The sequence below is a fragment of the Streptomyces sp. NPDC006711 genome (assembly GCF_042869775.1).
Classification (GTDB): domain Bacteria; phylum Actinomycetota; class Actinomycetes; order Streptomycetales; family Streptomycetaceae; genus Streptomyces.
In genome coordinates this window covers 222,278-277,104 of the sequence record NZ_JBIAGO010000006.1, presented here as the reverse complement: position 1 = coordinate 277,104, position 54,827 = coordinate 222,278, and the positions used below count along the sequence as shown (strand labels likewise).

58 protein-coding genes (2 of these 58 running past the window's edge) are annotated in these 54,827 nt (G+C 73.0%); 24 read left to right on the top strand and 34 right to left on the bottom strand.

The genetic code is table 11. The features are described 5' to 3' along the window. Together ACFYM2_RS15845 and ACFYM2_RS15840 are read right to left on the bottom strand one after the other, a co-directional pair. Positions 1-245, bottom strand: the beginning of a protein-coding gene (locus tag ACFYM2_RS15845) for an EF-hand domain-containing protein (protein ID WP_388836590.1). The gene continues 298 nt to the left of window position 1, outside the view; 245 of the gene's 543 nt are visible here — the first part of the coding sequence; the start codon lies at positions 243-245; its stop codon lies beyond the left edge, outside the window. A 258-nt stretch (positions 246-503) separates the two neighbouring features. Then, a complete protein-coding gene (locus ACFYM2_RS15840) occupies positions 504-665 on the bottom strand; it encodes a hydrophobic protein (RefSeq protein WP_161252934.1) in 162 nt (53 codons plus the stop codon). Positions 666-1,032: 367 nt separating this feature from the next. Between ACFYM2_RS15840 and ACFYM2_RS15835 the strand changes: the two genes are divergently transcribed. Further along, a complete protein-coding gene (locus ACFYM2_RS15835) occupies positions 1,033-1,755 on the top strand; it encodes an alpha/beta hydrolase (RefSeq protein WP_358995776.1) in 723 nt (240 codons plus the stop codon). Between the two features lie 156 nt (positions 1,756-1,911). Here the strand turns inward: ACFYM2_RS15835 and ACFYM2_RS15830 are convergent, their stop codons facing one another. The 5 genes from ACFYM2_RS15830 to ACFYM2_RS15810 all read right to left on the bottom strand — a co-directional run bounded on the left by ACFYM2_RS15830 (position 1,912) and on the right by ACFYM2_RS15810 (position 6,533). Then, complete coding sequence (locus ACFYM2_RS15830; RefSeq protein WP_358995773.1) at positions 1,912-2,715, bottom strand: hypothetical protein; 804 nt, start codon at positions 2,713-2,715, stop codon at positions 1,912-1,914. Positions 2,716-2,893: 178 nt separating this feature from the next. Beyond that, positions 2,894-3,379, bottom strand: coding sequence for an NUDIX domain-containing protein (locus ACFYM2_RS15825; protein WP_388456828.1), 486 nt, complete (start codon positions 3,377-3,379; stop codon positions 2,894-2,896). Positions 3,380-3,414: 35 nt separating this feature from the next. Continuing rightward, positions 3,415-5,034: an apolipoprotein N-acyltransferase gene (gene lnt, locus ACFYM2_RS15820; RefSeq protein WP_388836587.1), complete on the bottom strand. Its 1,620-nt coding sequence runs from the start codon at positions 5,032-5,034 to the stop codon at positions 3,415-3,417. An 83-nt stretch (positions 5,035-5,117) separates the two neighbouring features. Continuing rightward, on the bottom strand, positions 5,118-5,705 hold the full coding sequence (locus ACFYM2_RS15815; protein WP_350228996.1) for a hypothetical protein: 588 nt from the start codon (positions 5,703-5,705) through the stop codon (positions 5,118-5,120). A gap of 45 nt (positions 5,706-5,750) precedes the next feature. After that, a complete protein-coding gene (locus ACFYM2_RS15810; RefSeq protein ID WP_358995761.1) occupies positions 5,751-6,533 on the bottom strand; it encodes an aspartate/glutamate racemase family protein in 783 nt (260 codons plus the stop codon). A gap of 80 nt (positions 6,534-6,613) precedes the next feature. Between ACFYM2_RS15810 and ACFYM2_RS15805 the strand changes: the two genes are divergently transcribed. After that, positions 6,614-7,789 (top strand): glycosyltransferase, encoded by a 1,176-nt coding sequence (locus ACFYM2_RS15805; RefSeq protein WP_358995758.1) that lies wholly within the window; start codon positions 6,614-6,616, stop codon positions 7,787-7,789. Position 7,790: 1 nt separating this feature from the next. Here ACFYM2_RS15805 and ACFYM2_RS15800 read toward each other — a convergent pair whose 3' ends face one another. The 3 genes from ACFYM2_RS15800 to ACFYM2_RS15790 form a co-directional block, all read right to left on the bottom strand. Continuing rightward, entirely contained in the window at positions 7,791-9,056 is a 1,266-nt protein-coding gene (locus ACFYM2_RS15800; protein ID WP_358995755.1) for a TerD family protein, read from the bottom strand. Positions 9,057-9,255: 199 nt separating this feature from the next. Then, entirely contained in the window at positions 9,256-10,296 is a 1,041-nt protein-coding gene (locus ACFYM2_RS15795; RefSeq protein ID WP_388836583.1) for a hypothetical protein, read from the bottom strand. A 232-nt stretch (positions 10,297-10,528) separates the two neighbouring features. Beyond that, complete coding sequence (locus tag ACFYM2_RS15790; protein ID WP_388836580.1) at positions 10,529-11,560, bottom strand: SDR family NAD(P)-dependent oxidoreductase; 1,032 nt, start codon at positions 11,558-11,560, stop codon at positions 10,529-10,531. Positions 11,561-11,832: 272 nt separating this feature from the next. Here ACFYM2_RS15790 and ACFYM2_RS15785 point away from each other — a divergent pair, with 272 nt between their 5' ends. From ACFYM2_RS15785 to ACFYM2_RS15760, 6 genes are all read left to right on the top strand, one after another. Next, positions 11,833-12,399: a hypothetical protein gene (locus ACFYM2_RS15785; protein ID WP_388836577.1), complete on the top strand. Its 567-nt coding sequence runs from the start codon at positions 11,833-11,835 to the stop codon at positions 12,397-12,399. A gap of 303 nt (positions 12,400-12,702) precedes the next feature. Beyond that, the gene (locus tag ACFYM2_RS15780; protein WP_388456838.1) at positions 12,703-13,080 is read left to right on the top strand and encodes a hypothetical protein; all 378 of its coding nucleotides are present in this window, start codon (positions 12,703-12,705) and stop codon (positions 13,078-13,080) included. Between the two features lie 240 nt (positions 13,081-13,320). Next, positions 13,321-13,776: a DUF6643 family protein gene (locus tag ACFYM2_RS15775; RefSeq protein ID WP_358995740.1), complete on the top strand. Its 456-nt coding sequence runs from the start codon at positions 13,321-13,323 to the stop codon at positions 13,774-13,776. Between the two features lie 57 nt (positions 13,777-13,833). Next, complete coding sequence (locus ACFYM2_RS15770) at positions 13,834-14,667, top strand: MOSC N-terminal beta barrel domain-containing protein (RefSeq protein WP_358995737.1); 834 nt, start codon at positions 13,834-13,836, stop codon at positions 14,665-14,667. A 136-nt stretch (positions 14,668-14,803) separates the two neighbouring features. After that, the gene (locus ACFYM2_RS15765) at positions 14,804-15,409 is read left to right on the top strand and encodes a hypothetical protein (protein WP_388836574.1); all 606 of its coding nucleotides are present in this window, start codon (positions 14,804-14,806) and stop codon (positions 15,407-15,409) included. Between the two features lie 113 nt (positions 15,410-15,522). Then, entirely contained in the window at positions 15,523-17,925 is a 2,403-nt protein-coding gene (locus ACFYM2_RS15760; protein WP_388836571.1) for a right-handed parallel beta-helix repeat-containing protein, read from the top strand. Here ACFYM2_RS15760 and ACFYM2_RS15755 read toward each other — a convergent pair. Next, positions 17,895-20,225 carry a hypothetical protein gene (locus ACFYM2_RS15755; RefSeq protein WP_358995729.1) on the bottom strand — a complete coding sequence of 777 codons (2,331 nt, stop codon included), beginning with the start codon at positions 20,223-20,225 and terminating at the stop codon, positions 17,895-17,897. The two genes, ACFYM2_RS15760 and ACFYM2_RS15755, sit on opposite strands and share 31 nt — an antisense overlap. A 178-nt stretch (positions 20,226-20,403) precedes the next feature. Here ACFYM2_RS15755 and ACFYM2_RS15750 point away from each other — a divergent pair, with 178 nt between their 5' ends. Then, complete coding sequence (locus ACFYM2_RS15750) at positions 20,404-21,267, top strand: DeoR/GlpR family DNA-binding transcription regulator (RefSeq protein ID WP_350229009.1); 864 nt, start codon at positions 20,404-20,406, stop codon at positions 21,265-21,267. Positions 21,268-21,328: 61 nt separating this feature from the next. After that, on the top strand, positions 21,329-21,814 hold the full coding sequence (locus tag ACFYM2_RS15745; RefSeq protein WP_388836569.1) for an SRPBCC family protein: 486 nt from the start codon (positions 21,329-21,331) through the stop codon (positions 21,812-21,814). A gap of 16 nt (positions 21,815-21,830) precedes the next feature. On the opposite strand, the gene ACFYM2_RS15740 is transcribed toward ACFYM2_RS15745, so the two are convergent. Together ACFYM2_RS15740 and ACFYM2_RS15735 are read right to left on the bottom strand one after the other, a co-directional pair. Next, the gene (locus ACFYM2_RS15740; RefSeq protein ID WP_388836567.1) at positions 21,831-22,736 is read right to left on the bottom strand and encodes a universal stress protein; all 906 of its coding nucleotides are present in this window, start codon (positions 22,734-22,736) and stop codon (positions 21,831-21,833) included. Between the two features lie 73 nt (positions 22,737-22,809). Continuing rightward, on the bottom strand, positions 22,810-23,910 hold the full coding sequence (locus ACFYM2_RS15735; RefSeq protein WP_358995719.1) for a PLP-dependent cysteine synthase family protein: 1,101 nt from the start codon (positions 23,908-23,910) through the stop codon (positions 22,810-22,812). Positions 23,911-24,128: 218 nt separating this feature from the next. Between ACFYM2_RS15735 and ACFYM2_RS15730 the strand changes: the two genes are divergently transcribed. Further along, positions 24,129-24,458: a hypothetical protein gene (locus ACFYM2_RS15730; RefSeq protein WP_358995716.1), complete on the top strand. Its 330-nt coding sequence runs from the start codon at positions 24,129-24,131 to the stop codon at positions 24,456-24,458. A gap of 153 nt (positions 24,459-24,611) precedes the next feature. Continuing rightward, positions 24,612-25,118: an ATP-binding protein gene (locus tag ACFYM2_RS15725; protein WP_358995713.1), complete on the top strand. Its 507-nt coding sequence runs from the start codon at positions 24,612-24,614 to the stop codon at positions 25,116-25,118. A 120-nt stretch (positions 25,119-25,238) separates the two neighbouring features. Here ACFYM2_RS15725 and ACFYM2_RS15720 read toward each other — a convergent pair whose 3' ends face one another. Next, positions 25,239-25,529 (bottom strand): SHOCT domain-containing protein, encoded by a 291-nt coding sequence (locus ACFYM2_RS15720; protein ID WP_358995710.1) that lies wholly within the window; start codon positions 25,527-25,529, stop codon positions 25,239-25,241. A 201-nt stretch (positions 25,530-25,730) separates the two neighbouring features. On the opposite strand from ACFYM2_RS15720, the gene ACFYM2_RS15715 reads away from it, so the two are divergent. Genes ACFYM2_RS15715 through ACFYM2_RS15700 form a run of 4 tightly spaced genes read left to right on the top strand, consistent with a single transcriptional unit; the run spans position 25,731 to position 28,256 of the window. After that, positions 25,731-26,303: a TetR/AcrR family transcriptional regulator gene (locus tag ACFYM2_RS15715; protein WP_388836564.1), complete on the top strand. Its 573-nt coding sequence runs from the start codon at positions 25,731-25,733 to the stop codon at positions 26,301-26,303. 45 nt (positions 26,304-26,348) lie between these two features. Beyond that, on the top strand, positions 26,349-26,798 hold the full coding sequence (locus tag ACFYM2_RS15710) for a cupin domain-containing protein (protein WP_388456850.1): 450 nt from the start codon (positions 26,349-26,351) through the stop codon (positions 26,796-26,798). A gap of 10 nt (positions 26,799-26,808) precedes the next feature. Continuing rightward, positions 26,809-27,378: a DUF4865 family protein gene (locus tag ACFYM2_RS15705; RefSeq protein WP_388836561.1), complete on the top strand. Its 570-nt coding sequence runs from the start codon at positions 26,809-26,811 to the stop codon at positions 27,376-27,378. Next, positions 27,375-28,256: a phosphotriesterase gene (locus ACFYM2_RS15700; RefSeq protein WP_388836558.1), complete on the top strand. Its 882-nt coding sequence runs from the start codon at positions 27,375-27,377 to the stop codon at positions 28,254-28,256. Before ACFYM2_RS15705 ends, ACFYM2_RS15700 begins: the two co-directional genes overlap by 4 nt. Here the strand turns inward: ACFYM2_RS15700 and ACFYM2_RS15695 are convergent. Further along, entirely contained in the window at positions 28,244-29,464 is a 1,221-nt protein-coding gene (locus ACFYM2_RS15695; protein WP_358995698.1) for an ROK family protein, read from the bottom strand. The two genes, ACFYM2_RS15700 and ACFYM2_RS15695, sit on opposite strands and share 13 nt — an antisense overlap. Before the next feature lie 151 nt (positions 29,465-29,615). Between ACFYM2_RS15695 and ACFYM2_RS15690 the strand changes: the two genes are divergently transcribed. Continuing rightward, on the top strand, positions 29,616-30,830 hold the full coding sequence (locus ACFYM2_RS15690) for an MFS transporter (RefSeq protein ID WP_388836555.1): 1,215 nt from the start codon (positions 29,616-29,618) through the stop codon (positions 30,828-30,830). A 51-nt stretch (positions 30,831-30,881) separates the two neighbouring features. On the opposite strand, the gene ACFYM2_RS15685 is transcribed toward ACFYM2_RS15690, so the two are convergent. After that, complete coding sequence (locus ACFYM2_RS15685; protein WP_350229019.1) at positions 30,882-31,283, bottom strand: MarR family transcriptional regulator; 402 nt, start codon at positions 31,281-31,283, stop codon at positions 30,882-30,884. Positions 31,284-31,444: 161 nt separating this feature from the next. On the opposite strand from ACFYM2_RS15685, the gene ACFYM2_RS15680 reads away from it, so the two are divergent. After that, on the top strand, positions 31,445-31,732 hold the full coding sequence (locus tag ACFYM2_RS15680) for a DUF6332 family protein (RefSeq protein WP_350229020.1): 288 nt from the start codon (positions 31,445-31,447) through the stop codon (positions 31,730-31,732). Here ACFYM2_RS15680 and ACFYM2_RS15675 read toward each other — a convergent pair. The 3 genes from ACFYM2_RS15675 to ACFYM2_RS15665 form a co-directional block, all read right to left on the bottom strand. Next, positions 31,693-32,358, bottom strand: coding sequence for a response regulator (locus ACFYM2_RS15675; RefSeq protein ID WP_388456858.1), 666 nt, complete (start codon positions 32,356-32,358; stop codon positions 31,693-31,695). The two genes, ACFYM2_RS15680 and ACFYM2_RS15675, sit on opposite strands and share 40 nt — an antisense overlap. Beyond that, a complete protein-coding gene (locus ACFYM2_RS15670; protein WP_388836551.1) occupies positions 32,355-33,686 on the bottom strand; it encodes a sensor histidine kinase in 1,332 nt (443 codons plus the stop codon). The genes ACFYM2_RS15675 and ACFYM2_RS15670 overlap by 4 nt, the downstream gene beginning before the upstream one ends. 61 nt (positions 33,687-33,747) lie before the next feature. Then, complete coding sequence (locus tag ACFYM2_RS15665; RefSeq protein WP_388836548.1) at positions 33,748-34,446, bottom strand: TetR/AcrR family transcriptional regulator; 699 nt, start codon at positions 34,444-34,446, stop codon at positions 33,748-33,750. 166 nt (positions 34,447-34,612) lie between these two features. Between ACFYM2_RS15665 and ACFYM2_RS15660 the strand changes: the two genes are divergently transcribed. Beyond that, positions 34,613-35,077 carry a nitroreductase family deazaflavin-dependent oxidoreductase gene (locus tag ACFYM2_RS15660; protein ID WP_388836545.1) on the top strand — a complete coding sequence of 155 codons (465 nt, stop codon included), beginning with the start codon at positions 34,613-34,615 and terminating at the stop codon, positions 35,075-35,077. Positions 35,078-35,353: 276 nt separating this feature from the next. On the opposite strand, the gene ACFYM2_RS15655 is transcribed toward ACFYM2_RS15660, so the two are convergent. Beyond that, on the bottom strand, positions 35,354-36,619 hold the full coding sequence (locus tag ACFYM2_RS15655) for a geranylgeranyl reductase family protein (protein ID WP_388836541.1): 1,266 nt from the start codon (positions 36,617-36,619) through the stop codon (positions 35,354-35,356). Positions 36,620-36,797: 178 nt separating this feature from the next. Between ACFYM2_RS15655 and ACFYM2_RS15650 the strand changes: the two genes are divergently transcribed. Continuing rightward, positions 36,798-38,162, top strand: a complete 1,365-nt coding sequence (locus tag ACFYM2_RS15650; protein ID WP_388456864.1) for a dipeptidase — start codon at positions 36,798-36,800, stop codon at positions 38,160-38,162. Positions 38,163-38,254: 92 nt separating this feature from the next. Then, on the top strand, positions 38,255-38,965 hold the full coding sequence (locus ACFYM2_RS15645) for an MBL fold metallo-hydrolase (protein ID WP_388836538.1): 711 nt from the start codon (positions 38,255-38,257) through the stop codon (positions 38,963-38,965). Here the strand turns inward: ACFYM2_RS15645 and ACFYM2_RS15640 are convergent. Beyond that, a complete protein-coding gene (locus ACFYM2_RS15640; protein WP_358995674.1) occupies positions 38,924-39,964 on the bottom strand; it encodes an NUDIX domain-containing protein in 1,041 nt (346 codons plus the stop codon). The genes ACFYM2_RS15645 and ACFYM2_RS15640 overlap by 42 nt on opposite strands. A 241-nt stretch (positions 39,965-40,205) precedes the next feature. Between ACFYM2_RS15640 and ACFYM2_RS15635 the strand changes: the two genes are divergently transcribed. Continuing rightward, positions 40,206-40,382, top strand: a complete 177-nt coding sequence (locus tag ACFYM2_RS15635; protein WP_350229028.1) for a hypothetical protein — start codon at positions 40,206-40,208, stop codon at positions 40,380-40,382. Positions 40,383-40,416: 34 nt separating this feature from the next. Here the strand turns inward: ACFYM2_RS15635 and ACFYM2_RS15630 are convergent, their stop codons facing one another. Together ACFYM2_RS15630 and ACFYM2_RS15625 are read right to left on the bottom strand one after the other, a co-directional pair. Beyond that, positions 40,417-41,340, bottom strand: a complete 924-nt coding sequence (locus ACFYM2_RS15630; protein ID WP_388836535.1) for an AAA family ATPase — start codon at positions 41,338-41,340, stop codon at positions 40,417-40,419. 254 nt (positions 41,341-41,594) lie between these two features. Then, positions 41,595-42,548 (bottom strand): ROK family protein, encoded by a 954-nt coding sequence (locus ACFYM2_RS15625; RefSeq protein WP_358995669.1) that lies wholly within the window; start codon positions 42,546-42,548, stop codon positions 41,595-41,597. Positions 42,549-42,707: 159 nt separating this feature from the next. Between ACFYM2_RS15625 and ACFYM2_RS15620 the strand changes: the two genes are divergently transcribed. Beyond that, positions 42,708-43,745, top strand: coding sequence for a LacI family DNA-binding transcriptional regulator (locus ACFYM2_RS15620; RefSeq protein ID WP_358995666.1), 1,038 nt, complete (start codon positions 42,708-42,710; stop codon positions 43,743-43,745). A gap of 83 nt (positions 43,746-43,828) precedes the next feature. Here the strand turns inward: ACFYM2_RS15620 and ACFYM2_RS15615 are convergent, their stop codons facing one another. The 6 genes from ACFYM2_RS15615 to ACFYM2_RS15590 form a co-directional block, all read right to left on the bottom strand. Then, positions 43,829-45,664 (bottom strand): protein kinase, encoded by a 1,836-nt coding sequence (locus ACFYM2_RS15615; RefSeq protein ID WP_388836532.1) that lies wholly within the window; start codon positions 45,662-45,664, stop codon positions 43,829-43,831. Positions 45,665-45,751: 87 nt separating this feature from the next. Next, complete coding sequence (locus tag ACFYM2_RS15610; RefSeq protein ID WP_388836529.1) at positions 45,752-47,050, bottom strand: DUF6986 family protein; 1,299 nt, start codon at positions 47,048-47,050, stop codon at positions 45,752-45,754. 183 nt (positions 47,051-47,233) lie between these two features. Continuing rightward, positions 47,234-48,208, bottom strand: coding sequence for an electron transfer flavoprotein subunit alpha/FixB family protein (locus ACFYM2_RS15605; RefSeq protein WP_358995657.1), 975 nt, complete (start codon positions 48,206-48,208; stop codon positions 47,234-47,236). A 140-nt stretch (positions 48,209-48,348) separates the two neighbouring features. Continuing rightward, a complete protein-coding gene (locus tag ACFYM2_RS15600; protein WP_350229035.1) occupies positions 48,349-49,134 on the bottom strand; it encodes an electron transfer flavoprotein subunit beta/FixA family protein in 786 nt (261 codons plus the stop codon). Between the two features lie 199 nt (positions 49,135-49,333). Beyond that, positions 49,334-49,843 carry a flavin reductase family protein gene (locus ACFYM2_RS15595; RefSeq protein ID WP_388836526.1) on the bottom strand — a complete coding sequence of 170 codons (510 nt, stop codon included), beginning with the start codon at positions 49,841-49,843 and terminating at the stop codon, positions 49,334-49,336. A 186-nt stretch (positions 49,844-50,029) separates the two neighbouring features. Further along, a complete protein-coding gene (locus ACFYM2_RS15590; protein WP_358995652.1) occupies positions 50,030-50,380 on the bottom strand; it encodes a thioredoxin family protein in 351 nt (116 codons plus the stop codon). 257 nt (positions 50,381-50,637) lie between these two features. Between ACFYM2_RS15590 and ACFYM2_RS15585 the strand changes: the two genes are divergently transcribed. Continuing rightward, positions 50,638-51,369, top strand: coding sequence for a lysophospholipid acyltransferase family protein (locus ACFYM2_RS15585; protein WP_358995649.1), 732 nt, complete (start codon positions 50,638-50,640; stop codon positions 51,367-51,369). 4 nt (positions 51,370-51,373) lie between these two features. Here the strand turns inward: ACFYM2_RS15585 and ACFYM2_RS15580 are convergent, their stop codons facing one another. The 5 genes from ACFYM2_RS15580 to ACFYM2_RS15560 form a co-directional block, all read right to left on the bottom strand. Beyond that, positions 51,374-52,078 (bottom strand): phenylalanine--tRNA ligase beta subunit-related protein, encoded by a 705-nt coding sequence (locus ACFYM2_RS15580; protein WP_358995646.1) that lies wholly within the window; start codon positions 52,076-52,078, stop codon positions 51,374-51,376. Between the two features lie 13 nt (positions 52,079-52,091). Continuing rightward, entirely contained in the window at positions 52,092-52,691 is a 600-nt protein-coding gene (locus tag ACFYM2_RS15575; protein WP_388836523.1) for a transglutaminase domain-containing protein, read from the bottom strand. Positions 52,692-52,774: 83 nt separating this feature from the next. Next, positions 52,775-53,836, bottom strand: a complete 1,062-nt coding sequence (locus ACFYM2_RS15570; RefSeq protein ID WP_388836520.1) for a threonine aldolase family protein — start codon at positions 53,834-53,836, stop codon at positions 52,775-52,777. Further along, on the bottom strand, positions 53,833-54,588 hold the full coding sequence (locus ACFYM2_RS15565) for an SDR family oxidoreductase (protein WP_358995638.1): 756 nt from the start codon (positions 54,586-54,588) through the stop codon (positions 53,833-53,835). The genes ACFYM2_RS15570 and ACFYM2_RS15565 overlap by 4 nt, the downstream gene beginning before the upstream one ends. 89 nt (positions 54,589-54,677) lie before the next feature. After that, positions 54,678-54,827: the end of a DUF6421 family protein gene (locus tag ACFYM2_RS15560; RefSeq protein ID WP_388836517.1), read on the bottom strand. Its footprint extends 1,251 nt past the window's final position; the window shows 150 of its 1,401 coding nt (coding positions 1,252-1,401); its start codon lies beyond the right edge, outside the window; its stop codon occupies positions 54,678-54,680.

Here is a 54,827-nt window from a genome sequence, read left to right as displayed (position 1 = left end):
AGGAATTCACCCATGTCGACCGAGCCGTCACCTCGGCGGTCGCCGGCTTCGAGGAGCGTCGCCCACCAGCCCATCATCAGGGATTCCACGCGTGCGTCCAGGTCCGTGCCGGGACGGACGGCCGGCAGCCGACGCCACCGGGCGACCAGCGCGGTGAAATCCTCCGCGCGCAGACAACCGTCGCCGTCCGCGTCGAACGCGGTGAACATCCCCTGGAGCTTGCGCACCTGAAACGCACTGGCCATGTGCGGCCTCCCTCGGCACCGAACCGGCGAAACAGCGGCCACTATAGGCGGGTACGCCTTCCGGCCCCACGGGCACATGTGCGCGTACAAACAGTCGTCCCCCTCCCCCGTGAATTCGGCCGCATTGGACCCCCGGCCCGAATTTCCCTCGCCCTCTGTGCGGGCGGTCCTGCGGTTTCGCGCCGCCACGCGCAGAAGCCCCACACCGCGTTCTTGCGGCATGGGGCACCCGCGTCGGAAGACGCTTACGTCGTGCGGCTACCAGCGATACCAGCGGCCGCTACCTCCCTTGGGACGGGCGATGAATCCCACCAGCCATACGACCAGCACGATCACCGCGATCCACCACAGCGCCTTCAGCGCGAATCCCGCGCCGAAAAGGATCAGGGCCAGCAGAAGAACGAGAAGCAGGGGAACCATAGTTATCAACCTCCAAGGCACCGGATGCCCCGCGATTGTGCGCCCACGCACTCTCGACACCTCTGTTTATAGAAGCTTTATGCGGGAATCCTCATGCGCCTCGCGAGCCCCCGCAGGCCCCCGCGCGGGACGGGGGCTTGGCGCACGGCCCGCGTCGCCGCGTTCACCGCCGTCGCCGCCGTCACCACGTTCGATATTCGTTGGCGCCCCCCCCGGCACCCCCTGCTACCTTTCCGGAGGCCGTGCGAGAGAACGAGGAGGTGGTACCCGTGAACGCAGTATCGACATGGGTGCTCCCCTCCGGGGTCACGGCTGGACGATAGGTCGTCCGGGAGCGCCGCTCTGAGCCCTCCCGAAAGGCACGACCATGCACGTCGTTTCTGAACGACGCCTCGAAGACGGCGTCACCGAACGCGAATTCACCCTCGGCGAGATCCCCGGCACCCTGTGGACGCCCGTGTCCGCCGCGCCGCTCCCGCTGATTCTGATGGCCCACAACAACGGGCTGCCCAAGAGCGAACCCCGCCTGGTGGCCCGGGCCAGGCGCACCGCCGCGCAAGGCTACGCGGTGGCCTCCATCGACGCCTCCGGCTGCGGTGACCGGCCGCGTCCCGCCGAGGCCGATCAGGCCCGTGCTGAGCTGCGCCGGGCGATGCGGGCCGGTGAGCCGGTCGAGGAGATCTTCGAGTCCTTCATCGGCCCGCTGGTCGAAGAGGCAGCCCCGGAGTGGCGGACGGCCCTGGACGCCCTCCTCGCGCTGCCCGAGATCGGCGGCCCGGTCGGATACGCGGGGTGGGCGGCCCTCGGCATCCGCCTCGCGGCGAGCGATCCGCGCATCGCGGCCGCCGGTTTCTTCGCCGGGGGGTATGTGCCCCGCGCCCAGCGCGAGGAGGCCCGGCAGGTCACCATTCCGCTGCTGCTGCTTGTGCAGTGGGACGACGAGGGCAACCCGCGCCGGCGGGCCCTGGAGCTGTTCGACGCCTTCGGCAGCAAGGAGAAGACGCTCCACGCCAACCTGGGCGGCCACCTCGGCACCCCTGCGTTCGAGGCGGAGGACGGTGACCGGTTCTACGGCCGGCACCTGAAGTAGGCCCGGCCCGCCGGAGCGACGGCGGGCCCCGGCCGACGCCGGGCGCCGCTCATCGAGGAGCCCGTCCTCGATGAGCGGCGAGCGTCGCGGCCCCCGGCGCCACCGGGGCAGCCCGCGGCGGCGGTCAGCGGCGTCAGCGGTCAGCGGCCTCGGCGGTCAGAAGAGCTTGCCGTAGTACGCCTGGATGTTGGGCAGCGAGAGCAACGTCTTCCGGTGCTCGGGGAAGTTGGTGAGGATGTACCGGATCCGGGCCGCGAGGTCGGCCTTGCGCACGGGCTTGAACCCGGCCTTCTTCAGGATGCCGCACAGGGTCGCGATGTTCGTCAGGTCCTGATGGCCCGTGGCGCGCGGGCACAGCGTCGCCGTGACCCCCGCCTTCCACTCCTGCGGGAAGTCCTCCTGACGGCAGTCGCCCGCGTCGACGCCCTTGAGCCACGCGCTGCCCATCACGGTCGGCGCGTGTACGTTCTGGCCGATGACCAGGGATCCGCCGGGCGTCGCGATCGTGCCCAGTGAGCTGAGGGTCGGCATCAGGGAGGCCACCCAGCCGGCCGTGCAGTACGGGGCGCCCCAGACGATCGATCCGAAGGCCCCGCTCTTGGAGATCGCCGCGATCGCGCCCTGCGGCGTGGCGAGGTCGCCTCCGTAGGAGTACTCCCAGTCGCCGGCGCCCTCCGCGCGCAGAGCGCTGTAGCCACCGGCCTCCTCGTCGGCCACGACGCCGAAGATGTGCTGGACGCCCGCGTCGCCGCCGCCGGGCTTCTGCACCCAGCACTTGAGCGCGTGGTCCGGCGAGACGACGTAGAGCCTGCCGCCCGTACCGATGTGGAACTGCCGCCGGGTCTTGTGGACCGTCCCGAAGACCGCGACATCCTTGTACAGGAGGGGTCCCTCGGTGTCCGAGAAATGCTTGACGCTGAACTCTTCGGTGGTCTCGACGGATTCGGGGTGAGTGCTCACGTGGTTCCCTTCGGCCGATACGCAAAACCGGGGCGGAGCAGGTGATTTGGCACCATCTCCCGCACCGCCGTCGTCACCGTACAGCGCATCGGCCGGTCGTCCACCCGGATCGCGCAACTCCCTTTTCAGCTGCGGGAGTTGGGTGTTCTCCTGCGCCTGAGGGGGCACATCAGCCGTCTCACAGGGTGGCGCTCGGCTTGAACCAGGCGGGTCCGTCCGCCTGGGCCTGCTTGATGCGGAACAGCGCGAACTCGCCGAGCCCGCCGGGCAGGGCGTCCATGGCGAACCAGGCGACGTCGATGGACTCGTCGTCGTTGACGCGGGCCTCGCCGCCGGTCGCGCGGCAGCGGAAGGTGATGTCCATGAACTGGCACACGTCGCCGTTGGGGTAGACGACGGGGGTGGGCGCCGCCTCCACGAGGACCACCCGCTCGGCGACGCACCGTACGCCGGTCTCCTCGTGCACCTCGCGCACCGCCGTGTCGGCGGGCTCCTCGCCCGGCTCGCAGATGCCGCCGATCACCGACCACTCGCCGGTGTCGGCGCGCCGGCCGAGCAGGACCCGGCCCTCGTCGTCGAAGACGATCGCGCTCACGCCCGGCAGCAGCAGCAGCTGGTGTCCGGCGGTGGTCCGGATGTCCCGGATGAAGTCAGGGGTTGCCATGGCCTCGACCCTAACGGCCCGCCGGGGACGTCGGATCAGCCCCGGCCCGCGCGGCTTCGGCGTACGTTCCGCGTGATCGCCCACGCCAGGCCCGCGGCGCCCACCGCGACCAGCGCCCACTCCGGCAGCGTGCCCAGCCGGGTCGCGGGCGTCCGCGACGAGCGCAGCGGCACCTTGGCGACCAGCGAGGCCGGGGTGAACAGCGCGGTCTTCTGGACGACCTTGCCGTCGGGCATGATCACGGCACTGACGCCGCTGGTGACCGGGACGGTGACGGTCCTGCTGTGCTCGACCGCCCGCACCCGGGACATGGCGAGCTGCTGGTAGGTCATCTCGCTGCGGTCGAAGGTGGCGTTGTTGCTGGGTACGGAGATCAGCTGGGCGCCCGCCGTGACGGTGTCGCGCACCGCCCAGTCGAAGGCGGTCTCGTAACAGGTGGCGATGCCGACCTTGGTGCCGGCCATGGTGAACAGGCCCGGCTTGGTCCCCCGGTCGAAGTCCTGGCGGACCATCGAGGTGTAGCCGGGGGCGAAGGTGGAGATGAGGCCGCGCAGCGGGATGTACTCGCCGAACGGCTGGATCTGCCGCTTGTCGTACGTGGCGACGGGCCCCTGCTTCGGGTCCCACTGGACCTGCTCGTTGTAGAGCTTCGTGCCGTAGCCGCCGACCACCGCGCCGACCGAGATCGGCGCGCCGATGGTCTTGGCCGCCCCGTCGATGACGGCGCGCGCGTCGTCGTCCACGAAGGGGTCGACGTCGGAGGAGTTCTCCGGCCACAGGACGAAGTCCGGCTTGGGCTGCTTTCCCGCCTTGACCTGGGCGGCCAGCCGCAGCGTCTCGCGTACGTGGTAGTCGAGCACGGCGCGGCGCTGGGAGTTGAAGTCGAGACCGAGGCGCGGCACATTGCCCTGGATCACGGCGACGGTCGCGGTGCCGTCCTCGGCGGCGTCGCTGACCAGGCCACGGGCGCCGAAGGAAGCGGCCACGGGTACGACGACGGTGAGCAGCGCGGCCGCCGCGGCACCCTTGCGGACGCCTCCCGTACGCCGCGCGCGCGCCACCTGGCGGACGCATGCGTACAGCCCGTATCCGCACAGCGCCACGGCGAAGCCAAGGACGGGGGTGCCGCCGAGGGCCGCGAGCGGCAGGAAGGTGCCGTCGGCCTGCCCGAAGGCCACCTTGCCCCAGGGGAAACCGCCGAAGGGGGCGCGGGCGCGGGCCGCCTCGGCCGCCGTCCACAGGGCGGCGGCCCACACGGGCCACAGGGGAAGCCGGGAGACCAGGGCGGTGCCCGCGCCGGCCACGCCGATGAACAGGGCCTCGATCGCGGCGAGCCCGAGCCAGGGCCCGGGGCCCACCTCCACACCCGTCCACACCAGGAGCGGCAGCAGGAAACCGAGGCCGAAGAGGTAGCCGAGGCCGAGGCCCGCCTTCCAGCTCCGGCCGCGCAGGACCCAGCCGAGGACGGCGAACGCGGGCAGCGCGAGCCACCACAGGGGCCTCGGCGGGAAGCTCAGGTACAGGAGCACCCCGCCGAGCGCGGCCACGGCGGGCCGCAGGAGCCGGTTCAGGATCCGCCGCGAGCGCGGGGCTTCGGCGGCGGGCCCGGGCCGGGCCGGGTCCTGCGTGGTGGTGGAGGTTTCGGTGGTGCTCACCCGGCGGAGTCTACGGCGGGTGGCTGTGTGCTCGGGAGCGCCGTTGGAACGCCCGCCCTTTCGGGCGGTGCGACCGGTGGACCTCAGACCCCGGCGGCCTTGCCCGTGCCGCGCAGGCGCAGCCGGTCGCGGATGACCCGCACGGCCGCTTCGGCGTCGTCGACGGTGACGGTGAACACGCGGCCGTCGCCGAGCTTGAGCGCCACGCCCTCACCGCGCCGTACGACGACGGCGGTGCCGATCTCGGGCCGCCAGCGGTAGCCCCAGCCGCCCCACTGGCGCGGGGTCACCCGGGGGACGAAGTCGGCGCCGACCACGTGGTCGAGGCGGATGGTGCGGCGGGGCAGCCCGATGTGGCCGCAGCGCACCTCCAGGCAGTCGCCCTCGACCCGGACCGCCACATGCACGAAGGCGAGGGTGCCGAAGAGCACGAGAATCCCGGCGGCCAGACAGCCGACGACGGACATCACCAGCGGGGCGATGCCCGAGGTCCAGGTCGAGTCGACGGCCAGCTCGACACCGAGCGCGATGCATGCCACGCCGCCGGCCGCGAGGAGCCACTGGACGCGGTTGGTGGCCCGGCCGCTCCAGATCTCGACCGGCTGCTCGGCGGCGCCGGACGCGGGCGGTGACGCGGGGGGCGTGGGGTACTCCGGGGACGGTTCCCTCATGGAAAGCAGCGTACTCACGTTCCGTCGGGGCGGCACCGCTCGCGCTCAGTGAGCGGGGCTCACGGCCTGGAGCAGGCGCCCTTCGGGGTAGGCGAGCGCCACGTCGGGAAGGGCGCCTGTGCGGCCGCTGAGCACTACGGTCAGGCCCCCGACCTGCGCCGCGTCGGGTGCGGCCGCGATGCCCGCGCGGCGCAGCGCCTGGGCGGCCACCGCCTGGGCGCTGCCGAAGAAAGTGAGCGGGCCGCCGTCGGGACGCAGGGCCGTACGGATGCGTTCGGCGACCAGTTCGTAATGGGTGCAGCCCAGGACGACGGTCCTTACGCCAGGCGGGGTGAGCGCGGCGGCCGCGGCGATGGCGGCGTCGATGGCGGCGTCGTCGGCGTGCTCGACCGCCTCGGCGAGACCGGGACAGGGCACCTCCGTGACCGGCACCCCGTCGGCGAACTCGCGGATCAGACCGCGCTGATAGGGGCTGCCGGTGGTGGCCGGGGTCGCCCAGATCGCGAAGGGCTCCCCGCCTGCGGCGGCCGGCTTGATCGCGGGCACGGTGCCGATCACGGGGACCTGCGGTTCCAGGGCCGCGCGGATCGCGGGCAGCGCGTGGACGGAGGCGGTGTTGCAGGCGATGATCAGGGCGTCCGGCGCCAGGGCCGCGGCGGCCCCGGCCACGTCGAGAGCGCGCTCCCTGATGTTGTCGGGGGTGCGCGGGCCCCACGGCATGCCGTCGGGGTCGCACGAGATCACGATGTCGGCGTCGGGGCGGAGCCGACGCACCGCGGCGGCCGCGGCGAGCAGGCCGATTCCGGAGTCCATGAGCGCGATCTTCACCCGGTCACCATAGTCGACGGCTCCCGCCGTTTCGGCTGAGGTCCCGTGCCGGGCACGGGCCGTGGGGCAGACTGCGGCGGGTGAGCGCCCTCGTATGGATCGCCCTGGTGTCCCTGGTCGTCTGGCTCTGGCTGCTGCTCGGGCAGGGCTTCTTCTGGCGTACCGACCAGCGTCTGCCGCCGCGCGCGGAACTCGACGTGTGGCCCGACGTCGCGGTGGTGGTGCCCGCGCGGGACGAGGCGGAGGTGCTGCCGCTGAGCCTGCCGTCCCTGCTCACGCAGGACTATCCCGGTCACGCGGAGATCTTCCTGGTGGACGACGGCAGTTCGGACGGTACGGGCACGCTGGCCCGCGCCCTAGCCGAGCGCCATGGCGGCCTGCCCCTGAACGTCGTCTCCCCCGGTGAGCCCGAGGCGGGCTGGACGGGCAAACTGTGGGCGCTGCGCCACGGCATGGCGCTCGCCCGGGAGCGCGGGCCCGAGTATCTGCTGCTCACCGACGCCGACATCGCGCACGCGCCGGACAGCCTGCGCGAGCTGGTCGCGGCGGCTCGCGGGGGCGGCTTCGACCTGGTGTCGCAGATGGCCCGGCTGAGGGTGGCGAGCGGCTGGGAGCGGCTGATCGTCCCGGCGTTCGTCTACTTCTTCGCGCAGTTGTATCCGTTCCGCTGGATCAACGCGGCGCGGCCCCGGGCTACGGCTGCGGCCGGCGGCTGTGTGCTGGTGCGCACCGAGACCGCCGAACGGGCGCGCGTTCCCGAGGCGGTGCGCCAGGCGGTGATCGACGACGTGTCGGTGGCGCGCGCGGTGCGCCGGTCGGGCGGGCGGGTCTGGCTCGGTCTGGCGGACCGGGTGGACAGCGTGCGGCCCTATCCGCGTCTGGGGGACCTGTGGCGGATGGTCTCGCGGAGCGCGTACGCCCAGCTGCGGCACAACCCGTTCGTGCTGCTCGGGACGGTCGTCGGGCTCGCCCTGGTGTATCTGGCGCCGCCGCTGACCTGCGTGGTGGGTCTGGCGGGCGGCGGTCGGCGGGCCGCGGGGGCGGGCGGGCTCGCGTGGCTGGTGATGTCCGGGACGTATCTGCCGATGCTGCGCTACTACCGCCAGCCGCTCTGGCTCGCCCCGACGCTGCCGTTCACCGCGTTCCTGTATCTGCTGATGACCGTCGACTCGGCGGTGCTGCACTACCGGGGCCGGGGCGCGGCCTGGAAGGGACGTACCTACGCCCGCCCCGAGACGGCCCCCGAGCAGTCCTGAGTCACTTGCGTCCCGGCGTCCAGTTCATGCCCCAGCCGTAGGTCTGGTCGACGGTGCGCTGGGGGCTGACGCCGCGCGCGGGCACCAGATAGCGGGCCTCGCGCTGCACGATCAGGTCGCCGCCGTCGTTGGTGATCAAGGCGAGCGCGCAGACGGTGGAGGGCACGGCGCACTCGTCGAGAACGAACTCGACGGGCGCGCCGAACTGCGGCTGGAGGGTCACCGTGGCGTGCAGGTCGGCGAAGCTGCGGGCGCCCTCGTAGATGGTGACGAAGATCAGGAGCCGGCGGAACTTGTCCTTCTGGTCGAGGTTGACGGTCAGGTTCTCGCCGGATTCCACGGCGCCGGTGCGGTCGTCGCCGTCGAGGTGGATGTACGGCGGCTGGTGGAGCGCGCCGAAGGCGTTGCCCAGGGCCTGGACGACCCCCTTGCGTCCGTCCGCCAGCTCGTACAGGGCGCAGAGGTCGAGATCGAGGTCCGCGTGGTGGGCGGCGGCGCGCCCCGACTTGCTTGCCCAGCCGCTGAATTGTTTGCGCGTCTGCCAGTTGAGGTTGACCCGCATCGCCCCGGACGAGCCGCCCTGCTTGGCGAGTGAGACCCGGGGGGCTTCCTTGGTGAGGGTGACCTTGGACAGGCGTACGGGGGCCGTGGGCGCGGCCGGCACCTGCGCGACGGGGGTGGCGGGTGTGGCGGGTGTGCCCGGGGGTGTGGCGGGGGCCGTGGGCGCGGCCGACGGTTGCCGCGGCTTGTCGACGGAGATGCCGAAGTCCGTCGCCAGGCCTTCGAGGCCGCTGTCATACCCCTGTCCCACGGCGCGGAACTTCCAAGCGCCCTGGCGGCGGTAGAGCTCACCGAGGATGAACGCGGTCTCCACCGTGGCGTCCTGGCTGTCGAAGCGGGCGAGCTCGGCGCCGGTGACCGCGTCCAGGACGCGGATGCCGAGCCCGGGGACCCGGCCGAAGGTGCCGCCCTCGGCGGACGCGGCCAGCACCACGCGCTCGACGCCCGGCTCCACCCGCGCGAGGTCGACGAGCAGGGTGTCCCTCACCGCGTCGGGCTCCGAGCGCTTGCCTTCGTGGCGTACGGCGCCGGAGGAGTGCGCGGGCTGGTTGTAGAAGACGAAGTCGGCGTCGGAGCGGACCCGGCCGCCGGTCAGCAGGAGGGCCGACGCGTCGACATCGGGGACGCCGGGGCCCGAGTGCCAGGCCAGTTCGACCCGGACGGAGGGCGCCGCCACCGCGACATTGGCTCCTTTAAGCATGGACATGCTCTCCCCCATCCCTCACTGTGCTCCCGGATGGCCAAGGACCCTACCCCTCGGGGTCGCTCCCGCGCCGGTACGCGCGCCGCGGCCGGCCCGCCTTCCTCGCCGGAGCGGGGCGGGCGGTGCCGGCGCGTGGGCTGGGCCGCCCCCGAACCACCCGTCGCCGGACGGGAGTTCGGGTGGCTTGCGCACGGGACCCCACTCAGGTCTCGTTGGCCGTGCCCGCCTTGGATCTACGGGTCAGGACGGTCGCGGCGAGCGCCGCGGCGATGACCGCGCAGAGCACCATGAGCCGGGTGGCACCACTGAACGTGCTGCCCAGGCTGTCCCTGAGCAGGTGCGCCGAGTTGAGCCCTCTGGCCAGCGAGTGGACTGCGACGATGCCGAGCGCGGCCGCCGCACCCGCCATCCAGGCCCACAGCGGGTCGTACAGCGGCAGCAGGCACGCCAGGGTGAGACAGACGACGGCGATGCCGAGGGACGCGCCGGCCGCCAGGTCGCCTACGCGCAGGTCCCTGAGGCCGGTCGGCAGGTGGATCGCGCCGATCACCAGCAGGGCGACGGCCGCGGGCCACCGCAGGACGGAGCGCACGGGCACCGAGGGGGACCGCTTCGCGGTGGCCTGCTCGGCCGGCGCGGTCCCGGAGGCACGCGGCACCCGGACCGGGGCCGGAGCGGCGTCCGGCATGGGCGGCACGGCGGCCTTCCGCCCCGTCGGCGCCTTGGCCATGTCGGCCAGGACGGGCGGCGCGGCCTCCTGCGGTGCGGCCACCGCCGCGTCCGGGACGGGCTGCTCGACGGCGTCCGGTCCCGCGAATGCCTCGGGCGCGACGGACGCCTCCCTGGCCGTCCGCTCCCGCCCGCTCGCCGGGGACGCGTCCGGCGCCCGGGCTTCGCCTTCGCCCGGAGCGAAGCTGGTGATCAGTTCCGCCACGTCCTCGATGGGCCGCTCCGCCGCGGCCGCCTGAAGCACCGTGCCGGCGTCCTCGGCGGTGCCGGGGGGCTCGCGCAGCAGGGCGATCAGCTGGTGGACCTCGTTGATGGAGCGGGTGACGGCGGCCAGGCGCAGCGCCTGATCACCCGGCCTCGGGTACTCACCGGCCTGGTTGAGGAGGTGTACGAGAGCGACGACCTCACGCATGGGGCGCGAAGTGGCCACGGTGCGGAGCAGCAGCCATCTGGGTTCGCCGCCCGGACCTATGGGGATCTGCTCGTCCTGAGAGGGGCTCTGATCGGATGACATCACGGTTCCTTTGTTGTGCCTCGACGCGACGCCAGCGACTTCCGGCTGTCACGGTGCGTCTTGAGATACGCACATACAGTCCAATAGGAGACCAAAAGGACTAGTCGCGCTATTTGGAGGGTGAAACCGGGGCCAGTCGGGTTGAATGTCGAGACGCGCCACCGGTGCGGTGGAAGGCGGCGCCACGACCAGGAAAAGCGGCGCCCTGCTTTCAGGAGAAGTGGCGCGCCGCCTAGGAAAACCGGCGCCCCGCCGAGGAGAAGCCGAGCTCCTGGTCGACGCCTGCCAGGTACACACTCGCGTCCCACAGCCGAGCGGCGACGGCGGGATCGGCCATGTGCGAGGGCACGGGCTCGCGCCTCGGCGCGCCCCGCAGTCCGAAGACCCTCGGCCCCCACAGCTGCCCGCCCTCCACCTCCGCGTCGAGCACGGCGCGCACGATGGGCCACGCCCCCGCCTCCTTGCCCTGCACCACCAGCCCGGCCGGCAGGGCGCGCAGGCGCTCGCCGGGCGTGCTCGCGCGGATGGCCGGGCGGGAGGGCGTGAGCGAGTCAAGCGCGCCGCCGGGGTGGGCGACCACGCTGCGCACCGTGGCGCCCTGGGCCCGCAGCCGCCGGTCGAGTTCGAAGCCGAAGGACATCTGCGCCAGCTTGGACCGGCCATAGGTGCGCTTGGGCCGGTAGTCACGGGCCGACTGGAGGTCGTCCAGGTCGAGACGTTCGGAGCGGGCGGCGAAGCTTCCCACCGTCACGACGCGGCCCGCGGGCGCCGCGGACAGCAGCGGGGCGAGCCGCTGGGTGAGCGCGAAGTGGCCGAGGTGATTGACGGCGAACATCACCTCGTGACCGTCGCCGGTCTCGCGGCGCGGCGGGTCGTCGAAGGCGACGCCCGCGTTGTGGACCACCGCGTCGAGATGGCCGAGGTCGAGCCCGCGCACGGCGGTCGTCAGGGACGACAGGTCGGCCAGGTCCAGGGGCAGGTGCCGCAGGCGCGCGCCGGGAACGCGTGAGCGGATCGAGGCCTGGGCGGCGTCGGCCTTCGCGGCGTCCCGGCAGCCGAGGACGACCAGAGCGCCGGTGGCGGCGAGCTGTTCCGCGACGAAGTACCCGATCCCGGCATTGCCGCCGGTGACAAGGAAGTTGCTCCCCGGTGCGGCCGGGAGACGGTGCACGTCCCACGGGACGCTCCGGGATAGGGGGGCGCTCCGGAATGTGGTGGTGGTGCTCCGCGATACGGGGGTGGTGCTCCGGGGTGCGCGAGACATGGCGACGGGCTCCTTGGGATGGGGTGTCGAGGGACGGCGCCGACGACGAGCGCCGGACGCGTCTTCAACGTCGCAGCCTCCGCCGACAGACGTCCGACAGACCACCCGCGCGGGCCCACACCTCACCGACAGAGCGGGCGGCGGCCTCGCGCGCGCGACCCGGGCCAGGCGCGCGGACGGCGCCCGCGCGGGGGGAAGTTCACCGTCGCACCGCCCGAAAGACGCTCGCCACCACCAGCACGTTCACAGGATCTTCGGCCATACTTGCGCCCGTGGAGCAGCGATCAGAACACCAGTACATGCCCCTGGCCGGTGCCGCGACGGACCCCGCATACGTCCCCGGTCTCCTGCCGGCACCCGTCCCGGCGGCCGAGAAGGAGCGCGCGCTGGACGCGGCCTCCCTCGATGCACCGAAGACGCGCGACGAGGACGCCGCGCAGGACGCCGTCGAAGAGGCCCGTGCCGAGGGCGCGGCGGACCCGCGGGCAGAGGGCTCCTCCGTCGCGTCCGACGACGGCTCCGCGCCGGATGACGGCGCCGCACCGGAGGCGGACGCCGCCGTCGGCCCCTCCTGCGCGATGTCGGACCATCAGGGCTCGATCGTCGCGGACCACCGCGGCATCCGGCTCCAACTGGGCGACGAGGAAGCCGAGTTCCGCTGGGACGAGCTCAGCGCGGTCGAGTACCGCACACCGCGCTTGACCCGGCGGTTCGAGATCGCCGTGTACACCTCGGCGCCCCGGCGCTTCTCCCATGACGTCCGGGCCGCCGACCGGGCGGAGCTCGCCGCCTGGGGAGACCAGCTCGACGCGGTGCTCGACGCCTACTTCGAGGACTGACCGCGCACTTCGAGGACCGACCGCGGCCCCGGACCCGGCGCCGCGCGAGGTCACGAGGCCGCGACTCCACGGGGTCGCGAGTCCACGGGGTCGCGACTCCACGGGGCCAGTCAACATCCTTGCGCAAAGAGGGAGTTGTGGGGCCGCAAGGGCCCCGAACGGTCACGTTTCGAGGTCGCCGAAGGGGGCAGCGCCTCGCCCGGCGGCCCCGACGTCCGCTAGCGTGCCGACTCCGGGCAGCCGGGAAGAACCCTGGGGGGCCGTCGTGCCCTCTCCCGCTCCGCTCGAAGGAAGGCGTTCCCGATGGACAGGCTCCACACCGCGCTGGAGAAGGCCCTGACGATCGGCGGGGCCACCGGCGTCGCGATCGTCGATTTCAAGCAGCGCAGAGTCCTGGGATCGATGGACCGGGGCAGCGGGCTCGACATGGACAAGGTCGCGTACGGGGACAGCGACGTCATGCGCGCCAAGCTCTACACCCTTGAGCTCCTGGGATACGCCCCGGACAGCGTCGAGGACATCCTCATCACGCTCGGCACCGAGCTGCACATGATCCGGCCGCTGCCGCGGCTGCGCGAGGGCGGCATCTTCATCTACCTCGTCCTCGACCGCGCCCGCACCGAGCCCCTGGACGACATCCGGCGCCAACTCCAGGCGCTGGCACCCCTGTTGGAGCTCTGAGGGGCCGGGGCACCCGTGTTCCCCACCGCTCGCCGAAGCGTCGCGAGGACCGGGCCGAGGTAGCGGTTGGTAGCCGTCGCGCCACTTCGGGTGAGACGCCCCGAGGCCGTCGGGAACCCCCGCCGACAAACGCTTCATTGATGATGTTTCGGCAGGTCATAGGGTGAAAACCGGCTTAAAACGGATGTCCCCGAGATTGGGACTCCCCAATGACCACATCGTGGGCTTAACTTATGTGCCATGACCTCCCCCCGCTCCACCTATGGCGGCGGTTACTACTCCGCGCCGTTCTTCCCGGACACCCCCATCTACGACTCCCTCGTCGCAGAACGGGGTACGCCTCAGATCGCCCCGATCCGAGTGCCTTCCCTCTATGACACCGGCAGCAACCACCTGCCGGCGCTCCCGTCGGCCCTGCCCGCCCTGCCGGCCGCCCCCTCGCAGCAGAGCCCGTCCTACGCCTCGTCGTACGGCTACCAGCAGCAGATGCCGCAGCCCGTTCCGCTCCAGCACGCCGGCACGCCCTACATCCCGCAGCAGCCCTCGGCGCCGCGTGGCTACCAGGGGCAGCAGCAGGCCCCGCAGCGCCAGGCTCCCGGGACCGGGTACGAGGCCATGCGCCCCGCCGCGCCCCGGCCCGCGCCGGCCCCGTACGAGGATCCGTACAACCGGCCCTACCAGGGCACCGGCTACTGATCGAGGCCGGACCGGGCCGCCCGGACACCTGTCCGGGACGGCTGGCACGATGGGGCCATGAGCAAGGGACTTGAGGCGGTCGTCCACGGGATCCACATCCATCCCGTCAAGTCGGTCGGGGGATACGACAGTACGCGGGCGGAGGTCGAGCCTTGGGGGCTCGCCGGGGACCGTCGCTGGATGCTGGTGGACGCCCAGGGCGTGGCCGTCACTCAACGGGAGCGGCCCGCCCTGGCCCTGAGCAGTGCCGCCACACTGCCGGGCGGGGGCGTGCGGCTCTCATCGCCGGGGCGCGACGATCTCGTCGTGGAGCCGCCCCGGGACGCGGTCGCCGAGAAGGTCTCGCTGTTCGGCGTCGAGTTCGAGGCGGTGGCCGCCGACGACGAGGCACACCGGTGGTTCAGCGCCCATCTCGACGCCGAGGTGCGGCTGATGCATCTCGACGACCCGGCCAGCCGCCGGCCCATCAATGCCGCGTACGCGCCGAACGGCGAGACGGTCAGCTTCGCCGACGGTTTCCCGCTCCAGATCGCCACCCTCGCCTCACTCGACGCCCTCAACGACCTGATCGCCCGGGGCGACCGGGCGGCCGAGGGACCGCTGCCCATGAATCGTTTCCGGCCCAATCTCGTCCTGGCCGGCACCGAGCCGTGGGCCGAGGACACCTGGTCGCGGATCCGTGTCGGCGAGGTCTCCTTCCGGGTCGCCAAGCCGTGCGGCCGGTGCGTCATCACCACCACCGACCAGGCCACGGCGGAGCGCGGCAAGGAACCGCTGCGCAGCCTGGCCCGGCACCGCAGGATCGGCCGGGCGCTGGCGTTCGGCGTCCTGGTGATCCCGGAGAACACCGGCACCGTGCACGTGGGCGACCCGGTGAAGGTCCTCGCATAGGTCCGCGCCGCCCGGGAACTCCTGTGGGTGTCAGCCGCGTTGGACAGGACGAGCCGGGCGCACCAGGTCCCTGACCGTTCCGCCCGGCGCGTCCGTCCCCACGGGGCGGGCATGGAGGCGGAAGGGGGCGGGTGCCGTGCGAGCGGTGGTGGGCGTGTGGCGCTGGCGGCACAACCCGCTGCGCCGCGCGAGCGATGTCGTGGAGGCGTGGCTGGCGCTCGTGGCGCTCGTCCTGATGGTGTGCGCCGCGCCGGCGGTGGGCGCCCTGTGCGGCGCGCGTACGGACACGACGCTGCGCGGGACCGTCGCAGAGCAGCGTCTGCACCGGCACGCCACGTCGGCCGTGGTGGTGCGCCGGGCCGGGCGCCAGGCGCCGCTCACCGGGCCGGACGGCACGACGGACCGGGTCGCCCGCGCCAAGGTGGTGGCCAACTGGCGGGCGTACGACGGGAGTTCCCACAGCGGCACGCTCGCCGCGCCCCTGAGCTCCCCCGGGGCGGGCGCGGCCTTCGCGATATGGACCGACGACCACGGGCGCCCGGTGCCGCGCCCGATGCCCCTGGCCGCGGCCCGCACGCACGCGGTGTTCGCGGGGATCTGCGCGGCCGCGACGGCCGCCGCGCTCATCGAGGCGCTACGGCGGCTGACCGTATGGCGCCTGATACGCCGGCGGTACGCGCGCCTGGACCGCGCGTGGGCCCGGTACGGTCCGGACTGGGGCCGCACGGGCGCGGGCAGCTGACCGGTCAACTCACCGGCCCGGCGCGCGCTACGGTGGACCATCAGGCGCACATGCGAGGTCACGGTCGAGGTGTGTGCGAGATCGCACGCACGAGGTGGGGGCACGACAGCACCATGGCTCAGGGCACGGTCCAGGTGACGCACACGGGCACGTCGCGGTGGCGCCGCCGCACGGGTGAGTACGCCTCTTTGGCCGCGGCCCTGGAAGCCGCGGGCGACGGCGACGTCCTGACCATCGCCCCGGGCACCTACCGCGAGAACCTGGTGCTGCGGCGCTGTGTGACGCTGCGCGGGCCCGAGGGCGCGGTCGGCTCGGTCCGGATCGCGCCGGCCGACGGCGTGGCGCTGACGGTGTGCGCGTCGGCGACCGTGCGGGACCTGTACCTGGAGGGCCAGGACGCCGCGGCGCCCGCGCTCCTGGTGGAGGACGGCGCGCCCGAACTCGTCGACCTGCGGGTGGTGACGCGTTCGGCCGTCGGCATCGAGGTGCGCGGCGGTGCCCGGCCGACCGTGCGGCGCTGCACGGTGGACAACCCCGGCGGCGTCGGCATCGGCGTCTTCGACGGCGCGGGCGGCGTGTTCGAGGAGTGCGAGGTCGTGGCGGCCGGGCAGTCGGGGGTCTCGGTGCACGGGGGCGGCCACCCCCGCCTCGAGCGGTGCCGGGTGCACCATGCCAGCGGCGCGGGGCTCTCGGTGAGCGGCGAGGGCTCGGGAATGGAGGCGCTGGGCTGCGAGGTGTACGAGATCAAGGGCGCCGGCGTACACATCGTCTCGCGCGCCTTCGCCCACCTCACCGACTGCACGGTGCACCGCACCTCGGCCGACGGCGTCACCCTGGACACCGACGCGGTGCTCACGCTCGCCGACTGCGACATCCACGACATCCCGGAGAACGCGATCGACCTGCGGTCGCGTTCGGTGCTCACCCTGACCCGGACCAAGGTGCGCCGCTTCGGGCGCAACGGCCTGTCGGTGTGGGACCCGGGCACCCGCGTCGACGCCAACCAGTGCGAGATCCACGACAGTACGGGCGACTACCCGGCGGTGTGGGTCAGCGACGGCGCGGCAGCGGTCCTGGAGGGCTGCCGCGTCCATGACGTACCGGACGCGATCTTCGTGCTCGACCGGGGTTCGCGTGCCGATGTCGTCGACAGCGACCTCACCCAGGTGCGCAACACCGCTGTGTCGGTGAGCGACGGGGCGACCGCGCAGCTCGACGACTGCCGCATCAGCCAGGCCTCCACGGGTGCCTGGTTCCGCGACCACGGCAGCGGCGGCACGCTGGCGGGCTGCACCATCGACGGCGCCCAGACCGGCGTCATCGTCACCAAGGGCGCCGACCCCCGCATCGAGCGCGTCACGGTCACCTCGCCCGCCGAGGCCGGCTTCTACGTCTCGGCGCAGGGCCGGGGCACCTTCCACGCCTGCCGCGTCACCGGCAGCGGCGGCTTCGGCTTCCATGTCATCGACGGCTGCCGTACGACGCTGACGCGCTGCCGCACCGAGCGGTGCGCGCGCCGGGGCTATGAGTTCTCCGAGGACGGCGCCGTCGTCGAGGACTGCACAAGCGACGAGAGCGGCGCCCGGTCCCCCGCCCCGGAGCCCGCCGCCATGCGGAGCGCTAACCAGACGGTGGGGCTGCTCACCGGCGTCCCCGGCCCCCGCGCCGTCGAGCCGGTGCCGGCGGAGCCCGCGGCCGAGCCCCCGCGCGGTTCGGGCGCCGTGCTCGGTGAACTGGACACGCTGGTCGGCCTGGAGAGCGTCAAACGCGAGGTCCGGGCGCTGACCGACATGATCGAGGTGGGTCGCAGGCGCCGGCAGGCCGGGCTCAAGGCGGCCTCCGTCCGGCGCCATCTGGTCTTCACCGGCTCCCCCGGCACCGGCAAGACCACGGTGGCGCGCCTGTACGGCGAGATCCTGGCCTCGCTCGGCGTCCTGGAGCGCGGCCATCTGGTCGAGGTGTCCCGGGTGGATCTGGTGGGCGAGCACATCGGCTCCACCGCGATCCGCACCCAGGAGGCCTTCGAGCGGGCGCGCGGCGGCGTGCTGTTCATCGACGAGGCGTACGCCCTGTCCCCCGAGGACTCCGGACGCGACTTCGGCCGGGAGGCGATCGACACGCTGGTGAAGCTGATGGAGGACCACCGGGAGGCGGTGGTCGTCATCGTGGCCGGCTACACCGCCGAGATGGAGCGCTTCCTCAGCGTCAACCCCGGGGTGGCGTCCCGTTTCTCACGGACCATCAGGTTCCCCGACTACACCGCCGAGGAATTGCTGCGCATCGTGGAGCAGCAGGCCGACGAGCACGAGTACCGGCTCGGCGCCGGGACCGCCGAGTGCCTGCTGAAGTACTTCACGGCGCTGCCCAGGGGCGTCGCGTTCGGCAATGGGCGGACCGCGCGCCAGACCTTCGAGTCGATGGTGGAGCGCCACGCGGGCCGGGTGGCCCAGCTCGCCGACGCCAGCACCGACGACCTGACGCTGCTCTACCCGGACGATCTGCCCGAACTGCTCTGATCCGTCCGCTGGTTCGGCAGCGCGGACGCCAACTCGGCCAGCAGCAGGGCCCTTTCACGGGCGAACGCCGGGTCGGCCCGGTAGTCGGAGTGTCCCAGGACCGGCGCGGGCAGCGGGTGCTGAGCGGTACGCCCGTAGGCGACCGGGTCGAGCAGGGGGCCCCGGTCGACGTCGCCGCCGGTGCGCACGGGTCCTCCGATCGGGTCGGTGGCCCGCCACAGGTTGCGCCAGCAGCGCACCTCCCGGTGCAGGGCTTCGAGCGGCGCGGGCCCGAAGTAGGCGGGGAACCAGCGCCCGTAGAGCCGCTCCACGGGGCAGCCGTAGGTGAGCAGGGCCACCCGGCGCCGGGTGGCGGCGGGCAGTTGCCACACGGCGGCGGCGGCAAGGACGCTGCCCTGGGAGTGGCCGGAGATCACGAGGCGGCCGCCGGTGGCGTCGGTCCAGGTGTTCATCCGCCAGGCCAGGTCCGGGACGGCCCGCTCGGCGTAGCAGGGCGGCGCGAAGGGGTGGGCGGCGCGCGGCCAGAACGTGCCGACGTCCCACAGGATGCCGACGGTGCGGCGGGCCGCGGCGTCCTTGTAGGCGCGCCGTCCCCAGGTGACGAAGAGCAGGAACCCGAAGCCGGTGCACCAGGATCCGAGCGACTGGGCGGCGTCGGCGCCCAGGGCGAGCGGGTCGGGCGCGGCGTCGGCCGCCCTGGCCGGCACCTGCCCGGTCCACCAGGCGCCCGCCAGGGCCCCGGCGCCGAGCAGCAGTGACGCTCCGGCGACGATGCCGACGAAGAGCGGGGTGTGGTCGGTGAGTGTGGCCATCGCGCGGGCGGTGGCGATGCGGCGGGTGCGGGCGGTGTCGGGCCGCTCGGTGGGGTAGTCGGCCATGACGCGGGGTTCGTCGGCGCGTGCGCTGCGCCAGGTGCGTACGGCGAAGTACAGCGCCACGGGCAGGAGCAGGACGAACAGGGCCGGGATCACCGAGGCCTGCCAGGTCAGCAGTGGCGGCGGGCCGTGGTAGGCCGAGCGGTCCATGCCCGGGGTGGCGCCGCGGTCGAGCCAGTCGGCGACCCGCTGGGCGACGCCGCCGGTCATCACGCCGCCGAGCGCGCAGGCGAGCATCGCGACGGCGGGGCCGCCGAGTCCGCGCAGGGCGGTGCGCTCGCCCGGCGCGCGGCGGCGCAGCCGCCCGGCCACGACGGCGAGCGCCACCACCAACGCCGTCTGCGCCAGGGCGAGGAGGCCGAAGGCGCGGCCGCCCGGCAGGGTGCCGGCCGAGACCCAGCCGGGCCGGCCCCAGGACGCGTACAGCAGGGCGAGCAGCAGCAGGGTGAGCGTGGACAGCGGCAGCCAGGAGGTGACGGCCCCATCGAGCCGTTCGTCGCGGCGCGATTCGCTGCGCCCCCGGCGGCACACCACGCCCACGACGACCAGGCCCGCGAGGACGAGGGCACATACGAGCAGGAGTCCCGGCACGGCGAGGAGCGCGCCGCCGGCGCGGTCGTGGCGGACGGCCGCGAGCGTCACGCTCGCCGCGACGGTCAGGAATCCGGCCGCGGTGTGGGCCGCGCGCAACCGGGCCACCAGGCGCCTGCCGTACCAGAACCCGGGCCTGGCGAAGGCGGGTTGGGGTGCCCGGGGGTCCTCGGCGGGTGTCGCGCTCAGGGGCGCTTGCGATTCGTACGCGCTCCAGGTGCGGTTGGACAGGTACCACAGCAGGGCGACCAGGGCCGTGGGGACCAGGGCCGCGAGTGCGAGGCGCCGGCCCGGCTGCGACCACCAGCCGTGGTGGGCCACCGAGGTGAAGCCGAGCCAGTACCAGGAGCGGGAGCACCCGGCCGTTCCCGCGCACTGCCACGCCCCGAGATCGAGCGCGACCTCGCAGGCGGCGGCCACCAGCAGCACGGTCAGGCTGAGCGCGACGAGCCGCACGAGCAGCCCGTACAGGCGGATCGTGCGCGGTGAGCGCGGCGCGGGCGGCCGCATCCAGTGGGCGAGGTTGATCACCATGAAGGGCAGCAGGAGCAGCCACAGGGCGCGGGCGCTGTTGCCCGAGGTCAGGTTGCACCAGACGTACGCCTCGGGCACCGGCCGGCCCTGGTGGCGCTCGGGGTGCGCCTCGGCGTCCAGATCCGTGGCGCACCGGTAGATGGCCGCGGTGTCGTCGCCGGTGACGCGCACGGTGCGCGGGTCGCCGAGCATCTTCTGCGGGGTGGTGCCCCCGACGCCGTGGACCAGGAGTTCGAGGGCGGGTCCCGCGCGTTCGGCCTCGGGGGCGCCCGCTGGGGCGAGGGGGGTGGCACGGGACACTTCGGCGACTCGCTCTCGTGGGGGACGGACGGCGGCGCGGAACATCAGGATCCCGGATCCGGGTGCTCAGGTGCGGTGCTCTCACGGAATCTCCCCGTGACAGGATGGGGGGCCGCAGCCCGGGGGCGCAGGTGTGCCCGGCGAGTGTGTTCGACGATGGGAAGGGACCGGCCCGGCAGTGAGCGACCACCAGAATCTGCTCGCGGAGCAGCGTCGCGCGCTGATCCTCGACGAGGTCAGACGGCGCGGCGGGGTCCGGGTCAACGAACTCACCCGGAAACTCAACGTCTCCGACATGACGGTCCGCCGCGATCTGGACGCGCTGGCGCGCCAGGGCGCGGTCGAGAAGGTGCACGGCGGCGCGGTGCCGGTCGCCGAGGCCACGGCGCACGAGCCGGGCTTCGAGGCGAAGTCGGCGCTCGAACTGAGCGCCAAGCAGGACATCGCGCGGGAGGCGGCCAGGATGGCCGTGCCCGGCAGCGCCATCGCGCTGGCCGGCGGCACGACCGCCTACGCCCTGGCGCAGCAGCTGGTGGACGTTCCCGATCTGACGGTGGTGACCAACTCGGTGCAGGTGGCCGACGTGTTCCATGCCGCGCAGCGCTCGTCGGCCGGCTCCGGTCCCCGGCCGGGAGCGGCGACGGTGGTCCTGACGGGCGGGGTGCGCACGCTCTCGGACACGCTGGTGGGCCCGGTCGCCGACGCGGCGATCCGCTCCCTCCACTTCGACGTGCTGTTCATCGGGGTGCACGGCATCTCGGCGGAGGCGGGCCTGTCCACGCCCAACTTGGCGGAGGCGGAGACCAATCGGCAGTTCGTGCACTCGGCGCGGCGGGTCGTGGTAATCGCGGACCACACCAAGTGGGGCACGGTGGGCCTGAGTTCGTTCGCCATGCTCGACCAGGTCGACTCCCTGGTGACGGACGCGGGCCTCTCCGACCGGGCCCGCGCGCAGATGACGGAACATCTGCGGGACCTCGTGGTGGCGGGCGAGAGCCCCGACGGCGGGGCGGACGACAGCGGGAGCGGCACAGACAACTGACGTCACGCCAGCTAGGGTGGACGGGCTCTCGCGCGCACCCGGCTCTTCGGAGGTAGGCGTCATGGCTCGCCGGCTCAGGCCCATGGAACTCACCTTCGCGACGTCGGCGCCGGTGCGCCTGGTGTTCACGGCCCACGTGCCGGCCGGCCCGGGCGCCGTCCACCGCGCGCTCGCCGACGAGGTGGCCCAAACACCGCTCTGGTTCACCTCGGTCGTCGCCGCCCGCCCGCTCGACGGCGGCGCGGGCCGCGAGATCAGGCTGCGCGGCGGGGTGTTCTTCCGCGAGACGATCCTGGCCAGCGACCCGGGTGAGCGGTATGCCTACCGCATCGACGAGACCAACGTCCCCGGCGTGAGCGCCCTGGTGGAGGACTGGCGGCTCACGCCGGCCGGCGCCGGCACGACGGTGCGCTGGACGATGGCGAGCGATGGTCCGGCGCTGTTCCGTGTGGCGATGCGGGCCGCGGCGCCGGGCATCGGCCAGTCGTTCCGGGGCGCGATGCGCAACCTGGGACGTCATCTGGCGAGCACCCCGTCCAAGCCCTGACGGGCCACGGCCCGGCTCAGGCGTCGCCGTGGACCGGCACCACCGCCACCGGGCACTCCGTGTGGTGCAGCACCGCGTGGGCCACCGAGCCCATCAACAGGGCGCCGGGCGCCAGCCGTCGGCGGTGGCGGCCCACGACGATCAGGGCCGCCGAGGCCGAGGCGTCCACGAGATGGCCCGCCGCGTCGGCGGGCGCGATCACGGGGTCCACCTCGACGCCGGGAAACCGCTCTCGGAAGCGGCTGAGCCGGTCGCTCTGTTCGCGTGTCACATCGCGCTCGGCGCCCTCGTACTGGTCGCGGTCGAGCGCCGCGGGCGGGAACTCGCCCGCGACCATCAGCGCGGCCGGGGGCGGCCCGGGGCAGGCGGTGATCACCTGGAGCGGTACGCCCCGGGCCGCCGCCTCCACGAAGGCGAATTCGATCACCTCGTCGGCCGTGTCGGCGAGGTGGAGCCCGAGCACGACGCGCCCGGCCGTCGGCTCGTCCTGCCCTGTGCGGGCCAGGCGCGGCACCACGACGACCGGGCAGGGCGCCCGGGTGGCCACGGCCAGGCTGTTGGAGCCGAGCAGGAGGCTGGCGAAGCCGCCGCGCCCGCGTGAGCCCATCACCAGCATCCGCGCCCCGGCGCCCAGCGCGTGCAGCGCGTCGGGCACGTCGCCCTCCAGCGAGTCGTAGCGCACCGAGGGCAGTCCGTCGCGGCCGGACAGCGCGGCGCGGACCCGGTCGGTGACCGGGTCGTTGAGTTCGGGACCGGGCCCGAGCGCGGACCTGCGGGCCGCCCAGAGCTGGGTGGAGTCGGGCAGGACGTGCGCGATCACGAGCTCGGCGCCCAGCCTGCGGGCGGTGGGAACGGCCCATTCAAGGGCCCGCAGGCTGTGGTCGGATCCGTCTACGGCGACGGCTACCGGTCGCGTGTCCATGACGTCACCCTGGCACGCGCCGGGGGCCGCCGCACGGGCAGCGATCGCGCCGTGGCCGGACGAGGGCGGTCCGTCAGTGGGCGGACCACACCCCGCTCGCCAGGAACGTGTCGAGCGTCGCGGTGTACGGGGCGATGTCCATGCCCTGTTCGGCGAGCCAGGTGTCGGAGTAGTACTTGTCGAGATACCGGTCGCCCGGGTCGCACAGCAGGGTGACGACGCTGCCGGTGCGCCCCTCGGCGACCATCTCCGCGACGATCCTGAGCGCGCTCCACAGTCCGGTGCCGGTGGAGCCGCCCGCCTTGCGGCCGATCGCCTTCTCCAGGGCGCGGACCGCCGCGACGCTCGCCGCGTCCGGGACCTTCATCATCCGGTCGATGGCCCCCGGCACGAAGCTGGGCTCCATGCGGGGCCGGCCGATGCCCTCGATGCGCGAGCCGCAGTCGCTTGCGGCGAGCGGGTCGCCCTGGGTCCAGCCGTCGAAGAAGCAGGAGTTCTCCGGGTCGGGCACGCAGATCATCGTGTCGTGCTGCATGTAGTGCACATAGCGCGCGATGGTGGCCGATGTGCCGCCGGTCCCGGCCGTGGCGACGATCCAGGCGGGTTCCGGGAAGCGCTCCAACTTCAGCTGCTGGTAGATGGATTCGGCGATGTTGTTGTTGCCGCGCCAGTCGGTGGCCCGTTCCGCGTAGGTGAACTGGTCCATGTAGTGGCCGCCGGTCTCGGCGGCGAGCGCGGCGGACTCCTCGTACATCTTCATCGAGTCGTCGACGAAGTGGCACTGGCCGCCGTGGAATTGGATCAGCCGGCACTTCTCCGGGCTCGTGGTGCGGGGCATGACCGCGATGAACGGCACGCCGATCAGCTTGGCGAAATAGGCCTCGGAGACGGCGGTCGAGCCGCTGGACGCCTCGATGACCGGCTTGCCCGGCCGGATCCAGCCATTGCACAGACCGTACAGGAACAGCGAGCGGGCCAGGCGGTGCTTGAGGCTGCCGGTGGGATGGGTGGACTCGTCCTTCAGATAGAGGTCGATGCCCCACGACTCGGGCAGCGGAAAGCGCAGGAGATGGGTGTCGGCGGAGCGGTTGGCATCGGCCTGGACCTTGCGGACGGCCTCCTTGAGCCAGGCCCGGTACTGCGGATCGCTCCGGTCCACATCAATGGTTTCCATGCCACTCCTCGTCCTGTGTGCGTGCCGCCCCCACTCCCGACAATACCGCTCTCACCTGCACAAACGTTCCCTTTGGGCATCCATAGGAGTGGCTTGTGGGACGCGTGGTGGGCACTGGACGACGCTGGCGCGGACCCGATCCCCTTCGCACCCTGGTGCGTAGGCTCGTCGTTGTGCAGACTGCCCAGGAGGAACGGTGCGAAGGGGGCCGGACGGTCATGGCGGAACCCGAATTCAGTGCGAAGGGCGTACGGATCGAGCGGTGGACGCGTTCGCTGACGAGAGCCGGTGAGGTGCTGATCAAGGACGGTCGGCTCGCCCTGCTCACCAGCAACGGCCGCGAGATCGACAGCGCGCCCGTCGACGCGGTCAGCGCGGCGCGGCCCTGGCTGCCCTGGCTCGCGAAGGAGGACCGGACGGTGGCGCGCCTGAACGGCACGCGCTACCGGCTGACGATGGGCGGCGAGGCCGGCCGGTCACGCGGGCCCGATCTGACCCGGCGCTTTCTCCAGGCCATCCGGCAGACGACCCATGGCGCGCACCCCTGAGACGCGTGCGGCCCGGGGGGCGCGAGTTGCGGACGGCCCACCCCTGGTTCACGCTGGTGTGACATCACTCAGGGTTTACCGGCGGTGACGCTCTGAGTAAGGCCGCCGCCGGACCAGACAGCTACTTCCGGACCTAATCGGGGAGTCGCAACCGTGATCAGCCAGCCAAGCAGGCAGTGCACGGTGGAGCTCCAAGCCCTGCCGTCGCGGATCGGACAGGTCCGCAGAATCGTATCGGCGCAGTTGCGCTACTGGCATCTGGATCCGTTGATAGACGAGGCGGCGCTCTGCGTCACCGAGTTGCTGACCAACGTCCACCGGCATGCCGAGCCGGACAAGATGTGCACGGTGGAGATCGAGCTGCTGCTCGACCGGCTCACCATCTCCGTCCACGACCACGACCCCACCCTCCCCTCGGTGCGCAAGGCCGACACCCTCGCCACCAACGGCCGCGGGCTCTCCCTGATCGCCGCCGTGAGCGAGGCGTGGGGGGTGCGCCCGCTGGGCGAGTCCGGCAAGACCGTGTGGTTCACGCTCGCCGCCCCCTCCCCCGCCGTGGCCCTGCCTCCGTACCCGCTGTACGAGCCCACGGCCACGCCCGCCTTCACGGAGAGCCGCCCGCGCCCGGTGCGCGAGCGGGTCAAGACCGCCACGCGTTGACCGGTCGCGGGCTGACCGGACGCGCGGGCTGACCGGTCGCGGCGCGACAGGCCGGTGCACGCGCCGTCGCGCGGCGCGTTCGCGCCTCCCCTCAGCGCTGCGGCCCGCCCTCGGTGACGCTCATGCCGCGCCTTTGCCCGGCCCCGTGAGGTTGCTCCGTCCGAAGTGTTCCTCGAGGACGGAGATCCGGCGCCAGTACTCCTCCTCGTCGATCTCTCCCGCCGCGAACCGCCGGCCGAGCACGGCGAGGGGTGAACGCTCGTCGACGGCCGGGCGCCACGGCCGCGGGCGGCCCCGCCATCCGGCGCGGCGCGCCACGGTGACGATGGTGAGGATCACCGCCGCCCAGACCAGCGGGAAGAGAAGGATCCAGGGCCCGGGCCCGGGTCCGCCATAGGCCAGCGTGTTCATCTCGGTCAGCTCCTCGGTGGGCGTGGTCTGTTCCTCCTTCGAGCCTCCCGCCGCCGGGGGCCCGGGTCGTCGTACGGCCGGCGGCCGTCGCTCTACCCCCGCCGGAGCAGACCGGGCCCGGGCGCGTACTCCCTCTCGCTCCCCCTCCCCCTCTCCCGTCCTCCACCTCCGGCCGGCCCTCTGGATTCTGTACCTACTGGTATGTACAGTGGGCCCATGAGCACTTCGGAACGTCTGATCGCCGCCACCCGCGAGCTGTTGTGGGAGCGGGGGTACGTCGGGACCAGCCCCAAGGCCATCCAGCAGCAGGCGGGCGCGGGCCAGGGCAGCATGTACCACCACTTCGCGGGCAAGCCCGATCTGGCGCTCGCCGCGATCCGGCGCACCGCCGAGGAGATGCGGGCCACGGCCGAGGCCACGTTCGGCGGCGACGGGACTGCCTACGAGCGCATCGAGGCGTATCTGCTGCGCGAACGCGACGTGCTGCGCGGGTGCCCCGTCGGGCGCCTCACAATGGACCCCGAGATCATCGCCGACCCAGTGCTGCGCGCGCCGGTCGACGAAACGCTCGACTGGCTGCGCGGCCGACTGGCCGGGATCGTCCAAGAGGGCCTGGACCGGGGCGAGTTCGCGCCCTCCATTGTCCCCCACGAGATCGCCGCGACCGTGGTGGCGACCGTCCAGGGCGGCTATGTGCTGGCCCGCGCATCCGACTCGCCCGACGCGTTCGACGCGGGAGTACGCGGCCTGCTCTCCCTGCTGGCGCCCCGGTAACCCTTTTTACACTCCGTCAACTCCTCCTGACAGGACGGCTGTTACGTGCACATCATCCGGCAACGCCCCGACACCGCGACCGGACCGGCCGAGCACTTCACCGGCGCGGTGTGGCTCGACGAGATCGCGGGCTCCCAACTGCCTTCCCCGCTGCGGATATTCAGCGTCCACTTCGCGCCGGGCGCGCACACCGCCTGGCACCGCCATCCGCACGGCCAAGTGCTCCATGTGACCGAGGGCGAGGGCCTGGTGCGGCGCCGGGGCGGCGAGGCGGAACCGATCAGGGCGGGCGACACGGTCTGGATCGAGCCCGGCGAGTGGCACTGGCACGGAGCGGGGCCGCGCACCTTCATGACGCATCTCGCGGTCGTGGAGGCGGCCGCCGACGGCACGACCACCGAGTGGGGGCGCCATGTGGAGGCCGACGCCCACGTGGGGGTCGACGCCCACGTGGGGGCCGACGCCTGCCCGTCCGCGACCGGTCCCGCTTCCTGAGGAGGACGCCATGCAGGCCATGCAGTACGAGATCACCCTGCCCGCCGACTACGACATGGAGATCATTCGCAAGCGTGTCGCCACCCGGGGCCATCTCCTCGACGACTTCCCCGGACTCGGACTCAAGGCCTATCTGATACGTGAACGCGCCGACGGATCCCCCGTCAACTCCTATGCCCCGTTCTACCTTTGGGCCAGCTCCGAGGGCATGAACGCGTTCTTGTGGGGACCCGGATTCCAGGGGATCGTCGACGACTTCGGGCGCCCTCGGGTACGGCACTGGGCGGGCCTCGCCCACACCGAGGGGCCCGCGTCCACGGCGGCGCCGGTCAGCGCGACCCGTCTGTGCGTGCCGGTCCCCGAGGGGGTCGAGCCGGGCGCTTTCGTGGCGCGCGAGGCGGCGGCGGACCCGGGGCCGGGGGCGGTGCTGAGCGCCGTCGCCATCGACGTGAGCCGCTGGGAGCTGGTGCGGTTCACGCTGTGGGAACAGAGCGACCCACCGGCTCCCGGCGACCGTTTCCAGGTGCTGCGTGTGTCGGAGCCCGGACGCCGGGGCCTGCGGCAGGGGCGGCACTGGTGAGCGCGGTCCGCACGGTGCTCGGCGAGGTGGCGGCCGACCGGCTCGGTGTCGTCGACGCGCACGACCACCTCTTCATCCGCAGCCCGCTCCTGCCCGGCCAGGAGCTCGCCGACGTGGGCCGCGCGGCGGCCGCGCTCGGCGCGTTCCGTGAGCTCGGCGGCGGCACGGTGGTGCAGTGGACCCCGTACGGCATGGGCCGGCGCGTCGCCGAACTGCCCGCACTCTCAAGGGACTTCGGGGTCCACGTCATCGCCGCCACCGGGCTGCACCAGGCCTCCCACTACCCGGACGAGCTGATCCGTCGCGTACGAGGCCGGCTCGCCGAGCTCTTCGTCACCGAGCTGACCGAGGGCGTCGGCGCCACCGGGGTGCGGACCGGGCTGATCAAGGTGGCGGGCGGGTTCCACGGCCTGGATGACCATGCCACGTTCACGATGCGCGCGGCCGCCGAGGCCCACCATGTCACGGGGGCGCCGATCGCCGTCCATCTGGAGCTCGGCACCGGCGCGCTCGACGTACTCGACCTGCTGTGCGGTCGGTTGGGGGTGGCACCCGGCTCGGTGATCCTGGGTCACCTCAACCGCTCCCCCGACTTCGCCGTGCACCGCCTGGCCGCAGAGGCGGGCGCCCACCTGGCCTTCGACGGGCCGTCGCGGGCCAACCACGCCACCGACTGGCGGATGCCCGAGGCGCTGGCCGCGCTCGCCGACGCGGGGTTCGCCGACCGGCTGCTGCTCGGCGGGGACACCGTCACGCCGGACACCCCTGGCATGCCGTATCTGCTGCGCCGGGTGCGGCCCAGGCTCGCGCTGACGCTGGGCGATGAGCTGGTGGACCGTATCCTCGTCGCCAATCCGGCGCGGGTCTACGCCTGGTGAGCGAGCGCGGCCAGCGGGTCGTCGAGCACCGGCTGCCACGCCAACTCGGCTGCTCCGACCAGGCTGTTGTGGTCGAGGGAACAGGCGAGGATCGGCACGCCGCCGCTCTGGCCCCACAGGCTGCGGTCCGCCACGACGGCACGCAGCCGGTCCGGGTCGGCCTGGAGGAGCGCCTTGTGCAGGCCGCCGAGGATGATGCGGTCGGGGTTGAGGATGTTGACGAGGCCGGCGAGACCCAGGCCGAGCCGGTCGATCAGCTCCTCGGCGCCCCGGCGCACCGACACGTCCGCGTACTCGTGGCGCAGCAGGGCCCGTGACTGTTCGAGGAGCGAGACCTCGGGCCCGGGCGTGCGTCCGGCCGCCGTGAGGAAGGCGAGCGGGTCGGCCTCGACGTCGAGACAGCCCCGGCTGCCGCAGTAGCAGGGGCGCCCGTCGGGGTTGACGGTGAGGTGGCCCACTTCGAGGGCGAGGCCCGAACTCCCGGTGTGCAGACGGCCGTCGAGGACCAGGGCGCCGCCCACGCCCCGGTGGCCGGTGGCGACGCACAGCAGGTGCTGGGCGCCCCGGCCCGCGCCGTGACGGTGCTCGGCGAGCGCCGCGAGGTTCACGTCGTTGCCGGTGAAGGCGGGGCCGGTGATGCCGGCCGCGCGCACCCGTTCGGCGAAGATCTCCCGTACGGGGGAGCCGGCCGGCCAGGCCAGGTGGAGCGGGTTGAGCGCGGTGCCCTCCGGATCGGCGACGGCCGAGGGCACGGCAAGGCCCGCGCCCACGCAGCGACGGCCGCTGCCCTTGAGCAGCGCGGCCCCCGCCTCGACGACGGCGCCGAGCACCTGGGCCGGGTCGGCGGAGACGATGACGCAGCCGGGGTCGGTGGCGACGATCTCGCCGCCGAGGCCGACGAGCGCGGCACGGAAGCCGTCGGCATGCACCTGGGCGGCGAGCGCGACGGGTCCCGCCTCATGGACGGCGAGCCGGTGGGAGGGGCGGCCCTGGGAGCCGGCCGCGGCGGGGCGCGAGTCGACCTGGATGAGGCCGAGCGCTTCGAGTTCGGCGGCGACGGCACCGGCGGTGGCGCGGGTGACTCCCAGTTCGGCGGTGAGGACGGCACGGGTGGGCGCACGGCCGGTGTGCACCAGTTCCAGGGCGGGTCCGAGCGCGCCACGGCCCCTGTCCAGCCTGCTCCGGGTGGTGGTCGCCTTGCCGTTCATGGGGGCGAGTCTCCCATGATCCTCGGCGGAAGCCGCCCCTGCGCCCCGGCCGCACATCGGGGACGCGGCGGCGCGGTGAAGCGGCGCCGCCCCCGAAGGCACCCGGTCCCGCCGGTTGAAGCGCCCCCCGTCCTGCCCCTATCCTGAGTTTGTGCCGCTACTAAACAAAGTACGGACGGCCGCTCCGGGGGGCCAAGGCTCAGACACCGCCGCACCCACCCTGTTCCGCCTCCGCTCCGCCCTGACCGTTTTCTTCGCACTCGACGGCTTCCTCTTTGCCGGCTGGGTCGTCCGCATCCCCGCGATCAAGCAGCAGACCGGGGCCTCGGCGGGCGAGCTCGGGCTCGCCCTGCTCGGGGTCTCGGCCGGCGCGGTGGTGACGATGGTGTTCACCGGCCGGCTCTGCCACCGCTTCGGCAGCCATCCGGTGACCGTCGCCTGCGGCGGTCTGATGGCCCTGGCCATCGCGCTTCCGCCCGCGACCCACTCCGCGCTCACGCTCGGCCTGGTGCTGCTGGTGTTCGGCGCCGCGTACGGCGGGGTCAACGTGGCGATGAACAGCGCCGCCGTCGACCTGGTCGCGGCGCTCCGCCGCCCGGTGATGCCCAGCTTCCACGCGGCGTTCAGCCTCGGCGGGATGGTCGGGGCGGGCATCGGCGCGCTGGTGGCCGGCGCGCTCTCCCCCGCCGCGCACCTGCTGGCCCTCACCGGTGTCGGGCTCGTGGTGACCGCGCTGGCCGGCCGGGTGCTGCTGCGGTATCCGGCCCCCGCGCCGGCGCGGACCGCGCACGCACCGGGACAGCGCCTGACCGGACGGGCCCGGCGCCTTGTGCTCCTCTTCGGCCTGATCGCGCTCTGCACCGCCTACGGCGAGGGCGCGATGGCGGACTGGGGCGCCCTGCACCTGGAGCAGGACCTGGCGGCGGCGCCGGGCGTCGCGGCCGTCGGCTACTCGCTGTTCGCCCTCGCGATGACGGCCGGCCGGCTCTCGGGCACCGCGCTCCTGGAACGCCTCGGCCAGACCAGGACGCTGGTCGCCGGCGGCCTCACGGCCTGCGCCGGGATGCTGCTGGGAGCGCTCGCGCCGAACGTCTGGCTCGCCCTGGCCGGCTTCGCCGTGATGGGTCTGGGACTCGCCAACATCTTCCCCGTCGCCGTCCAGCGGGCCGGCGCGCTCGCGGGACCCGGCGGGGTCGCGGCGGCGTCCACGCTCGGCTACGGCGGCATGCTGCTCGGGCCGCCCGCGATCGGCCTGATCGCCGAGTGGGCCTCGCTGCCGGTCGCCCTGACCACGGTCGCCGCGCTCGCGGCCGGTGCCGCGCTGATCGGCTACACGGCCCGCCACGCGACGGCGCCCCAGAACTGAACCGGGCCACGGCCCCAACGCGCTTCGTTCGTACGGGAGTTGAGGGTTCTGTTAACCCGGGCGCTGGGTGAGCATCCGGGCGAGCACCGCGCGCTGGAGCGGCAGCACCCGCGCGTGGCGGGCCCGGCCGGACTCGGTGATCGACACGCTCACCCCGCGGCGGTCCTCGCTGCACATGCCCCGCGTGACCAGGCCGTCCTTCTCCAGGCGTCCGATCAGACGGGACAGCGCGCTCTGGCTCAGATGGATCCGTGACGCCAGCTCCTGCACCCGCACCGCGCGGCCCGGGTCGCCCCCGCACCCCTCGGCCAGTACGTCCAGGACCTCGAAGTCGCTGGCGCCGAGCCCGTGGGCGTGCAGCTCGCGGTCGAGTTCGCAGGTCGTGCGTGCGTGCACCGCGAGAAGGTCCCGCCACTCCTCCACGAGCAGGCGCTCGGGCTTGTCAGCTGCCATGGCGGCACGGTAGCAGAGCCAAGCACTTTTGTTGCGGGAGCATTAAATGCGTACGCAATCAATGCGCGCACATGTAACGTGCTGGGGACCGGCACTCGGGGGGAGGGGTGGCCGAGGGGCGCCGGTTGCTCCTCGGCCACCCCTGCTGTGAGACTTCGCGCATGGGGACACGGAGCCGGGCCGAGCGGGACGCCATCACCATCGAGCTCGGATACGCGCTGGCCAGCGCCCTGTTCGCGGCGGCCGTAGTGTTCGGCGCCATCGCCGGAGCCGGTTACGCCCTTGAACTGCCCCACCCCCTGCGGCGGGTGCTGCTCCTGCTCGGCGGCGGTTGCGCCCTCGTCGTGTTCGTCTGGCGCACCGTGCACGTCCTGTGGCGCTTTCCCCACGCCGGGGGCCTCGGTCCGCGTCAGCCCAGCCAGCCGGGGCGCACGAGCCCCGACTCGTAGGCCAGTACGACGAGTTGGGCCCGGTCGCGGGCGCCGAGCTTGACCATCGCGCGGCTGACATGCGTCTTCGCGGTCAGCGGACTGACCACCAGCCTGCGGGCGATCTCCTCGTTGGAAAGTCCGATGCCGGCCAGCGCCATCACCTCGCGTTCCCGGTCGGTCAGCGCCGCCAGGGCGTCCGCGGCGGCCGGCTCCTTCGAGCGCGCCGCGAACTCGGCGATCAGGCGCCGGGTCACCCCGGGAGACAGCAGCGCGTCGCCCCCGACCACCGCGCGCACCGCCCGCAGCAGCTCCTGCGGTTCGGCGTCCTTCACCAGGAAACCCGAGGCGCCCGCGCGGATGGCCTCGAAGACGTACTCGTCGAGTTCGAAGGTGGTCAGCATGATCACTTTCACCTCCGCGAGCTCCGGATCGGATGTGATGCGCCGGGTCGCGGCGAGGCCGTCGAGCCGGGGCATCCGGATGTCCATCAGGACGATGTCCGGGCGCAGTTCACGCACCAGGTCCAGCGCCCGCTCGCCGTCGTCGGCGTCGCCCACCACCTCGATGTCGCCCTGCGCGTCGAGCAGCGCCCGGAACCCGGCACGCACCAGGAGCTGGTCGTCGGCGAGCAGGACGCGGATCACGAGGTCTCCTCGGGGTCGTCGGCGGACGGGCGCCGGGCGGCGGGGCCGCCGGTCAGCGGGAGCCGGGCGCCGACCCGGAAGCCGCCGTGCGGCAGCGGCCCCGCGTCGATGGTGCCACCGAGCGCGGCGGCCCGCTCGCGCATCCCGATCAGACCGTTGCCACCGCCCTGCTCCCCGCCGTCGTCGGGCCGCGCGGCGGAGGGCGGCCCCGCGTCCTCGACGCTCAGCACGAGGGCGCCGGGTTCGTAGCCGAGCGTCAGGTGCGCGGTGCGCGCGGCGGAGTGGCGTACGACGTTGGTGAGGGCTTCCTGGACGATCCGGAAGGCGGCCAGGTCGGTGCCCGGCGCCAGCGCGCGGCGCCGGCCGCTCGTCGTGGTCCGCACGGTCAGCCCCGCGGCGGCGGCCTGTTCGAGGAGTTCGGGGAGCCGGTCGAGTCCTGGCGCCGGGGAGCGCGGCGCGTCCCCCGGCGTGCGCAGCGTCTCCAGGACCTGGCGCACCTCGCCCAGCGCCTCCTTGCTCGCGGACTTGATGGTGGTCAGGGCGGTGCGGGCCTGCTCCGGGTCGGAGTCGAGGAGGGCCAGGCCGACGCCGGCCTGGACGTTGATGACCGAGATGCTGTGGGCCAGCACGTCGTGCAGTTCGCGGGCGATCCGCAGCCGTTCCTCGTCCGCGCGGCGACGGGCGGCGGCGTGCCGCGCGGCCCGCTCCCTCAGCCACTGCTCCCTGCGGACCCGGACCAGTTCGGCCAGCGCGAGGATGGCCACCGCCCAGGCGGCGATGCCCAGTTCCTGACCCCATGGCGCCGGGGAGTCCCCTCGCGGCGGCAGCCACCGGTAGAGCCAGTGCGCGACCAGGAGGTCGCCGAGCCAGAGCATGCCGACCACGCCCCACGCCTGGCGGCGGTGCCCGGCCACGACCGCGGCGAAGCAGCCGACCGCCACGGGCAGGAAGACCGGCCCGTAGGGATATCCGGCGCCGAGGTAGACAAGGACGGCGGCCGAGGTGGCGAACACGGCGAGGACGGGGTGGCGCCCGCGCACGATCAGCACCCCGCAACTGGCGACGAGCAGCAGCACGGCGAAGGCGTCGAGCGGGGCGCGGCCGTGCTGGGCGTGGGCGGCGAAGCGGCTGCCGGCCAGGACGAACACCGTGAGCGCGGCCGTCGACACCCAGGGCGGCCGGGCGGAACGGCCTTCCTCTGCGAACGGTCCCCACGGCCGGCCGCGCGGCCCCCACGGCGGGCCCCCGCGCTGCCGCCGGGGCGAACCGTCGTGGCGCCGGGACGGGCCGTTCCGGCGGGCGGCGCGCGGTGGCTGCTCCTCTTCCATACCGGCCACGCTAGACCGGGGCCCCGGCCGGGGCGTCCGCCGGACGAGGTGATCGCGGGTACTACGCCGGGAGTACCAGGCCGACCGAGAGGGCGAGCTGTTCGGCGGCGTGCGTGAAGAACGCCTCGCGGTCCTCGACCACCCGGTGGAACTGGCCGAACGCCTCGAAGGAGATGAGGCCGAACAGCTGCACCCAGGCCGCCACGAGCGCGACGGCCACCGCGGGCGGCAGGTCGGGGGCGAGGTCCGCGGCCATCCGTTTGGCCTCGGCACGCAGCGGGGCGGCCAGCGGCGGCAGCGCGATGCCCTTGCCGCGCTGGGCGTCCCGCACGATGGACAGCAGGACGAGGCCGACGCGCGAGGCGGGGCCCACGGTCGCCTCGGGCGCGGTGTAGCCGGGGACGGGGGTGCCGTAGATGAGGGCGTACTCGTGGGGGTGGGCCAGCGCCCAGGCGCGTACCGCGCGGCAGACGGCGATCCAGCGGGCCTTGGGCGCGGCGGCCTTGCGCTGCTGGGCGAGGGCGAGCTCGGCGGCTTCGCCCACGGCGTCGTAGGCGTCGACGATGAGGGCGGTCAGGAGGTCGTCCCTGCTCGGGAAGTAGCGGTAGAGCGCCGAGGAGACCATGCCGAGTTCGCGGGCGACGGCGCGGAGGGAGAGCTTGGTCGCGCCGTCGGCCGCCAGCTGCTTTCTCGCCTCGTCCTTGATGGCCGCGGTGACTTCGATCCGTGCCCGTTCGCGGGCTCCCTGGACGGTGCTCATGGCACCAGTCTGCCAGCTTGGAGAGCACCGACCAAGAACGCGATCGATGCACATGAAACAGATCGGTGGACCTTTTCAAGAGCGGTGCTCTTGATTCGGAGCACCGCACGGGTGCACACTGCTCACGAATGAGAGCACCGCTCTCTCAGTCTCAGGGAGACGCCCGATGTCCGCATCCGCAACCCCACACGTGCAAAAGCCCGGCTGGTTCACCGTCAACGTCCTCAACCGGGCCGTCACCTGGATGACCCGTCGCGGCATCAGCGTCTGGGGCTCGCGCGTCCTCGCCGTCCGTGGCCGCAAGAGCGGCGAATGGCGGCGTACCCCGGTCAACCTGCTGACCGTCGACGGCGCGCACTATCTGGTGGCGCCGCGCGGGCACGTCCAGTGGACGCACAACATGCGCGCGGCCGGGGGCGGCGAGCTGCACCTGGGCCGGAAGACCGAGGTGTTCACCGCCGTCGAGGTCGCCGACGACGACAAGCCCGCACTGCTGCGCGCCTACCTCACGCGCTGGAAGGCCGAGGTGGGCGCCTTCTTCGACGGCGTGGGGCCGACGTCGAGCGACGCGGAGCTGCGCCGCGTGGCTCCCGACCACCCGGTCTTCCGCGTCACCATCACCAGCCCGTGACACCTCTCGGGCCCGCGTCGGCCACGTGACCGCGCGACGCGGCGGGAGCGCGGCGCGGCGAGAGCCCGGCGCTCGGCGCGGGCGCGGCCTCGGGGCACGGCGCGGGCCCAGCCCCAGGGGCGCGGGGCAGGCGCGCCCGGCGCGGGCCCGGCCTCGGGGGCGCGGCGCGGGCGCGGCGCCCGGCGCGGGCCCGGCCCCAGGGGCGCGGGGCAGGCGATGGGCCCCGGCTCCCGGCCCCCAGCCCCCAGCCCCCAGCCCCCAGCCCCCAGGGCATGCTCAGCGGTCGACGGTGTCCAGGGCGCGCCGCGCCATCGGGTGCGTACGGACCAGGCCCGCCAACGTGGTGGCGCCGCGCGTGATGTCGGCGAAGGCCTTCCAGGCCGGGCGCAGACCGGTGATCGCGGCGTGCAGCAGCAGCGGACGCTTCTCGAAGAGCGACAGCATCCTGCGTCCCACCGCCATCTCGACGCCGAGGCCGGCCTTGATGGCGAACGCGTAGTTCAGGGCCTGCCTGCGGGCGTCCACGGCGTCCTGCGACTCGGCGATGCGCACCGCCCACTCTCCCGCGAGCCGGCCCGAGCGCAGGGCGAAGGAGATGCCCTCGCGCGTCCACGGCTCCAGCAGGCCCGCCGCGTCGCCGCAGACCAGGACCCGGCCACGGGAGAGCGGCGAGTCCTCGCTGCGGCAGCGCGTCAAGTGGCCCGAGGAGATGGCCGGTTCGAAGCCCGCGAGGCCGAGCCGGGCGATGAAGTCGTCCAAGTAGCGCTTGGTGGCGGCGCCTTCGCCCCGGGCCGAGATCACGCCGACGGTCAGGGTGTCGCCCTTGGGGAAGACCCATCCGTAACTGCCGGGAAGGGGGCCCCAGTCGATGAGCACCCGTCCCGCCCAGTCGTCGGCCACACTCGGCGGCACCGGGATCTCGGCCTCAAGGCCCAGGTCGACCTGGTCGGTCTTGACGCCGACGTGTGCTCCTATGCGGCCCGCGCTGCCGTCGGCGCCGACCACGGCGCGCGCCAGGACGGTCTCGCCGTCGGCCAGGATCACGGCGACGGTGCGGCGGTCGGGGACGGCCGAGCCGTGCTGTTCCACCTTCGAGACGGTGACGCCGGTGCGGACCACGGCGCCCTCCTTCTCGGCGAGCGCGACCAGGCCCGCGTCGAACTCGGGCCGGTTGATCAGGCCGAACAGCATCTTCTTGGACCTGCGGGTGCGGGTCAGCTTCCCCTTCAGGGAGAAGGTGACCGCGTACACCCGGTCCTGGAGGGGGAGCTCGAAGCCGGGGGGCAGCGCGTCGCGCGAGGGGCCGATGATGCCGCCGCCACAGGTCTTGTAGCGCGGCAGCTCGGCCTTCTCCAGGAGCAGCACCTTGCGCCCCGCCGAGGCCGCCGCGTGGGCCGCCGATGCTCCCGCCGGTCCGGCGCCGACCACCACGACGTCCCAGACGGGCGCCGTGGCCGGATCCGTCACCGGCTCGGCGGCGGGCTCGCCCTGGTGCTTCCCCAGGGGTCCGTCCGTGCCGGCGTCTGCGTTCTCGCTGCTCACGATGTGCCTGTGCTCCCCATCAGACCAGTGCCCGTATTGACGACCGCATCCTACGGGGCAGTAGCCCCGCCTTCCTGTCCTGGCCCGTTGTGGCAGGATCGGCCACATCTTCGCGGTACACACATGTGCACCAACGTATGTGTGTACCTACAACGTCGCACCCACGAGGAGCGTGCCCATGACCGCACATCCGATCGCCGAGACCATCGCCTCCCTGATGCCCCGCGCCAAAGCGGAGCTGACGGAGCTGGTCGCCTTCCAGTCGGTGGCGGACGAGGCGGTGGCACCCAGGAGCGAGTGCGAGGCCGCCGCCAACTGGGTGGCCGACGCACTGCGCGCCGAGGGATTCCAGGACGTCGCGCTCCTCGACACCCCCGACGGTTCGCAGTCGGTGTACGGGCTGCTGCCCGGCCCCGCCGACGCTCCCACGGTCCTGCTGTACGCGCACTACGACGTACAGCCCAAGCTGGACGAGTCCGCGTGGGTGACCCCGCCGTTCGAACTGACCGAGCGCGACGGCCGCTGGTACGGGCGGGGCGCCGCCGACTGCAAGGGCGGGTTCATCATGCACCTGCTCGCGCTGCGGGCCCTCAAGAGCAACGGCGGTGTCCCCGTCTCGGTCAAGGTGATCGTGGAGGGCTCCGAGGAGCAGGGCACGGGCGGCCTCGAACAGTACGCCGAGGCGCACCCCGACCTGCTGGCGGCGGACGCGATCGTCATCGGTGACACCGGCAACTTCCGGGTCGGACTGCCCACGGTGACGGCGACGCTGCGCGGTATGACCATGATCCGCGTGAGCGTCGAGACCCTGGAGGGCAATCTGCACTCGGGCCAGTTCGGCGGCGCCGCGCCGGACGCGCTGGCCGCGCTGATCCGCGTCCTGGACTCGCTGCGCGACGAGCACGGCCAGACGGTGATCGAGGGCCTTGCGGCGGACGCCGCGTGGGACGGTCTGCAATACCCGGAGGAGGAGTTCCGGCAGGACGCGAAGGTCCTGGACGGCGTGTCGCTGCCCGGCACCGGCACCGTCGCCGACCGCATCTGGGCCCGCCCGGCCATCACGGTCATCGGCATCGACTGCCACCCGGTGGCAGGGGCCACGCCGTCCATCCCGGCGAGCGCCCGCGCGCAGATCAGCCTGCGGGTGCCGCCCGGCCAGGACGCGGCCGAGGCGACGAAGCTGCTCTACGCCCACATCGAGAAGCACGTGCCGTGGAACGCCCGGGTCACCTTCGAGCAGGTCGGCCAGGGCCAGCCGTTCCGCGCGGACATCACAAGCCCCGCGTACACCTCGATGGCCGAGGCGATGGCGGTGGCCTACCCGGGCGAGGAGATGCAGTCCTCCGGCATGGGCGGCTCCATCCCGCTGTGCAACACCCTGGCGGCGCTCTACCCGCAGGCGGAGATCCTGCTGATCGGCCTCAGCGAGCCCGAGGCGCAGATCCACGCGGTGAACGAGAGCGTGTCCCCCCAGGAGCTGGAGCGCCTGTCGGTCGCGGAGGCCCACTTCCTCATCAACTACGCCCAGTCAAAGCGCGGTTGAGTCACCGGCGGCAGAGAGGTTACGCGCTCGGCGGACATCGCCGTGAGCGTAGATCCGGGTGGCGGACGGCGTCGGGGACGTACGTTCGCCCCATGGATCTCCTTCCCGTCCTCCCCCGGCTGCACATGTTCCGCTTCGCCATCGGCCAGGCGTACGTGTGGCGCGACGACGACGGCCTGACGCTCATCGACGCGGGTGACGCGAACGCCGCGGCGCCCATCGAGGACGCGGTGCGCGGCCTCGGGCTCGATCCGGGCGCGATCCGGCGGATCGTGATCACGCACGGCCATCGCGACCACTACGGCTCGGCGGAAGAACTCGCCGCCCGCCACGGCGCCGAGGTGGTCGCGCACCGGCTCGACGCGCCGGTGATCCGGGGCGAGGCCCCGACGCCCGAGCCGGTGCTCCTGGACTGGGAAGTGCCGTTGTACGAACACGCGCTGACGGTCCCTCAGGCGCCTGCGACCCGGGTGGACCGCGAGGTGGGCGACGGGGACGCGCTGGGCTTCGGTGACGGCGCGTTCGTCGTCCACTCCCCCGGCCACACCGACGGGTCGATGGCCATCCATCTGCCGCGCCACGGCGTGCTGTTCACCGGGGACAGTGTGGCCGGGGTGGGTCAGGTGATGCTGGGCGTCTTCAACACTGACCGGGAGCGGGCGCTCGCCTCCTTCCGCCGGCTGGCGGCGCTCGGCGCGGACACCGTCTGTTTCGGGCACGGCGACCCGCTGACGAAGGACGCGGCGGCCGTCATGAAGGCCTCAGCCGACCGGGACTCCGGCCTCCAGATTGAGCACGGTTGACCGCTCCCGCGCCCGCAGCGCCCAGCGAAGCCGCTCGAACCGGGCGGGCGGCAGCAGTCCCGCCGCCTCGCGCTCGCTGACGAAACGCCAGCCGCGCAGTTCGGCGCCGGGCAGCAGCACCTCACCGGCCCGCGCGCTGTCGAGCGTGCCGCCGTCGAACAGCAGCCGCAGGCCGCCGAAGCCCGGCGGCCGTGGCGGCTCCCAGTCGATGACCAGAAGGCGCGGTACGCGCTCGAGCCGGACACCCAGCTCCTCCTCGACCTCGCGGACGCCGGCCCGCGCCGGTGCCTCGCCGCGTTCGACGACGCCGCCGGGGAACTCCCAGCCCGGCTTGTAGGTGGGGTCGACCAGGAGCACGCGGTCCTGTTCGTCGAAGAGCAGCACCCCGGCGGCCAGCGTCTCGGCGGTGGGCTCGGGGGTCTGCACGATCGCGCAGGCCCGGGCCGCCCCGGAGCGGACCGCCTCGGCTATGCGCTCGGCGCTCTCGCGGGGCGTGAGCACACTGTTGTCGACGGCGTGGGCGTCGGCGGCGATCCAGCCGAGCGCGCGCCGGAAGGGCTCGATGTGCTCATACGCCCATTTGCGGACCCGTTGTTCGTCGGCCTCCGGGTCGTCGGGGAACTCCACGCGGGCCGCTATCCGCGCCCGCAGGATCGTTTCCTCCTGAGTGAGCACCACATGCCGTACGGGTATGCGGCGGGAGGCGAACCCACCGAAGATCTCATCCCGGTACTCCTGTCTCAGGAGCGTCATCGGCACCACGAGTACGCCGCCGACCTCGGCGTGCAGCGCGGCGGCGCCCTCCACCACCAGGCGCCGCCAGATCGGCAGATCCTGGTAGTCGCTGACCTGCGCGAGAAGTTTCTGCGGCAGCAGATGCCGTAGCGCCCCGCCCATCACCTCGGGGTCGTAGAACGTGCTGTCCGGGATCAGGTCGATCAGTTCGCGCGCGGTGCTCGTCTTGCCCGCGCCGAACGCACCGTTGATCCAAACGATCACGGTTCCCCCTCTTCGTAGCCCCCAGTGGACTGCCCGCAACACCCTGCCACTAAATCGCGTGGGCGGCCGGGGCCTCCTCGGTCACATCACAACTGTGGCCGGGCTGTTGCCTGCCGCCTGCCACCATGGGGCCGCGCTTCGCGTCCTGGTCTACGAGCACCGGCCACGGGGGGCCGTAACGCCGACGGCGCGGGCGTCGTTGTGCGGGTGCCCAACGAGACGAACAAGGGGGCGCGACGAAATGCGTCGTACGGTACTGGAACGTTTTCCCGCGGGCGACCCGCGCGGTCACTGGACCGCCGAGGCGTTCGCTCACGACCGCAGGAACGAGGGCCTGGCCGCGGAGGTCGTGATGGACCTGGAGAGCGACGCGTTCCTGGTCGTCGTCACGCAGTCCGTGCCCGAGCGGGTCGGCTGAGGTCGCCCGGCGCCGGGCCGCGCCGCGCGCCCGGTCAGAAGGCGCCCGGAACCACCTGCCAGGTGGGCAGCCCCAGACGGCGCCACACCGCGACCACACGGTCGCGGTCGTCGAGGCTGATCCGCACGCGGTAGCGGTGGCGGACGTACGCGTCGAACAGCTCGGTCTTCACGACGTCGTCACGCCGCAGATCGCCGGAGGGCCGCATCCACAACTCGTCGTAGGGCACCTCGTGCGCGGCGAGCCAGGCGCGGGTCGCCGCCCGGAAGTCCTCGCTCCGGCCCGAGAGCAGCACGATCCTGTCCCCGTGCGTCTGCCGGAAGCCGATCAGGGCGTCGCGCACGGGCCCGTTGAGGCCGTCCCGTTCGCAGCGCGTGAAGTCGTACGGATGGCGGTGTGCGCCGAGGGCGAGCGTGCCGTCGATGTCGCACAGCACCGCGCTGGGCAGCGACGCGTCCGGGGTGTACGGCTCGGCTCCGGCCACGGCCGCCGTGTCCTCCAGCCAGGCGGCCGTGAGCCGCCAGCCGGCGCGTACCGCCTGGGCGTGCCGGGCGGCCAGACGGCGGATGACGGCGTCACCGACCGGCCTGGCGCGGGCCGCGTCGCGGCGCAGGCACTCCTGGAGGGGCACGCCGGTGAAGTCGTGCACCACGAACCGCGCCCGCCCCGCCACGGCCGCCTTGAGACGCCCCGGGACGCGCGGAGTGAGATGGGTGTTGTCCACGACGACGTCGAAGCCGGCGGCGATGGTCTCGCGGACCGCCACGTCCTGCACGGCGAGCACGCTCCGTTCCGCGGCCCGCGACCTGCCGCGCCCCTCGCTCCCGGGGTCGAACATGGCGCGCAGGTCATCGAGGCTGACACGGCGGCACCGGCCACCGCAGGACGCGACGAGCTCACGCGCGGCGGTGGTCTTGCCCGACGCGGGCAGTCCGGTCATCACGTGCACGGTGGTCATGGCGGGGCCGGCTCTCTCCCATGGGCGCGGGGACGACCGACGGCTCACAACCGGGTACCCGCGCGGCCTCCCTGGGTCATGCCCGGTGAACCGGCCGGGGATGCCGGAACGCGCCGGACCGTGCCCTGCCCGTTGCCCGGCCGCGGTGTGCGCCCCGCGGTGGAACGCCCTCGCGGCGGCGGGACGTCAACGTCCGGCGGCGCGACCATCACCGCGCGGCCATCCGGCCACCGCCAAGTACCGGGCGGTGCGCGTCACTTGAGGAGTGCCGCCTCGGGCGAGCGCCGCGCCGAGGCCGCCGCGGCCGCGCCCACCAGGCCCGCGTCCGTGCCCGTCAGGGCCGGCGCCACGGTGAGGCGCTGGACGAAGGAGAGCGTGGCGTAGTCGCGCAGCGCCCGGCGCAGCGGGCTGAAGAGGACGTCACCCGCGCCGGCCACTCCCCCGCCGATGACGGCGATGTCGATCTCGACGAGCGTCGCGGTCGCGGCGATCGCGGCGGCCAGCGCCCGGGCGGCGCGCTCGAAGGAGGCGAGGGCGACCGGGTCGTTGGACCGGGCGGCGCGGGCGACGGCGGCGGCCGAGGTGTCGCCGTCGGGACCCGGGCGCCAGCCGTTGTCCAGGGCGCGGCGGGCGATGTTGGGACCGCTCGCGATCCGTTCCACACAGCCGCGTCCGCCGCAGGGGCAGGTCTCGCCGTCGAGGTCGACGCTGATGTGGCCGATATGGCCCGCGTTGCCGGTGGGGCCAGGGCGCAGCTTTCCGTCGAGTACGAGGCCGCCGCCGACGCCGGTCGACACGACCATGCACAGCGCGTTGTCATGCCCCCGGGCGGCGCCGAGCCAGTGCTCGGCGGCGGTCATCGCGACGCCGTCGCCGACCAGTTCCACATCGAGCCCGCCGGTCACCGCGCGCACCCGCTCGACCAGTGGAAACCCGCGCCAGCCAGGGATGTTGACGGGACTGACCGTCCCGGTGGAGGCGTCCACGGGTCCCGCGCTGCCGATGCCGACGACGCCCGTACGCTCCCACCACGGGGACCCGGTCAGCTCGGCGATGACCTCTTCGGCCGCGCGCATCACCGTGTCGCCGTCCTCATGGGCGGGGGTCGGCCGCTGTGCCCGCAGCAGGATGCGGCCCCCCGCGTCCACCAGGGCTCCGGCGATCTTGGTGCCGCCGATGTCGAGCGCGGCGACGAGGTCGGTGTGCATCGAGGTCGGATCTCCTCGTGAGGACGGGTATCGGCAGGTCAAGATGAAAGTCTCCCTGCATGTGACAACGTTGTCCAGGGCCTATGCTCGACGCCACACCCGCCGTCCCGGCCGCCAGAGCACGCCGGACGGCTCCCGACGAGGACAGGACAGCGCACCGTGGCCGACAACGCCCGCCACTCCGAGCTCCGCTACGGCAACCGTCCGACGATGAAGGACGTCGCCGCGCGCGCCGGTGTCGGCCTCAAGACGGTGTCCCGGGTGGTCAACGGCGAGGCCGGCGTGACGCCCGACACCGAGCGCCGGGTGCAGGAGGCCATCGAGGCGCTGGGCTTTCGGCGCAACGACAGCGCGCGGGTGCTGCGCAAGGGGCGTACGGCCTCGATCGGTCTGGTGCTCGAAGACCTCGCCGACCCCTTCTACGGGCCGCTCAGCCGCGCCGTGGAGGAGGTCGCGCGGGAGCACGGGGCGCTGCTCATCAACGGTTCGAGCGCCGAGGACGCGGAGCGGGAGCAGGAACTGGTGCTCGCGTTCTGCGCCCGCCGGGTCGACGGCCTCATCGTGATCCCGGCGGGCTCCGACCACCGCTATCTCGAACCGGAGATAAAGGCGGGCGTGGCCACGGTGTTCGTGGACCGGCCGGCCGGCGGGATCGAGGCCGACGTGGTCCTGTCCGACAGCTTCGGGGGCGCCCGCGCGGGCGTGGCCCATCTCATCGCGCACGGCCACCGCAGGATCGGATTCATCGGCGACCAGCCCCGCATCCACACGGCCACCGAGCGTCTGCGCGGCTATCACGCGGCCATGGCCGAGGCGGGGCTGCCGGTCGAGGATGCCTGGGTCTCGCTCGGCTCGACCTCTCCCGAGCGGGTGCGGGACGCGGCCGCGTCGATGCTGGAGGGGCCTTCGGGGGTCACCGCCCTGTTCGCCGGCAACAACCGGGTGACGGTCACGGCCGTACGGGTCCTCGCGGGCCGCGCGCACCCGGTGGCCCTGGTCGGGTTCGACGACATCGAACTGGCCGACCTACTGGGCATCACGGTCATTTCGCAGGACGCCGCCACCCTCGGCCGCACCGCCGCCGAACTGCTCTTCCGGCGCCTCGACGGCGCCGGGGAGAAGCCTGCCCGGGTGGTCCTGCCCACGGCCTTGATCCAGCGGGGCTCGGGCGAACTGCCGCCGCCCGCCGACGCGTAGCGGGCGCCGCCGGAGCCCCGGCGGCCGGCTCCGGCATGGCTCCGGCTCAGTTCCGGCACCGCTCCGGCTCGGCTCCGGCCCGCTCAGCAGACCTTCAGGCCCGGCACCGGCTGGTTGTTGTCGCCGCCCTTCACATAGACCACGCTCACGTACACGCTCTTGTGGCCGCTGTCGTCATCGGTCCTGGCCCACCAGGTGTTGGTCCACTTCCCGTACGTCTCGCGGCGGCCGAGGTCGGCCTGGCAGTAGAAGTAGTTGGTGCCCGCGTTGAGCACGCCCGCCGCGCCGCCGTCCTGGCGGATGGACTTCGCGGCGCGCCACACCTGGCAGTCGAACCTGCCGCCGGCGATCGCGTGGCAGCTGCCGGCCGGCGGCGCCGTGTCACCCGCGCCGCCGCCCGGGGACGCCGTGGCAGGGGCGCCGGGGGCGCTCTTCTTCGGATCGGGCGTCCTGGTGGCGTCGTTCTTGGCGTCCGCCTTGCCCGCGTCGCCCTTGCGTGACGGCTTCACGTCGCCCGAACTCACCGACGGCGTGGGCGAGTTGGGCGTCTCGCGCGCGGAGGGCCCGGGGCTCGACAGGCCTGCGGCGCCGACCTGGTCGTCCGCCGCACCCGGTGACGCGCCGGCGGCCGACCCGGACGCCCGCTGCCCGCCGCCGGTGTTCCCCTGACCGAGGAGTGCGTATCCGGCGCCGCCGCCGATGAGGACGACGGCTGCCGCGGCGGCCGCGATCAGCGGCGTGCGGCGTCTGCGCCCTTCGCCCGGTGGCGCCGAGGCCGATGGGCCGGATGGGGCCGTTGGGACCGATGGTGCCGACGGGACCGATGGCCCGGCCGGGGCCGATGGCGCGGGCGGGGCCGCGCTCACTGGCGGCCCGAAGCGCGGGGGTATCACCGCGCCCGGCGCCGGTTCCGGCGTCGGCGCGGCCCCGAAGCCCTGGGGTTGGTGCGGCGCCACATCGCGCACCGTGGCGCTGCGGGGCGCCTCGGCCCCCCGCGCGCCAGGCCGTAGTGGCGCGGTGCGCACGGCGGTCGGTCCCGTCGCTCCCGGGTCCGTGGCGATCTCCGCGAGCAGCCGCGCCGCCGTGGTGGCGTCGGGCCGCCGGGCGGGGTCCTTGTCCATGAGAAGCGCGAGCACCGGCCCCAGCGGGCCCGCGCGGCGCGGCTGGGGCAGCGGCTCGACGACGATGGCGTTGAGCGTGGACCAGGTGGAGGTGCGGCGGAAGGGGACGGTGCCCTCGACGGCCGCGTACAGGGTGGCGCCGAGCGCCCAGACGTCGGATGCGGGTCCGGGGTCCTGGCCCTGGGCCCGTTCGGGCGCCAAGTAGTCCAGGGAGCCGACCAGTTCGCCGGTGCGGGTGAGCTTGCGCTGGGAGGTGCCCCCGGCCGAAGACTGGGCGGGGATCCCGGAGCCGTCGCCCGGGTCCTCCATGGCGGCGATGCCGAAGTCGGTGAGGACGACCCGGCCCGAGGCGTCGAGCAGCACGTTGCCGGGCTTCACGTCGCGGTGCAGGACCCCCACCCGGTGGGCGGCGGCCAGCGCTTCGAGGACGCTGACGCCGATGGCTGCGGCCTCGGCCGGCTCCAGGACGCCACGCTCGCTCAGGACGCCGTCGAGCGAGGGGCCGTCGATGAGTTCCATGACGATGACGGGACGGCCCTCGTGCTCGGTGACGTCATGGACGGCGATCACCGAGGGATGACGCACCCGGGCCGCGGCGCGCGCCTCACGCTGCATCCGCAGCCGCAGGTCGCCCAGTTCGGGCGCGGAGGCGTCGTTGTAGGCGCGCAGTTCCTTGACGGCGACCTCGCGGCCGAGCACGTCGTCGTGGGCACGCCATACGACGCCCATGCCGCCGCGGCCGAGCCGTTCGACGACCCGGTACCGGCCGGCCAGTAGTTGGCTCTCCCCCGTGGACACCGCTGCCCCGTTCCCCTGTGGTGATGGTGGTCGGGTACAGAGTACGGGGCAGGACCGACAGGCCCGGGGCGCCCGGTCCCGGTTTCGCTACGGGGCGGTGACGGTGAGGACCCCGCGCCGGGGCGAGGCGAAGGCGTCCAGGTCGGCGCGGGTGAGACCGGTCAGGCGCCCCACCTCCGCGGTGTCGAGGGCGCCGCAGTCCAGGCCGCGCAGCAGGTAGCCGCTGAGCGCCTTGGCGGTGGCGGGCTCGTCCATGACGTCGCCCTCCGTCTTGGCGACGTACGCGGCGAGGCGTCCCGCCGCCTGCTCAAGGCCCTCGCGGTAGAAGGCGTACACGGCCGCGTAACGCGTCGGCAGATGGCCCGGGTGCATGTCCCAGCCCTGGTAGTAGGCGCGGGCCAGGGCGCGGCGGGTGAGGCCGTAGTGCAGGCGCCAGGCCTCGTGGACGTGCCCGGTGGTGCCGACGGGCAGCACGTTGGTGGAGCCGTCCGAGATGCGTACGCCGGTCCCCGCGGCGGCCACCTGCATGACGGCCTTGGCGTGGTCGGCGGCCGGGTGGTCGCTGGCCTGGTAGGCGGCGGACACGCCGACGCACGCGCTGTAGTCGAAGGTGCCGTAGTGCAGCCCGGTCGCGCGGCCCTGGGCGGCGTCGATCATCCTGGCGACGGCGGCGGTGCCGTCGGCGGCGAGGATGGACTGGCTGGTCTCGATCTGGATCTCGAAGCCGAGCCGTCCTTCGGGCAGGTGGTGGGCCTTCTCGAAGGCGGCCAGCAGCCGTACGAAGGCGGTGACCTGCTCGGGGTAGGTCACCTTCGGCAGGGTGAGCACGAGCCCGTCGGGCAGGCCGCCGTGGCGCATGAGCGTGGTGAGGAAGACGTCGGTGGTGCGGATGCCCCGGTCGCGGACGGCGGCCTCCATGCACTTCATGCGGATGCCCATGTAGGGCGCGGCGGTGCCGTTCGCGAAGGCTTCGGCGATGAGGCGGGCGGCGCGGGCGGCGTCGGCGTCCTCCTCGGCGTCGGGGCGCGGGCCGTAGCCGTCCTCGAAGTCGACGCGCAGGTCCTCGATGGGCTCGCGGGTGAGCTTGGCGCGCACGCGGTCGTACACGGGCGCGGCGAGCTCGTCGCTGATGCCGAGGACCTTGGCGAGGGCGGCGGCGTCGGGGGCGTGCTCGTCGAGCGCGGCGAGCGCCTGGTCGCCCCAGGAGCGGATGGTGCCCGCATCGAAGGCGTCACCGGGCACGTAGACGGTGTGGACGGGCTGGCGGGTGCCGGGGTCGCCCGGGTACCGGCGGGCGAGCTCCTGGTCCACGGTGACGAGCGAGGCGCTGATCTCCTCGCTGACGACGCCGGCGAGGCTCGTCGCCACCTGCTCCTGCTGACCCATCCTGCACCCTCCACACGGTCGAAACTTTTCCGCTTCACGGAATCAACAATCCGTATAGCGAAGTTAGTGCGCCGCCCCTTCTGCGTCAATGCTTGTCAATGGCTTGTCAATGCTTGTACGAAACGGCTCGGGGCCGCGCGGTGAGAATCACCACGCGGCCCCGGGACCGGACGAACTCGCAGGTCAGCCCTTGCGGGAGTTGACCTCTTCGGTCAGCTGCGGGACGACCTGGAACAGGTCGCCGACGACGCCGTAGTCGACCAGGTCGAAGATCGGGGCCTCGGCGTCCTTGTTGACGGCCACGATGGTCTTCGAGGTCTGCATGCCGGCCCGGTGCTGGATGGCGCCGGAGATGCCGTTGGCGATGTAGAGCTGCGGCGAGACGGACTTGCCGGTCTGGCCGACCTGGTTGGAGTGCGGGTACCAGCCCGCGTCCACCGCGGCGCGCGAGGCGCCGACGGCCGCGCCGAGCGAGTCGGCAAGGGCCTCGATCACCGCGAAGTTCTCGGCGCCGTTGACGCCTCGGCCGCCGGAGACCACGATCGCGGCCTCGGTCAGCTCGGGGCGGCCGGTCGACTCGCGCGGGGTGCGCGAGGTGACCTTGGTGCCGGTGGCCAGATCGGAGAAGGTGACCGACAGGGCCTCGACGGCGCCGGCGGCCGGGGCGGCCTCGACGGCGGCCGAGTTCGGCTTGACCGTGATGACCGGGGTGCCCTTGGAGACACGGGACTTGGTGGTGAAGGAGGCGGCGAACGCGGACTGCGTGGCCACCGGGCCCTCGTCGCCGGCCTCAAGGTCGACGGCGTCGGTGATGATGCCGGAGCCGATGCGCAGCGCGAGGCGGGCGGCGATCTCCTTGCCCTCGGCGGAGGACGGGACGAGCACGGCGGCCAGGGAGCCCCCGGCGGACACCGCGTCGTACGCGGCCTTGAGCGCGTCCACCTTCGGTACGACGAGGTAGTCGGCGAACTCGGAGGCGTCGGCGGTGAGGACCTTGACCGCGCCGTGCTCGGCGAGCGCGGCGGCGGTGTTCTCGGCGCCGGCGCCGAGCGCGACGGCGACGGGCTCGCCGATGCGGCGGGCCAGCGTCAGCAGTTCGAGGGTGGGCTTGCGGACGGCGCCGTCCACGTGGTCGACGTAGACCAGAACTTCAGCCATGGGACTTCAATCTCCTGCAAGTGCGAAGAAAAGGCGGGCAGTTGAGGGGCAGGCTCGGCGAGCCCTGAGTGCGGACGCGGCCCGGACGGTTCCCGGACCCGCCGGGTACCGCGAAGAATTCCCGGCGCGCGACAGGCGACTCAGATGAACTTCTGGCTCGCGAGGAACTCGGCCAGCTGCTTGCCGCCCTCGCCCTCGTCCTTGACGATCGTGCCGGCGGTGCGGGCCGGGCGCGCGGCCGCGGAGTCGACGGCGGTCCAGGAGCCCTCAAGACCGACCTCGTCGGCCTCCAGGTCCAGGTCGCCCAGGTCCAGGGACTCCACCGGCTTCTTCTTGGCGGCCATGATGCCCTTGAAGGACGGGTAGCGGGCCTCGCCCGACTGGTCCGTCACGGACACGACGGCCGGCAGCGCGGCCTCAAGCTGCTCGGACGCGGCGTCGCCGTCGCGGCGGCCCTTGACAGTGCCGCCCTCGACCGAGACCTCGGAGAGCAGCGTGACCTGGGGGACGCCCAGGCGCTCCGCGAGCAGCGCGGGAAGCACGCCCATGGTGCCGTCGGTGGACGCCATGCCGCAGATGACCAGGTCGTAGCCGGTCTTCTCGACGGCCTTGGCCAGGACCAGCGAGGTGCCGATCACGTCGGTGCCGTGCAGGTCGTCGTCCTCGACGTGGACGGCCTTGTCGGCGCCCATGGAGAGCGCCTTGCGCAGCGCGTCCTTGGCGTCCTCGGGGCCGACGGTCAGCACGGTGATCTCCGCGTCGTCCGCCTCGTCGGCGATCTGCAGTGCCTGCTCGACCGCGTACTCGTCGAGCTCCGAAAGGAGGCCGTCGACGTCGTCGCGGTCGACGGTCAGGTCATCGGCGAAGTGCCGGTCGCCGGTGGCGTCGGGCACGTACTTCACACAGACAACGATCCTCAAGCTCACGCCGGCTCTCCTACTGCATCGTCATTTCTGGGCTGCCTTGATGCACGCAGCATAGGCGCCTGATGGGGCGGTATCCGGTCGGGGCGACCGGCGCTCCGAACGAAATATTACTCGTCAGTACACCCAGCTTGTTCCCCGTAAGCAAGCGCTTTGAACTGTGACGTTGCCAACGCTGAGTAATCGGTCCCGAGTGGAACTCTCAGTCGCGCAGCGCGTTGAAGCGGCCCTGGTGGTAGAGCAGCGGACGCCCCGCGCCCGCGGGGTCGCCGGCGACCGCCCGGGCCAGCACGATCCGGTGGTCGCCGGCCGGAACGCGCGCCACCACCCGGCACACCAGATAGGCCAGAACGCCGTTCAGTACGGGCACGCCCTCGGGCCCCGGGTGCCAGTCGGTGGCCGGGCCGAAGCGGTCGGCGCCGCTGCGGGCGAACGCGGCGGCCAGCTCCCGCTGGTGCTCGCCCAGTATGTGCACGCCCACGTACTCCGCCTCGGCGATGACGGGCCAGCTGGAGGAGCCGGTGCCGATCCCGAACGAGATCAACGGCGGTTCGGCGGCGACGGAGTTGAGCGAGGTGGCGGTGAAGCCGGCGGGACGGCCGCCGCGCTGGGCGGTGATCACCGCGACACCGGCGGCGTGCTGACGGAAGACCGACTTGAACAGTTCGGGCGTGGCTGTCTGAGGGGTACCGAGCTCGGGCGAGGCCGTCATGGAATTGTCCTTCTGCGGTGGGTGCGACGTGGGCTGCGGGCGGTCAGCAGCCTGGACAGCGCGCGCTCGCGTCACGAGCGAGGTCCACATGGGCGCGTCCATAAAGAAGGAGATCTGTCGGCACGTCGTCAGACTGACGACGCACCGCGCCCCCAGTCAAGTGCTGTCCTCGATGTGGGAGATCCCTCACGGGCCCGGCACCGCCCGCCCGAGCGCGGCGATGACATCCACGCGGCGCGGCTGCCCGCTCGCCCGGCGCACGATCGCGCCGCCCGCGTCGAGCACGAGCACCGTCGGGGTCGCGGTGATCCCGAGTTCTCGTACGAGTTCGAGGCGTTCCTCGGCGTCGATCTCCACATGGGCGACGCCCTCCACCATCGCGGCCACCTCCGCCAGGGTGCGCCGGGTCGCCCGGCAGGGCTGGCAGAAGGCGGTGGAGAACTGCACCAGGGTGGCCCGCCGCCCCAGCGCCGCCCCCAACTCGGCCTCGCCGAGCCCGCGCCCGCCCTCGCCCCGTACGCCGTCTCCCACCGTCACGGCTCCCACAGCGCCAGGCCTCCCGGTCTCTTCACACGGCCACTACCTGCCCTGTCGTACGGTTGCAGCGCGGATCGCTCCGCAATGATTCCCAGGGCTCCGGCCTGCGAAGACGTGATGTGAATCTCGCCCGCGCCCGGTGCCAGGACTGGCCAGCCCGGCCGGCATCGGGCACCATCTGCCTGAGCCTAAAACCTACGGCTGCGTAACTTACTCCGGGAGCACCCTCCCCGGGCACACGAAGGGTCTCCCCTCAGATGGCAGAACTCGTCTATCGACCGGTCATCGGCGCCGCCCGCGCGATGTTCAAGGCGCTCGACCTGAAGATCGACACCCAGGGTTCGGAGAACATCCCGCGCACCGGCGGGGCAGTGCTCGTCAGCAACCACATCAGCTATCTCGACTTCATCTTCACGGGCCTGGCCGCCCTGCCGCAGAAGCGGCTCGTGCGGTTCATGGCCAAGGAGTCGGTGTTCCGGCACAAGATCTCCGGCCCGCTGATGCGCGGCATGAAGCACATCCCGGTCGACCGCACGCAGGGCGAGGACGCCTACCAGCACGCGCTCGCCTCACTGCGGTCCGGGGAAGTGATCGGCGTGTTCCCGGAGGCGACGATCTCGCAGTCGTTCACGCTGAAGAGCTTCAAGTCGGGCGCCGCGAGGCTGGCCCAGGAGGCGGGGGTGCCGCTGGTCCCGATGGCGCTGTGGGGCACCCAGCGGATCTGGACCAAGGGCCGCCCGCGCAACTTCAGGCGCAGCCACATTCCCGTCACCATCCGCGTCGGCGAGCCCGTGGAGGCACCCGCCGACCAGTACGCGGGGGCCATCACGCGGCGGCTGCGCGAGCGCTGCCAGGAGCTCCTGGAAGCGGCCCAGCGCGCCTACCCCGTCCGCCCCAGGGACGCCGGCGACACCTGGTGGGTGCCGGCGCACCTCGGCGGCACGGCCCCGACGCCCGAGCAGGTCAAGAGCCGTGAGGCGACCGGCTGAATCGTCACTCCTGGCCGGCCGCGCCGACCGGCGAGTGCACGGTGACCCGGGCTCCGGGGCTGAACTTCTCCAGGAGTTCGGCCAGTTCGGCGCCGGCGGTGACGAGGTCGCAGTGCGGCGCCATGCCCTCCAGGAGGAAGAGCGCGTTGACGCTCTCCTCGGTGAGCCGGGTACGCACCCCCTGACGCCAGTTCCAGCGGCGGCAGGTGACGCCCTCGTCGTCGCACCACACCACTTCGCCCGCGTCGGGGTGCTCGACGACCTCTTCGCCGCCGGCGACGGTGGCGAAGGACTCCTCGCCGGTGGCCCGCACCAGGCGCATCGACCCCACGATGCGGTCGGTGTCCTCGCCGCCGACCGGCACGAGGTGGGCGACGCTGATCGCGTTGTACACGTCGACGAGGCGGTTGACGCGCGGCAGCCCGCCGTCGGCCAGGGCCCGCTTGGCGAGCGCTTCGGCGGAGTTGCGGGTGCGGTTCGGCTTGGAGCCGAAGGCGGTGTACGCGGCGCGCCAGGCGGCCACGTGGGGGTCCTCGTGCGGGGCCCGGCCGGCCAGCCGCTCGGCGAGCCGGCGCCCGGCGTCGTCGAGCAGCGCCGAACTCGCCTCGTCGCTGGGCGCGTTGAGCAGACCGCGGGCCTCGACGGCGACATGGGTGAAGCCGGGCGCGAGGGCCCGTACGTCGTCGGACACGGTGAGCGTGAGCGTCATGATGGGGAGTGCCTCACAGTTCGGTCGGATAGATCGGCCACAGCGACGGCCGGTCGGGCGCGGCTTTCAGCGCGTCCATGACCGCCCGGTGGGGTACATCATAAAGTACTGGATAGTCCACTTCGCCGAACTCCGGTCGCACCTTCCACGCCAGCCGTTCCTCGTCGAGGGAGAACTGGGCGTGGACGCCCGGCTTGTTGCCCCGGGCATCCACGCGGGCCCAGGTGCCGGTCCCCGGCAGCCGTAGCGCGACCAGACCGTGCACGAACGGGTTCGATCCGTCGTCATCGGCGAGGCGCTGGTAGCAGAGCGCGGCGGGGATCCCTCCGGCCCGCAGCAGCGCGGCCAGGGCGTGCGCCTTGGCACAGCAGATGCCGGTACGCCACGCGAGCACGTCGGAGGCCCGCCACGTCACCTTGAGGTCGCCCGAGTCCTGGGAGTGCGCGATCTCGTCCCGGACGAAGCTGTAGGCGGCTTCGGCGTATGCGTATGCGCCGGTGGTGGCGGCCGCCAGGCGGGCGGCCGTCTCGCGCGCCAGGGGGTGTTCATGGTCGACGACGTCGTCCGCGCCGAGGTACGCGGAGAGTTGAGGGGTGCGCTGGATGAGCTCCATGGCACCGGAGCGTACGAATGCGGCCGACCGCAAGTCAATGACTTTACGGTCGACCGCATAGGTATTCAGACGTCGCGTCGGTGCTAACGCGCCATTTCTTCCTTCAGCGCCTGAAGGAAGCCGTCCACATCGTCCTCGGTGGTGTCGAAGGAGCACATCCAGCGGACGTCACCGACCGCCTCGTCCCAGAAGTAGAAGCGGTAGCGCTTCTGAAGCCGCTCGCTGACATCGTGCGGCAGGCGCGCGAACACGGCGTTGGCCTGCACCTCGTACAGGATCTCCACGCCGTCGATCTGGCGCACGCCCTCGGCGAGGCGGGCGGCCATCGCGTTGGCGTGGCGGGCGTTGCGCAGCCAGAGGTCCTTGGCGAGCAGCGCCTCCAGCTGCACCGACACGAAACGCATCTTGGAGGCCAGCTGCATGGACATCTTGCGGATGTGCTTCATCTGGCGGACCGCGTCGGGGTTGACGACGACGATCGCCTCGCCGAAGAGCATCCCGTTCTTGGTGCCGCCGTACGACAGCACGTCCACGCCGACCGCGTTGGTGAACGCCCGCATCGGCACGTTCAGGGAAGCGGCCGCGTTGGATATCCGCGCGCCGTCGAGATGGACCTTCATGCCGCGCTCGTGGGCGTGGTCGCAGATCGCCCTCACCTCGTCGGGCGTGTAGACCGTGCCCAGCTCGGTGTTCTGGGTGATCGAGACGACCTGTGGCATCGCCCGGTGCTCGTCCTCCCAGCCCCAGGCCTGGCGGTCGATGAGCTCGGGCGTCAGCTTGCCGTCGGGGGTGGCCACCGTGAGCAGCTTGAGCCCGGCCATCCGCTCGGGGGCGCCGCCCTCGTCCACGTTGATGTGCGCGCTCTCCGCGCACACCACGGCGCCCCAGCGGTCGGTCAGCGCCTGGAGCGCGGTGACGTTGGCGCCGGTCCCGTTGAAGACCGGGAAGGCCTCGGCGTCCGCGCCGAAGTGGCTGTGGATGACGCGCTGAAGGTGCTCGGTGTACTCGTCCTCGCCGTAGGCGATCTGGTGACCGCCGTTGGCGAGGGCGATGGCCGCGAGGACTTCGGGGTGGGCACCGGCGTAGTTGTCGCTGGCGAACCCGCGCACCGCCGGGTCGTGGTGCGCTCGGGCGTCCGTCCTCACGGCTTGGGGGTCAGCCACAGGCGCTGTCCGTTCACTTCTTGGGCGGGCTTGTCCCAGACGCCGGCGATGGCCTCGGCCAGCTCCGTGACATCGGTGAAGCCCGCGAACTTCGCGTTCGGTCGCTCGGCGCGCATCGCGTCGTGCACCAACGCCTTGATCACCAGGATCGCGGCAGCCGCGCGCGGCCCGTCGGCGCCCTCGGCGGCCCCCGCCTTGCGGAACGCGTCACCGAGCGCGAGCGTCCACGCCTCGGCGGCGGCCTTGCCCGCGTTGTAGGCGGCGTTGTTCGCGGTGGGCTTGTGCGCCCCGGACTGGCTGACCAGGACGAAACGGCCCCTGTCGCTGCGCAGCAGCCCGTCGTGGAACGCGAGCGAGGTGTGCTGCACCGTCTTGACCAGCAGCTTCTCCAGGAGTTCCCAGTCGGCCAGGTCGGTCTCGGGGAAGGAGGTGCTGCCGCGCCACCCGCCGACGAGGTGGACCAAGCCATCCACGCGTCCGAAGTCCTTCTGGATGCGGTCGGCCCAGTCCCGGGTGGCCTGGAGGTCGAGGAGGTCGACGGTGTCACCGGTGACGGTGGCCCCGCCGTGCGCGTACCGCGCGGCATCCACGGCCGAGGCCAGGCGCTCGACGTCCGCGTCGGCGCCCACCACGATCGCGCCCGCTTCCGCGAGCCGGAGCAGCGCCGCACGGCCCGCGGGCCCCGCCGCGCCGGCCACGGCGACGACCGCGCCGCTCAGAGGTCCGTTGTTCATCTTCCTCGCCCCTTCCGAACCTTCTGAAGCTTCTGCACCTTGTGAAGCTTCTGCACCTTCCGAACCGTCCACACCGTCGGCACGAGAGCTCACGCGGCGGCCTCGGCCTGGGCGGAAGCGGCGGTGATCCCCTTGGTGGAGGCGATCACGTTCTTCAGCTTCTTGGCAAGCGCCTCATAGAACATGCTGAGCGGAAACTCGTCCGCAAGCACGTCGTCGACGAGCTTACGGGGCGGCTG

Coding starts and splice junctions, on each gene's coding strand:
- ACFYM2_RS15685 (WP_350229019.1), bottom strand. CDS start 31,283: ATGGCAGCTGACAAGCCCGAGCGCCTGCTCGTGGAGGAGTGGCGGGAC.
- ACFYM2_RS15780 (WP_388456838.1), top strand. CDS start 12,703: ATGGACAGGCTCCACACCGCGCTGGAGAAGGCCCTGACGATCGGCGGG.
- ACFYM2_RS15735 (WP_358995719.1), bottom strand. CDS start 23,910: ATGGAAACCATTGATGTGGACCGGAGCGATCCGCAGTACCGGGCCTGG.
- ACFYM2_RS15585 (WP_358995649.1), top strand. CDS start 50,638: ATGGCAGAACTCGTCTATCGACCGGTCATCGGCGCCGCCCGCGCGATG.
- ACFYM2_RS15565 (WP_358995638.1), bottom strand. CDS start 54,588: ATGAACAACGGACCTCTGAGCGGCGCGGTCGTCGCCGTGGCCGGCGCG.
- ACFYM2_RS15815 (WP_350228996.1), bottom strand. CDS start 5,705: ATGAGGGAACCGTCCCCGGAGTACCCCACGCCCCCCGCGTCACCGCCC.
- ACFYM2_RS15580 (WP_358995646.1), bottom strand. CDS start 52,078: ATGACGCTCACGCTCACCGTGTCCGACGACGTACGGGCCCTCGCGCCC.
- ACFYM2_RS15840 (WP_161252934.1), bottom strand. CDS start 665: ATGGTTCCCCTGCTTCTCGTTCTTCTGCTGGCCCTGATCCTTTTCGGC.
- ACFYM2_RS15595 (WP_388836526.1), bottom strand. CDS start 49,843: ATGACGGCCTCGCCCGAGCTCGGTACCCCTCAGACAGCCACGCCCGAA.
- ACFYM2_RS15610 (WP_388836529.1), bottom strand. CDS start 47,050: ATGGGTCAGCAGGAGCAGGTGGCGACGAGCCTCGCCGGCGTCGTCAGC.
- ACFYM2_RS15670 (WP_388836551.1), bottom strand. CDS start 33,686: ATGGAAGAGGAGCAGCCACCGCGCGCCGCCCGCCGGAACGGCCCGTCC.
- ACFYM2_RS15730 (WP_358995716.1), top strand. CDS start 24,129: ATGGCGGAACCCGAATTCAGTGCGAAGGGCGTACGGATCGAGCGGTGG.
- ACFYM2_RS15635 (WP_350229028.1), top strand. CDS start 40,206: ATGCGTCGTACGGTACTGGAACGTTTTCCCGCGGGCGACCCGCGCGGT.
- ACFYM2_RS15790 (WP_388836580.1), bottom strand. CDS start 11,560: ATGTCTCGCGCACCCCGGAGCACCACCCCCGTATCGCGGAGCACCACC.
- ACFYM2_RS15835 (WP_358995776.1), top strand. CDS start 1,033: ATGCACGTCGTTTCTGAACGACGCCTCGAAGACGGCGTCACCGAACGC.
- ACFYM2_RS15680 (WP_350229020.1), top strand. CDS start 31,445: ATGGGGACACGGAGCCGGGCCGAGCGGGACGCCATCACCATCGAGCTC.
- ACFYM2_RS15745 (WP_388836569.1), top strand. CDS start 21,329: ATGGCTCGCCGGCTCAGGCCCATGGAACTCACCTTCGCGACGTCGGCG.
- ACFYM2_RS15770 (WP_358995737.1), top strand. CDS start 13,834: ATGAGCAAGGGACTTGAGGCGGTCGTCCACGGGATCCACATCCATCCC.
- ACFYM2_RS15715 (WP_388836564.1), top strand. CDS start 25,731: ATGTACAGTGGGCCCATGAGCACTTCGGAACGTCTGATCGCCGCCACC.
- ACFYM2_RS15795 (WP_388836583.1), bottom strand. CDS start 10,296: ATGTCATCCGATCAGAGCCCCTCTCAGGACGAGCAGATCCCCATAGGT.
- ACFYM2_RS15705 (WP_388836561.1), top strand. CDS start 26,809: ATGCAGGCCATGCAGTACGAGATCACCCTGCCCGCCGACTACGACATG.
- ACFYM2_RS15575 (WP_388836523.1), bottom strand. CDS start 52,691: ATGGAGCTCATCCAGCGCACCCCTCAACTCTCCGCGTACCTCGGCGCG.
- ACFYM2_RS15740 (WP_388836567.1), bottom strand. CDS start 22,736: ATGGACACGCGACCGGTAGCCGTCGCCGTAGACGGATCCGACCACAGC.
- ACFYM2_RS15720 (WP_358995710.1), bottom strand. CDS start 25,529: ATGAACACGCTGGCCTATGGCGGACCCGGGCCCGGGCCCTGGATCCTT.
- ACFYM2_RS15650 (WP_388456864.1), top strand. CDS start 36,798: ATGACCGCACATCCGATCGCCGAGACCATCGCCTCCCTGATGCCCCGC.
- ACFYM2_RS15605 (WP_358995657.1), bottom strand. CDS start 48,208: ATGGCTGAAGTTCTGGTCTACGTCGACCACGTGGACGGCGCCGTCCGC.
- ACFYM2_RS15800 (WP_358995755.1), bottom strand. CDS start 9,056: ATGTCCATGCTTAAAGGAGCCAATGTCGCGGTGGCGGCGCCCTCCGTC.
- ACFYM2_RS15660 (WP_388836545.1), top strand. CDS start 34,613: ATGTCCGCATCCGCAACCCCACACGTGCAAAAGCCCGGCTGGTTCACC.
- ACFYM2_RS15695 (WP_358995698.1), bottom strand. CDS start 29,464: ATGAACGGCAAGGCGACCACCACCCGGAGCAGGCTGGACAGGGGCCGT.
- ACFYM2_RS15625 (WP_358995669.1), bottom strand. CDS start 42,548: ATGCACACCGACCTCGTCGCCGCGCTCGACATCGGCGGCACCAAGATC.
- ACFYM2_RS15825 (WP_388456828.1), bottom strand. CDS start 3,379: ATGGCAACCCCTGACTTCATCCGGGACATCCGGACCACCGCCGGACAC.
- ACFYM2_RS15775 (WP_358995740.1), top strand. CDS start 13,321: ATGACCTCCCCCCGCTCCACCTATGGCGGCGGTTACTACTCCGCGCCG.
- ACFYM2_RS15665 (WP_388836548.1), bottom strand. CDS start 34,446: ATGAGCACCGTCCAGGGAGCCCGCGAACGGGCACGGATCGAAGTCACC.
- ACFYM2_RS15760 (WP_388836571.1), top strand. CDS start 15,523: ATGGCTCAGGGCACGGTCCAGGTGACGCACACGGGCACGTCGCGGTGG.
- ACFYM2_RS15630 (WP_388836535.1), bottom strand. CDS start 41,340: ATGACCACCGTGCACGTGATGACCGGACTGCCCGCGTCGGGCAAGACC.
- ACFYM2_RS15645 (WP_388836538.1), top strand. CDS start 38,255: ATGGATCTCCTTCCCGTCCTCCCCCGGCTGCACATGTTCCGCTTCGCC.